This window comes from Microbacterium sp. SWDP-B6 (assembly GCF_059803615.1).
In genome coordinates this window covers 169,028-224,607 of the sequence record NZ_JAPFGV010000004.1, presented here as the reverse complement: position 1 = coordinate 224,607, position 55,580 = coordinate 169,028, and the positions used below count along the sequence as shown (strand labels likewise).

The window sequence follows — 55,580 nt, the reverse complement described above, 5'->3', positions numbered from 1 at the left end:
ACACCCACATCGGGCGTGTGAACGATCCTGCCAGGATGATCTCCCCGGCCTCGAGCCGCGCGCCGTGCTGGTGGAACTTGTTCGCGAGCCACGCCACACCTGTCGCCGGATGACCGAGCACACCGGCCGCGACGCCGGTCTCCTCGATCTCGCCGTTGCGTGACAGCACCCCGGGCACCCAGCGCAGGTCGATCTCGTCCGGGCGTTTGCGCACCGTGCCGAGGACCATCGCGCCGTACGCGGCGTTGTCGCTGATCGTGTCGACGATCGTCCGGCCCTCGAGCTCGATGTGCGAGTTCAGCACCTCGAGCGCCGGAACCGCGTAGTCGATCGCCGCGAGTGCGTCCTCGAGCGTGCAGTCAGGACCCTCGAGCGGATGCTTGAGCACGAACGCGAGCTCGACCTCGATGCGCACGTTCGAGAAGTGGTCGACCGGGATCTCGGCGCCGGACTCGTAGACGGTGTCGTCGAACATCACGCCGTAGTCGGGCTCGGTGATGCCCGTGGCCTGCTGCATCGCCTTCGACGTCAGCCCGATCTTGCGACCGACGAGACGACGCCCTGCGGCGATCTGCGAATCGCGCCACACGCCCTGGATCGCATACGAGTCCTCGACGCTGGCCTCGGGGTGGCGCGCCGTGATGCGCCGGATCACCGCGTGGTTCCGGTCGGCCTCGGCCAGTTCCGCGGCGATCTGCGCGACGGTGTCTGCTGACAGCATCGGTTCCTGCTTCCTGTGGGTGCGTTTCGTCTCGGTGCTCCGTGCCCCGCTCGACGAGCGGGGCACGGAGCGTCTCAGAGCTGGTGACCGAGCTTGTACTCGCCCTGCTTGTACTCGGGCATGTCCTTGTCGTCGTCCGGGCGGGTGTACGAGAACCCGTCCGCCCCGATCGTCACGGCCATCTCGGAGTCGTCGGTGCGAGCCACGACGGGCTGGGGGTTGCCGTCGAGGTCGAGCACGAGCGAGGCCTCGGTGTACCAGGAGGGCACGACCGGGTTGCCCCACCAGTCCCGACGCTGGTTGTCATGCACGTCCCACGTGATGACGGGGTTGTCGGGGTCGCCGGTGTAGTAGTCCTGCGTGTACACCTCGACGCGGTGGCCGTCGGGGTCGCGCAGGTACAGGTAGAACGCGTTCGAGACGCCGTGGCGGCCGGGGCCGCGCTCGATGGCGTCGGAGCGGCGCAGGGCTCCGAGCTTGTCGCATATCGCGAGGATGTTGTGCTTCTCGTGGGTCGCGAAGCACACGTGGTGCATGCGCGGTCCGTCGCCGCCGGTCATCGCCGTGTCGTGCACGGTCGGCTTGCGGCGCATCCACGCCGCGTAGACGGTGCCCTCGTCGTCCTGGATGTCCTCCGTGACGCGGAAGCCCAGATCCTGCATGAACTTGACCGCACGGGGGACGTCGGGGGTGACCTGGTTGAAGTGGTCGAGACGCACGAGCTCGCCTGGGATGTGCAGGTCGTAGCGCCACGACATCCGCTCGACGTGGTCGGACTGGTGGAAGAACTCGATCGGGAAGCCGAGCGGGTCGACCACGCGCACCGAGTCGCCGACGCCCTTGACGAAGCCGTCGGGGTTGCGGCGCACGTCACAGCCGAGCTCGGCATAGAACGCGACGGCCCGGTCGAGGTCGGAGGCGTCGCGGACGCGGTAGGAGAACGCGGCGACTGCGGCGATCGGGCCCTTGCGCAGCACGAGATTGTGGTGGATGAACTCCTCCGTCGAGCGGAGGTAGATCGCCTCGTCGTCCTCCTCGGTGACGTACAGGCCCAGGACGTCGACATAGAACACCCGCGAGGCGGCGAGGTCGGTCACGACCAGTTCCATGTAGGCGCAACGGAGCACATCCGGCGGCGTGCTCTCGGGCGTCGCGATGGGGTTGTCGGTCTGGATCGGAGCCTCCTGGCTCACGTAGTAGCCCGATGAGGTCAGCGTCTTCGCAGTCTTGTCGGTCATGTCAGGGTCCTTGATCAGTTCTTGCCGAAGGTCGGATTGTGAGCGCCGCCGAGCGTGATGTGCACGCTCTGCTGGTCGGTGTAGAAGTCGATCGACCGGTAGCCGCCCTCGTGGCCGAGGCCCGAGGCCTTGACGCCGCCGAACGGGGTGCGCAGGTCGCGCACGTTGTTGCTGTTCAGCCACACCATGCCGGCCTCGACCGACTGCGCGAAGTTGTGCGCGCGCTTCAGATCGTTCGTCCAGATGTAGGCGGCGAGGCCGTACTTCGTGTTGTTCGCGAGGGCCAGCGCCTCATCGTCGGAGTCGAACGGCGTGATCGCGACGACCGGGCCGAAGATCTCCTCCTGGAAGATGCGGGCGTCGGGCGAGACGTCGGCGAACACGGTCGGTGCGACGAAGTTGCCCTCGTCGAACCCGTCGGGGCGTCCTCCACCGGCGACGAGCCGACCCTCGGTCTTGCCGATCTCGACGTAGCTCATCACCTTGTCGTAGTGCTCGGGGTGCACGAGGGCGCCGACCTCGGTCGCGGGGTCGTGCGGGTAGCCGACCTTGACGCGCTTCGCCTGCGCGGCGTACTTCTCGACGAACTCCTCGTAGATCGAGCGCTCGACGAGGATGCGGGATCCTGCGGTGCAGCGCTCGCCGTTGAGCGAGAAGACACCGAAGATCGTGGCGTCGACAGCCGCTTCGAGGTCGGCGTCGGCGAAGACGACGGCGGGCGACTTGCCGCCGAGCTCCATCGAGAGTCCCTTGAGGAACGGGGCGGCGTTGCCGAAGATCAGCTGTCCGGTCGAGCTCTCGCCCGTGAACGAGATGAGCGGCACGTCCGGATGCTTCACGAGCGCGTCTCCGGCATCCTCGCCGAGGCCGTTCACGAGGTTGAAGACCCCCTTCGGCAGACCGGCCTCCTCGAAGATCCCGGCCCAGAGCGACGCGGAGAGAGGTGTGAACTCGGCGGGCTTGAGCACCACGGTGTTGCCGGTCGCGAGTGCGGGGCCGAGCTTCCATGACTCGAGCATGAACGGCGTGTTCCACGGCGTGATGAGCCCCGCGACGCCGATCGGCTTGCGGTTGACGTAGTTCATCTGCTTGCCGGGCACCTTGAAGGCGTCATCGGACTGCGCGACGATCAGATCGGCGAAGAAGCGGAAGTTCTCGGCGGCGCGGCGGGCCTGGCCGAGGGCCTGGGTGATCGGGAGGCCCGAGTCGTAGGACTCGAGCTCTGCCAGACGGGCATCGCGCGACTCGACGAGGTCGGCGATCCTGTGCAGCACGCGCGAGCGCTCACGGGGGAGCATCCGTGGCCACGGGCCCTCGTCGAACGCGCGCTTCGCTGCGGCGACGGCGAGCTCGATGTCGGCCTTCTTGCCGGCGGCGGCCGTCGTGTAGGTCTTGTTGGTCACGGGGTCGAGCACATCGAACGTGTCGCCGTCGACCGAGTCGACGAACGCGCCGTCGATGTAGTGCTGGATGTGGTCGGGCAGATCGGCGGGGATGCGGGAATCGGTCATGACTCGTCTCCTGAGTTGTGGTGAGAACGGGCGTGCAGCGCGTCGAGGAACGCATCCCTCGTGCGCAGCCTGTGGTTGCGGGCGGCGAGTTCGATCTCGAGCGGGTCGGCACCCGCTCGGATGAGCTCGAGGATCTGGGTGTGCTCTTCGACCGAGTGCTGCGCGCGGCCCGGCACATAGGCGAACGTCGAGTCGCGGATGCCGGACAGTCGCGCCCAGCCGCGGTGGACGAGGTCGAGCAGATGCGGGTTCGGGCACGGCTCGAAGAGCAGCGAATGGAACTGCCGGTTGAGCTCGGTGAACGCGTGCGCATCGAGGTGACCGAGCATCTGCGTCATCCGCTCGTTGACCGCCTCGGCCGCATCGAGCGTCTCGGAGTCGAGCAGCGGTGCCGAGAGGGCGGTGGCCGCGCCTTCGACGAGCCCGAGCGTCTGCATGGTGTGCGCGTACTCGCTCTCGTCGACGAGGGTGACGCGGGCGCCGACGTTGCGCTCGAAGGTCACGAGGCCTTCGGCTTCGAGGCGGCGGATGGCTTCGCGCACCGGCACGACGCTCATGCCGAGCTCTTCGGCCAGCGACCCCAGAACGAGGCGGTAGCCGGGGCCGAACGTGTGGCCGGAGATGCGTGAACGGATCCAGACGTACGCCTGCTCCGATTTGCTCGAGTTCGCGACCGTGGTCATGAGCGGGACTCGGTGTCGGACCCTGCGCCCGTCGCGGCTTCGTATCTGGCGCGCCATTCCGCATTGAGCGGGAACAGCCCGTCGACGGGCTGCCCGGCCGCGACCTGCTCGGCGATCCAGGCGTCCTCGATCTCCTGCGCGAGAGTGTCGTCGGCGATCTGCTCGGCGAGAGCAGGCGGGATGACGATGACGCCGTCGCTGTCGCCGACGATGATGTCGCCGGGCTGCACGGTCGCGCCGCCGCAGGAGATGGTGATGTCGGAGTCCCACGGCACGTGCTTGCGGCCGAGGACCGAGGGGTGCGCGCCCTGCGAGAACACCGGGAGCCCGATCTCGGCGACCGCGTCGAAGTCGCGCACACCGCCGTCGGTGACGACGCCGGCGGCGCCGCGGGCACGAGCGCGCAGCGCGAGGATGTCACCGAGCGTGCCTGTGGTCGCATCGCCGCGGGCCTCGATCACGATGATCTCGCCCTGGTCGACGGCGTCGAACGCGCGCTTCTGGGCGTTGTAGCCGCCTCCGTGGGTCCTGAAGAGGTCTTCACGGAACGGGACGAAGCGCAGCGTCTTGGCCGTGCCGACGATCTTGCTGCCCGGGATGTTCGCGGCCACCCCGTCGATGAAGCACGAGTGGTGTCCTCGTTTGCGCAGCTGCGCCGAGAGGCCTGCGGTGGGGGCCTCGAGCAGCTTGGCGCGCAGCTCGGGGGAGAGGGCCGGCGCTGTCGCCTCGGCGGGCAGGCCGGCCGCTTCACGCGACCCCCAGGCCTCGGTGCGCTGCAGGTCGTCGACGGCCGGAAGCGATCCGAGATCGGCGTCGAAGGGCACGTCTCCCTGCGTCACGGTCGTGACGAGGCGGCCGGAGGACGGCGCGCCCGGGGCATCCGGTGCATCGACCTCGATCTCGACCACGTCACCCGGGACGATCACGGAGGACCCAGCGGGGGTGCCGGTGAGGATGACGTCGCCGGGTTCGAGCGTGAAGTGCTGAGAGAGATCCGCGACGAGCTGAGCCAGAGGGAAGATGAGTCCGGCCGTGGTGTCGTCCTGACGCAGGTCGCCGTTGACCCAGGCCCGCACGCGCAGTGCGGCGGGATCGACGGTGCGGGCGTCGATGAGCTCCGGGCCGAGAGGCGTGTAGCCGTCGCCGCCCTTGGAGCGCACGTTCGAGCCCTTGTCGTTGGCGCGCAGGTCGTAGAGCCCCAGGTCGTTCGAGGCGGTGACCCAGCCGACGTGGCTCCAGGCGTCGTCGAGCGAGACGCGACGCGCGGGGGTCCCGATCACGAGCGCGATCTCGCCCTCGAAGGCCAGGAGCTCCGTGCCGGCCGGGCGTTCGACCGTGCCGCCCGAGGCGGCGACCGAACTGGCCGGCTTGAAGAAGTAGGAGGGGGCTGCGGGGCGACGGCCGCGCTGATCGGCACGGGAGGCGTAGCTCAGGTGGATCGCGATGATCTTGCCGGGGCGGGTCATGGATGCCGTCACGGGGCGCCTCCTCGCGCTTTGGTCGACGCCTTGTGCGTCGTATTCGAAATCATATATCATCGTGTCACCCCTCGGCAAGCAACTCGAACACCTCGTGCGCGAGCCGTGACAATGCGGTCACAATCAAAGGAGACACCCCATGAGCGGGCAGTCACAGGCTGGGTTCACGCCCACCGGAACCATCGCGACACCGGCGGATCGGCGCCGCGTCGTCTTCGCCACCGTCGTCGGCACCACCGTCGAGTGGTACGACTTCTTCATCTACGCCACGGCCGTCGGCCTGGTCTTCGGGCAGCTGTTCTTCGAGCCGCTCGGAGCGAACAGCGCCATCGTCGCGTTCGCGACCGTCGGCGTGAGCTTCCTCTTCCGTCCTCTCGGGGCGTTCCTCGCCGGCCACTACGGTGACAAGTTCGGCCGCAAGGCCGTGCTCATGTGGACCCTGATCCTGATGGGTGCCGCGACCGCCCTCATCGGTGTGCTGCCGACATACGACGCGATCGGTGTCGCTGCGCCGATCCTGCTCGTGCTGCTGCGCATCCTGCAGGGCATCTCGGCCGGTGGCGAGTGGGGCGGCGCGGTGCTGATGGCCGTCGAGCACGCTCCCAAGGCGAAGCGCGGGATCTTCGGCGCATCGCCGCAGATCGGCGTGCCGCTCGGCCTGCTGCTCGCGTCGGGAGTGATGGCGCTGATGACGGCGATCGCACCGGGAGATCAGTTCCTGCAGTGGGGCTGGCGCATCCCGTTCCTCCTGAGCGTCGTCCTGATCCTCGTCGGCTACTACGTGCGCCGGAAGGTCGAGGAGAGCCCGGTCTTCATCGAGCTCGCGGAGCGCAAGGAGAAGGCGAGCATGCCGATCGTGCAGCTGTTCCGCAAGCACCTCCTGCTCGTGATCGTCGCTGCACTCGTCTTCGCCGGCAACAACGCGGTCGGCTACATGACGACCGGTGGATACATCCAGGGATACGCCACCAACCCCGAGGGCCCGATCGGCCTCGAGCGCGGACCTGTGCTGTGGGCGGTCACCGGGTCGGCCGTCACGTGGCTCATCACGACTCTCATCGCAGGGTGGCTGTCGGACCGCATCGGCCGACGCACTACCTACATCATCGGCTGGGTGATGCAGCTCGTCGGTGTGTTCGCGCTGTTCCCGCTCGTCAACACCGGCGACATCGGGCTGCTCTTCGCAGGGCTCGCGATCCTGACGATCGGTCTCGGCTTCACGTACGGACCTCAGGCGGCTCTCTACACCGAGCTCTTCCCTGCGAGCATCCGCTTCTCGGGCGTCTCGATCTCGTACGCCATCGGCGCGATCGCCGGCGGGGCGTTCGCGCCGACCATCGCGACCGCGATCGTGCAGGCCACCGGTTCGACGCAGGCCGTCACCTGGTACCTCGCCGGCATGACGCTGCTCGGCCTCATCGCGACGCTGCTGCTGCGTGATCGCTCCGGCATCCCCCTGGGTCCGGATCACGAGGAGGAGCAGTCGGTGAGCCCGATCCGTGGGCTCGCCAAGGTCTGACGCACGCCCTCACGCCGAACGCACGTCCGCCTCGCGGGCGTGCGTTCGGCGCATCTGCGACTCAGCCGTCGAGGGCTTCGCGGATCGATGCTGCAGAGCGTCGCAGACGCGCCGCGATCTCCGCGTCGTCGAGGTCGGTGGCGACATGCACGACCGCGATCGCCGCAGGGCGCTGACCGCGAAGCGCGAGCGGCACGGCGACCGACTGCACGGTGGGGATGACCTCGTCGTGACTCGTCGCATATCCGCGCACCCGCGCCTCGTCGACCTCTGCGTGCAGGGCCGCGCGGGCATCACCCGGCCATTGCGAGATCGGAAGCTGCGTGAGGATCGCCTTGCCAGGTGCCCCCACCGTGACCGGATGCCGGGCGCCCGGCCGCTGTGCGACGCTCGCGATCGCGTGACGAGGCTCGATGCTCGCGAGTGTGATGCAGTCGTCTCCGTCGAGCACGCCGAGGAAGCAGGTCATGCCGAGTTCGTTCGCGATCGCGGTCAGCTCGGGGATCGCCTCGGCCTGCAGATCGTGGGCGACGCCGGCGGCCAGCGCTGCCATGCGCGGGCCCAGCGTCACAGCGCCTGACGCGTCTCTCCCGATCAGCCGGTGGTCTTCCAGCGTGCGCAGCAGCCGGTATGCGACCGAGCGATGGACGTCGAGTCTCACGGCGATCTCGTCGATCGTGAGCGGGATCCGCGCATCGGCGAGCACCTCGAGGATCCGGATGCCGCGGCTGAGGGTCTGCGAGGCCGGAGTGCCTTCGGGCATGCGTGCGCTCCCTTGCGTTTCGGGACAGGCGTCCCTAAGCTGTGTTCAATAGTAGAACGTCGTGTTCGAATATAGAACACGATCGATTCGATCGCAACACCCGACAGTGACGTCCGGAAGGAATCGACGACGATGCAGTTCCACCACCACGGCTATGTCTCGGGAGACCCGCGTGTGAAGGATGCCGCAGGCATCGGCACCGAGCGGCCCGCAGACATCCCCGACGAGATCGATGTGCTGATCGTCGGCTCCGGCCCCGCCGGCATGCTGCTCGCCGCCCAGATGTCGCAATACCCCGATGTCTCGACGCGCATCATCGAGAAGCGCGAGGGTCGTCTGGTGCTCGGCCAGGCAGACGGCATCCAGCCGCGGAGCGTCGAGACGTTCCAGGCGTTCGGCTTCGCCGAGCGCATCATCGCGGAGGCCTACAACATCGGCTGGATGAACTTCTGGGGCCCGAACCCCGAGCGGCCGAACGAGATCGTCCGCACCTCGCGGACCGCCGACTACGCCTACGACATCTGCGAGTTCCCGCACCTGATCGTCAACCAGGCGCGCGTGCTCGACTACTTCGCCGAGGCCGCGGTGAACGGCCCTGGCCGCATCGCCCCCGACTACGGCATCGAGTTCGCAGGACTCACCGTGCACGACGAGGGCGAGTACCCGGTCGAGGTCTCGCTGCGCTACGTCGCGGGTGAGCGGGCGGGGGAGGAGCGCACGATCCGTGCCAAGTACGTCGCCGGGTGCGACGGCGCGCGCAGCGGCGTACGCCAGGCGATCGGACGCACGCACGTCGGCGGCAGCGCCGCGCACGCCTGGGGTGTCATGGACGTGCTCGTCAACACGGACTTCCCCGACTGGCGCACCAAGTGCGCGATCAACTCGGAGGCGGGCAACATCCTGCACATCCCTCGCGAGGGCGGCTACCTCAGCCGCATGTACATCGACCTCGGCGAGGTCGCCGAGGACGACGACCACCGCGTGCGCCAGACGCCGATCGACGAGATCATCGCCAAGGCGAACGCGATCCTCAGCCCCTACACGCTCGATGTGAAGGAGGTCGCCTGGCACAGCGTCTACGAGGTCGGGCACCGGGTCACCGACGGGTTCGACGACGTGATCGACGGGTCGGGCCGCACGCCGCGAGTGTTCCTCACGGGCGATGCCTGCCACACGCACAGCGCCAAGGCGGGGCAGGGCATGAACGTGTCGATGCAGGACGGCTTCAACCTCGGGTGGAAGCTCGGGTCGGTGCTCACCGGGCGCGCGCCCGAGGCGCTGCTCGCGACATACGGTGCCGAGCGTCGGCCCGTCGCCCAGCAGCTCATCGACTTCGACCGGGAGTGGTCGACGCTCATGGCGCGCAAGCCCTCGGAGATCACCGACCCGACCGACCTCGCGACGTACTATCTCGCCACGGCCGAGTTCCCCTCCGGGTTCATGACCCAGTACACGTCGTCGATGATCACCGGCTCGGACGCGCATCAGAGTCTCGCGGTCGGCTACCCGCTCGGCAAGCGCTTCAAGTCCGCCGAGGTCGTGAGGGTCGGCGACGGCAACGCGATCCACCTCGGCCACCACGCGAAGGCCGACGGTCGCTGGCGCGTGTACGCCTTCGCGGGCCGCGAAGCCGCGACGCTCGACGCGTGGGCGGCCGCAGCTGCGCCGGTCTTCGAACGGTTCACGCCCGCAGATGCCGACACCGATGCGGTGTTCGATGTGAAGGCGATCTACCAGCAGCCGTATGAAGAGATCGAGGTGACCTCGACTCCGGCTCTGTTCCAGCCGAAGACCGGTCCGCTCGGGCTCACCGACTGGGAGAAGGTCTATGCGGCGGGGCCGTCGAAGTGGACGGAGACCGACATCTTCGACGCGCGGGAGCTGTCGCGCGACGGCGTCGTGGTCGTGGTGCGTCCCGACCAGTACGTCGCCGCGATCCTGCCCTTGGAGGCGACGGACCAGTTGGGGGACTTCTTCGGCGGGGCACTGCTGCCGGCATCCTGACTCTGCCGCGGGGCCCTGCGTCCTTCGGGAGGAGATATCCCCTCGGGAGGAGGATCTCCAGCGGGATCTCCTCCCGAGGCGCAGTTCTCCTCCCGAGGGCGTACGGGTGCGGCGACGCACTGGTCGGGGAGACGGCTCGCGAGGGCCGGATGCCTCGCACGGGTCGGATGCCTCGCACGAGCGAGTCATCTCCGGCGAGTGAGGCACCTCTGGCGAGTGTCGGAGCCCGCGCGTACTCTGAGGGCCGATGGGCGAAGTCGCCCCGACAGGAGGAGCGTGTGATGGACTGGAAGATCGAGCTGATCTTCGTCCCGGTCTCGGATGTCGACCGGTCGAAGGAGTTCTACGAGAAGATCGGCTTCCATGCCGATCACGACCAGGTTCCCTACGAGGGCCTGCGGTTCGTGCAGATGACCCCGCCCGGCTCAGCCTGCTCGATCGCCTTCGGCACCAATCTGGGCGAGGGGCTGCTGCCCGGGCAGCAGAACACGATCCAGGTCGTCGTTCCGGATGCCGATGAGGCGCTCGCCCATCTTCAGGGGCTCGGGGTCGCAGCGCAGGGTGTCGATGAGCAGGCGTGGGGCCGGTTCGTGACCTTCGACGACCCTGACGGCAACACGTGGACGCTGCAGGAGCTGCCGGACTACAGCGCTCAGGCCTGAGTTCGGCGGGCGTCGAGTTCAGCGTCCGGCGATCGAGAACAGTGCCTCGGGTGCGCCCGAGGGGAACAGCACTCGTGCGCCGGAGCGGATGTCGTCGATGGGCACCCAGCGCACAGGGCTGCCCTCGTCGAGGATGCGGAGCTCGGCGTCCAGGGGCACCGCGTCCAGCTCCGAACAGGTCACGGCGAAGACGTGGGCGATCTCGTGTCCGGGTTCGCCCTCGTACGTGAAGATGTTCTCGAAGACGCCGAGTGGCTCGGCATCCTCGAGTGTGACGCCGAGCTCTTCCATGAATTCACGGCGCAGCGCGTCGCCCGCCGTCTCGCCGAACTCGATGCCTCCGCCGATCGCGCGCAGGAAATCGAGTCGGCGCGAGCTGTCGTGTCCCTCGAGGGCGAGCAGGTGCCCGTCCTTCACAGGCAGGCCGACAGCGATGTTCCGGATGGCAGGCATCCCGGAACACTAACGCACCGCCGGGCTCGGAGGTTCAGACGATCTGCGTCGCGCCTCCGGACACGACGATCCCGCCGCGGGGAGGGATGGTCACGGTGAGCAGGCTCGGTCGGCGCACATGGGCTCCCTGATGGATTCGCACGGTCGTCTCCGGGTGGCCGAGCGCGCGCAGGTAGGCCCCGGTGGATGCCGCGGCCGAGCCGGTCGCCGGGTCTTCGGTGATGCGACCGACCGGGAAGAGGTTCCGGGCGTCGAAGTCGGCGGGGCCGACGGAATGCAGCACGGTGATGGTGCCGAGCCAGCCGTTCTCTCGCATGAGCGCGGCCACCTCGTCGGGGGAGAAGCGGAACTGGTCGAACAGCTCGCGGTCGTCGACGACCAGGATCGGATGCCAGTTCCCGGCGAACGCCTCCCTCGCAGGGAAGCGGTCGTCGAGGTCTGACCCGGTGAGGCCGAGCATTCGGAGCAGGCGCTCGAGCACGTCGGGGTCGAGGTCGCGCACCTGGGGTTCGACGCTGGTGAACGACACGGTCACACCGCGGTGCGCGTCCACGACCGACCGCAGCGTCACGGCACCCGCGTTCGTGTCGAACACCACCTCGCCCGGTCCGTCACGCTCCGCGAGGGCGACAGCCGTCGCCACCGTCGCGTGTCCGCAGAACGGCACCTCCGCCGCGGGCGAGAAGTAGCGTGCCCGATATCGCGGCACACCGGACTCGTCCGTGCGACCGACGAGGAACGCGGTCTCTGAGAATCCGACGTCCGCGGCGATCTGCTGCATCCGCTCTTCCGTCATGCCGCCGGCATCGAGCACGACTCCCGCGGGGTTGCCGCCCTCCGGAGTCGCGGCGAAGGCGCTGTATCGCAGGACACTCAGATCATCGGTCATGACGAGGAGCCTAGCGATGCCTCGGGGTCATGAGTTCACGCGGATGATCTCCTGCTGGTAGGGCGCGATGACCTCGCCCGAGATCCGGAGGTCGAGCAGCAGGAAGCGCCGTGTCGCGGCATCCTCCTGCGCCCACGTGCCGAGCCGCTCGAGGTCGGCGAGGGACGTGACGACGACGCCCTCTGCGCCGACCGCAGCACCGAACGCCGCGAAGTCGACCTCGGGGATCAGCATCGGACCTTCGGCGAGTCCCTTCAGCCCGTAGAGGTTGACCTCGGCGCCGTAGGCGGCGTCGTTCCAGATCACGGCGATGCCGCGTCCCGCTGCCGCGCGGACGGCGGACTCGAGATCGGCGATCGCCATGAGCCCGCCTCCGTCGCCCGAGGTGAGGACGACCGTCGAATCCCGGCGGGCGAGAGCCGCACCGACGACGCTCGGCCAGCCCTGGCCGATCGACTGGAAGGCGGTGCCGACCATCATCATCCGATCGGGTGCCTCGACCGGCCAGTACATGTTCGCCCAGCCGATGAAGTGACCGCCGTCCGAGACGACGACCCGGTCTGCGGGCAGCAGCTCGGCGATGCGGCGCGCGGCCGAGCGGGGGTCGAGACGGCCGTCGGGGGCGAGTTCGTCTCCCTCGTCGTAGGCTCGGGCGGCCGCGACATCGACGGTCTCGCGCCACGGCTGCCCGGGCACGGCGTCGGATGCCGGCGTCGACGCGCCGCGCATGACCGCCGTCGTCTCGGCGGGGCGGGCCGCTGCTCCCCAGTCGTGCTCGGCTGCGGGGCTGAGAGCGGAGCCGAGCGAGCCGACCCTGGCGACCAGCGCCTCCGCGGCGAGACGGGCGTCGGCACGAACGAAGCCGCCGACGTGCGGGTGCGTGGCCGCCGGCGCGATGTCGACCTGGAAGACCCTGGTGCCGGGCGCGAAGAGTTCACCGAACCGCATCGTGAACTGGTTCAGCGACGCGCCGAAGACGACGGCGACGTCTGCCGTGCGCACGAGCTCCATCGCGCCGTCCGCGCCGAATCCACCCGTGACGCCGAGGTCGTACTGCGTCTCGGGAAAGACGCCGCGACCGAGAGCGGACGAGGCGGTCAGTGCGCCGGTCAGCGCCGCCAGTTCGCCGAGCGCCGAGCCGGCTCCGGCCAACCAGGCGCCGCGGCCGGCGAGCAGGAACGGGCGCGATGCGCCGCGCAGCGCCTGGGCGATCTGGTCGAGCGTGCCCTCGGCGAACTCCCCGCGCGGAGCGAGCGGCGCCGGGATGCCGGGCGCGGGCGCCTCCGGCACAGGGCCGGCCTCGAGCGATGCGACGTCGTAGGGGATGGCGAGCACGACGGGCACGCGGTAGGTCAGGGCGTGCTCGATCGCGATGACGGTGGTCGCTGCAGCGTCGGCACGCCCGACCGTATAGGTGCGGGCACCGACGGCGGATGCCAGGGCGATCTGGTCGACATCCCACGGGCGAGGGCCGGAGGTCGGCTCGTCGCCCACCACGAGCACGAGCGGCACGTGGGCCTGCACGGCCTCGGCGAGGGCCGTGAGGGTGTTGGTGAAGCCTGCGCCGTAGGTCGAGGTGCCGGCGGCGATCCGCCCGGAGGCGCGGAAGTGCGCGTCGGCGGCGACCACGGCGCCCTGCTCGTGGCGGACGGCCGTGAAGACCGCGTCCGTCCGGGTCTCGATCGCGTCGAGGAAGTAGGCGTTGCCGTTGCCCATCACGCCGAAGACGGCGTCGATGTGCTGAGCGAGAGTGAGTGCGACGTGCGCGGAGACGGAGGGCATGCGAAAGCCTTTCGAGACAGGGACGGAGAACATTCGTATTCCGTATGTGTCTCGCCCCCGCGTCTTCGTGGGGAGCTTCGTGCCTCTTTTTCAGGCACCGGCGTCAGAGAGCGCCGGACAGGTAGATCCTATCGCTCCCGGGCCGACGCGGCGCCGACTTGCGCGCGTAACACCGCCGAAACCGCGACGCGGAAACATGCCGTCATGGAGTCACTGTTCGACGGATACACCTCGCGCCGGTCGCCGCGCCGAGCAGGCGCCGCACCGTGGGACGAGATGTTCCCCTCAGACGCGCCATCCGGCGGCGAGGGCGTCCGCCTGCCCTACCAGGACATGTATCCGGCGCTCGCCGCCATGGACGACGCAGAGCTGAGGGCTCGCACCGACGCCCTCGCCAGTTCGTATCTCGCACAGGGAGTCACGTTCGATTTCGCCGGGGAGGAGCGTCCGTTCCCGCTCGATGTGGTTCCGCGCGTTGTCGCCGCCGATGACTGGCGCTATGTCGAGTCGGGGGTGAAGCAGCGCGTGCGGGCTCTCGAGGCATTCCTCGCCGATGTCTACGGTCCGCAACTCGCGGTGCAGGACGGTGTGATCCCCGCGTCGCTGATCAGCTCGTCCGCTCACTTCCACCGTCAGGCGGCCGGCATCGTCGGGGCGAACGGGGTGCGCATCCACGTCGCCGGCATCGATGTCATCCGTGACGAGCTCGGAGCCTGGCGTGTGCTCGAAGACAACGTGCGCGTGCCGAGCGGTGTGAGCTACGTGTTGGCGAATCGCCGCGTGATGGCGCAGACGCTCCCCGAGCTGTTCACCAGTCTCAGAGTCCGCCCGGTCGTCGACTATCCGAGCCGCCTCCTGCAGGCGCTGCGTGCCGCGGCGCCTGACGGCGTCGATGATCCGACCGTCGTGGTGCTGACCCCCGGCGTGCACAATTCCGCGTACTACGAGCACACCCTGCTCGCGCGGATGATGGGCATCGAGCTCGTCGAGGGGCGCGACCTGTTCTGCTCGGGCGGGCGGGTGTGGATGCACACGACCTCCGGCCCCACGCGGGTGGACGTGATCTACCGGCGGGTCGACGACGAGTTCCTCGACCCGCAGAGCTTCCGCCCCGATTCCGTGCTGGGCGCCCCCGGGCTGATGCTCGCTGCTCGCCTCGGCAATGTCACGCTCGCCAACGCCGTGGGCAACGGCGTGGCCGACGACAAGCTGGTCTACACGTACGTCCCCGACCTGATCCGCTACTACCTGGGCGAGGAGCCGGTGATCCCGAACGTCGACACCTGGCGGCTCGAGGACCCGGGTGCGCTCGAGGAGGTGCTCGACAGGCTCGACGAGCTGGTGGTGAAGCCGGTCGACGGCTCGGGAGGAAAAGGGCTGGTCGTCGGGCCCGACGCGTCGCGCGAGACGTTGGAGGCTCTGCGCAGGTCGTTGCGGGCCGACCCTCGGGGCTGGATCGCCCAGCCGGTCGTGCAGCTGTCGACCATTCCGACACTCGTGGAAGACGGATTCCGCCCGCGGCACGTCGATCTGCGTCCCTTCGCCGTCAACGACGGGCACGACATCTGGGTGCTGCCCGGCGGTCTCACCAGGGTCGCTCTGCCCGAGGGACAGCTCGTCGTGAACTCCAGCCAGGGTGGCGGCTCGAAGGACACCTGGGTGCTGGACCCTTCGCTGTTCACCGGGCCGACGACGACCGTGGAGGGCGACCCCGATGCGGCGGCGGACGAGGTGTCGCTCGCCACCGGGGCGATCGCCGTCGTGGCGCCGGCGCGCGAAGAACCGCACCCGCCGTTCCTGTCATCGCCGCAGGACGAGGACCTCGAGCTGCGCCATCACCAGCAGCAGCAGCAACAGCAGCAACAGCAGCGGGGAGGAACAGGATGCTGAGCCGCATCGCCGAGGCGCTGTTCTGGATCGGCCGCTACGTCGAGCGGGCCGATGGCACCGCGCGCATCCTCGACGTGCACCTGCAGCTGCTGCTCGAAGACCCGTGGGTCGAGGAGGACACGGCCTGCCGTGCGCTGCTCTCGGTGATGGGAACCACAGCGGATGCCGACACCGTGCTGAGTCGTGACGACGTGGTGCGGCTTCTCGCGCTCGACCGCGAGCACTCGGCGTCGATCGCCCACTCGATCGCATCCGCCAGGGAGAACGCCCGGCGCGCCAGGGAGATCATCTCGACCGACCTCTGGGAGACGCTCAACGAGTCGAATGCGCGCATGCCCCGTCGTATCGCCTCGGACAAGACGCATCCGTTCTTCCGCTGGGTGCGCGACCGCTCGGCGCTGGCCTTCGGCGTCGTCGACTCCTCGACGAGCCGTGACGAGGCATGGCACTTCTTCGTTCTCGGCCGGTCGATCGAGCGCGCCGACATGACCGCGCGTCTGCTGGCGACGCGCTCGCTGACCGAGGCCGGTGGGCCGAGCTGGACGACGCTGCTGCGCAGCTGCGGCGCATACGAAGCCCACCTGCGCAGCCACCGAGCGGTGCCGACAGGCGCGTCGGCAGTGGAGTTCCTGCTGATCGACCGCCTGTTCCCCCGATCGGTGCTCTCGAGCATCCTGCAGGCCGAGGAATGCCTGCGCGGCATCGATCCGGCCGGCGCATTCGGCGTGCCCGACCGGGCTCATCGCGTGCTCGGTCGCATGCGGTCGGAGCTGGAGTACCGACCGATCGGCGACACCGTGCATCGTCTGTCGGAGAGCATGGAGGAGGTCCAGGTGGGGATGTCAGTGGCGAGTGACGCGATCAGGGAGCGGTACTTCCCGTCGATCGCGATGCCGGTGTGGATCGGAGAGGCGCTGTGAGCCGCCTCAAGATCGTGCATCGCACCGGCTTCCGCTACGAGCAGCCGGCGACGGCGTCGTACAACGAGGCGCGCATGCTGCCGCACTCCCGAGAGGGGCAGTTCGTGCTGCAGGCGACGCTCGACATCTCGCCGACGGCCACCCAGCACTCGTACTCCGACTACTGGGACACGCGGGTCTCGACTTTCGAGCTGCTGACCCCTCATCAGGTGCTCTCGGTCACCGCGACGAGCGTGGTCGACGTCAGGCCGCTCCCGACGGCGACCGCCGGAATCGACTGGGATGAGCTCGAATCCCGGATCCCGCAGTCGCTCGCTCTGGCCGAGTGCGTCGCGCAGACTCCCGCCACCGCCCCGGATGACGAGATGCGCGATCTCGCCCTGCACTTCGAAGCGGAGGGCGGCGGAGTGGACGAGACCGCCCTCGACATCTGCCGCGCGGTCGGGGAGGCGATGGAGTACCGCAGCGGCGTCACCGGCGTGAGCTCGACGGCTCGTGACGCCTGGCCCGCGCGATCAGGGGTCTGCCAGGACATCGCTCACGTGGCTCTCGGGGTGCTGCGCGCAGCGGGGATTCCGGCACGCTATGTGTCGGGATACCTGCACCCCGACCCGACAGCCGCGATCGGGCAGGCCGTGACGGGGGAATCGCACGCCTGGGTGGAGTGGTACTCCGGGGAGTGGCGCGGATACGACCCCACCAACCTCGTCGACATCGGCGAATCCCATGTCTATGTCGGCCACGGCCGCGACTATGCCGATGTTGCTCCGCTCCGCGGGGTGTATGCCGGACCCAGCGCGTCGGAGCTGTTCGTCTCGGTGGAGATCACGCGCCTCGGCTGAGGCGACTGCATGGCCTGACGACGCGCGGCAGTGGGGAAGAATGAGACGATGACGGATGCATCGATCGAGCGCGAGACGCTCACCTGGGACGGTTTCGGATCCGCGACGCGAGATCTCGCGCGCAGCATCCTCGAGAGCGGCTTCGTGCCCGAGGTCGTGGTGGCCATCGCCCGCGGTGGTCTGCTTCCCGCCGGTGCCATCGCGTACGGCCTCGGTGCCAAGAACTGCGGCGCGATCAACGTCGAGTTCTACACCGGCATCGGCACCGTGCTCGATGCCCCGGAGGTGCTGCCGCCCGAACTCGACATGGCCTATCTCGACGGTCGTCGCGTGCTGCTCGTCGACGACGTCGCCGACTCGGGCCGCACGCTCGCGCTCGCGGTGCAGCTGCTGAAGGACAAGGGCGCCGACGTGCGCTCGGTCACGATCTACACGAAGCCATCGACCATCATCCAGCCCGACTACGCGTGGAAGGACACCGATCTGTGGATCAACTTCCCCTGGTCGTTCCAGGGCACGGTGCGTGAAGAGGATCTCGGGCTCGCGCCGTCGGCCTGACCTCGTCTCAGCCGCGCTGCAGCGAGCGCAGAGTCTGGATCGTGTCGGCGTCTGCGACGCTCTTGTCAGGGCGGTAGGCCTTGACGCGTGCGAAGCGCAGCGCGATGCCACCGGGGTAGCGCGGAGAGCGCTGCACCCCGTCGATCGCGATCTCGACCACGAACTCGGGGCGCAGGAACACGGTCGACTGCGTGCGTCGTGTCTCGAACGACGGGAACTGCTCGGTCTGCCAGCGCAGCAGCTCGTCGGTCAGACCTTTGAACGTCTTTCCGACCATCACGAGTCCGCCCGGCTCGCCGAACTCTCCGCTCGGATCGAGAGCGCCGAGATGGAGATTCGACAGCCACCCCTGTCGTCGACCCGAGCCCCACTCGGCTGCGAGCACGACGAGGTCATAGGTGAGCACGGGCTTGACCTTGACCCAGGACTTGCCGCGCCTGCCCGCCGCATAGGGCGCATCGACGCCCTTGACGACGACGCCCTCGTGCCCGGCCGCCAGCGCCTCTCGTGACAGCTGCTCGGCAGCAGCCGGGTCGTCGGTGACGACCCCCGGCATGCGCCACTCGCCGACGGTCTTCTCGAGTTCGGCCAGCCGGATCGAGAGCGGTTCGTCGAGCAGATCGCGTCCGTCGATGTGCAGGATGTCGAAGAACCAGGGGCGCAGCACGAGCTCGCGCGACACGTCGGCCCCGAACCGTGACATCGTCTCCTGGAACGGCCGCGGACCGCCGTCCTCATCGAGCGACAGCGTTTCGCCATCGAGGATCAGGTCGTGGGCGGGAAGGCCTCGCACGATCTCGACGATCTCGGGCAGGCGGTGGGTGATGTCGGCCAGGCTGCGGGTGTACACGCTCACGTCGTCTCCACGGCGATGCACCTGGATGCGTGCTCCGTCGAGCTTGTATTCGACGGATGCCCTGCCCGTGACCTCGAGAGCCGCAGTCGGAGTCGCCGCGGTCGAGGCCAGCATCGGCAGCACGGCACGGCCGACCACGAGGCCGACCGCGTCGAGCTCGGCCGCGGTGCCTGTGAGGGCGATGACCGCCGTGTCACCCAGGTCGCCGGACAGCATCGCTGCTCGTCGCACGGATGCCGCAGGGCGATCCGAGGCGCGAGCGATCGCATCGAGCAGCACGCCGCCGAGCGCACCGGTGCGCAGCTCGCCGAGCATCGCGCGCGACAGGAAATCCCATTCGGTGGCCGTGGCGCGGCCGGCGAGAGCGGAGAGCAGATCTGTCCGGGCGGCCGCAGACCCCGAGCCCGAAGCGCCGACCAGCGCTTCGAACGCCGCGTCGACGTCACCGAGCGACAGGGACGGCTCGTCGGCGTGCATCACCTCGAGGGCGGAGATCCCGCGCCAGCCCACACCCAGGCGTCCCTGACGCGGCGTCGCGAGGAGCAGCCCGACGAGGGTGGGGACGTCGTCCGCGTCCGCGCGCGCGAGCAACCGCGAGAGTGCATCGACCTTGGCGAGACGCGATGCGGTGGCGGTGACCTCTTCAGCGGTGGAGACGAGCTCCGAGAGCAACATGGATGCAGTCTGTCACCGGCATCCGACATCGGCGAAGCCCTTGCCTTCGCCCTCTCCGTCGCAGTAGAGCAGCGACAGCTCAGCGCCCGTGGAACTCAGGCTTCCGCTTCTCCTGGAAGGCGGCGAAGCCCTCGCGGTAGTCATCGGTGTCGCACAGCGCCGCCTGAGCGGTGTTCTCGACCTCGATCGATTCCCACAGCGCCAGCCTCTCGTCGCGGATGCGCGAGACGAGCTGCTTGCTCGCGAGGAACGCGGCGGTGGCACCGCGCGCGGCGGTCGCGGCGGCATCCGTCGTCGTCTGCAGGACCTCGTCGTCGGGGAGCACACGTGAGAAGAGACCCGAGGCCACGGCCTCGGTGCCGCTCATCAGGCGCCCCGTGTAGATGAGGTCGAGCGTCTTGTGCGCGCCGAGGCGGTCGACGAACAGGGCGTGTCCGCCCGAGTCGAGCGTGGCGCCCAGCGCTGCGAACGGCGAGCCGATCTTCGCCGACTCCGCGACGTAGACGACGTCCGTGGCGATCAGCAGTCCCAGCCCGACGCCCAGGCATGCACCGTGGGCGGCCGCGAACGTCGGCGCGGGAAAGCGCGCCATCCGCTGCAGCAGCGGAGTCACGAGCCCGCCGAGGTAGCCCATCACGTCGTCGTCGCGCGGGTCGACCGCCGAGATGTCGCGTCCGGCGCAGAACGCGCGCCCCTCGCCCCTGAGCACAAGTGCGCGCACTCCCGCCGCGTCGGCCTCGTCGTATGCACGGCCGAGATCGCGCAGCGCCTGCGCGTCGAGGGAGTTCAGCGTGGACGGTGCGTTCAGCACGACCGTCGCGACGTCTTCGGAGATGGTGAGATCGATCATCGGATGCTCCTCAGACGTCGTAGTCGACCACGACGCGGTCGCTCGTCGGGTGGGACTGGCAGGTCAGCACATAGCCGCGGTCCAGCTCGTCGGGCTCGAGCGCGTAGTTCTCCGTCATCGTCACGCTGCCCTCGATGACCCTGGCGCGGCACGTGCCGCACACGCCGCCGGCGCACGCGAACGGGGCGTCCGGCCGCACCCGCAGAGCCGCGTTCAGCACCGACTCGTGCGCGTCGACGGGGCTCTCGACGGTCGACGAGACGCCGTCGAGGTTCACCTCGATGCGTATCGTCTTCGCGCCCGCCCGCACCTCGACCGGGCGCGCGGCGCGCACAGGTTCGTCGCCGGTGGTGAAGAGCTCGAACCGGATGTGCTCCCGCGGCACGCCGACGTCGGCGAGCACCTCGCGGCACAGGTCGACGAGCGAGAGAGGACCGCAGAGGAACCACTCGTCGACGTCGCTCGGGTCGATGAGCATCCTCAGGATGGTGCGCAGCTTCTCCTCGTCGATCCGCCCCGACAGCACGGGAGCCGTGCGCTGCTCACGGGACAGCACATGGTGCAGCGTCACTCGCGTCGGATACCGGTCCTTGAGGTCGGCGAGGTCCTCGAGGAACATCACGTCGAGTGTCGATCGGTTCGTGTAGAGCAGTGTGAAGCGCGACGAGTCCGAGCGCGTCAGCACGGTGTGCGCGAGCGCCATCAGCGGGGTGATGCCCGAGCCCGCGGCGATGCCGACGACGTGGCGACGATCGAGATCGTCGAGCCCCGAGGTGAATGTGCCCTGCGGACTCATCACGTCGATCTCGAACCCGGCGTGCAACCCGGTCTGGGCCCACGTGGAGAAGAGGCCGCCCTCGTCGCGCTTCACCGCGACACTCAGCCGGGTGGGCGTGCCCGCCGCGATCTGCTCGGCCGTGCGATGCTCGGGCGCGCGGCACAGCGAATACGATCGGCGCACCTCGGTGCCGTCGAGGGTGGTGCGCAGCGCCACGTACTGGCCCGGCAGGTGGTCGTAGTCGTCGGCGAGCTCGGCGGGAACCGTGAAGGATACCTCGACCGAGTCCTCGGTGAGCGGCCTCACCTCGTCGACCACGAGAGTGTGGAACCGCGCGCGCTTCTTCGCCGTCGATGCGGAGGGCGAACGAACGGATGTCGGTGCGACGGCACCGGACGGGGCGAACAGCGACATCAGTGCACCTTGAAGTGGTCGAAGGGTTCGAGGCATGCGCGGCACTCGAACAGCGCCTTGCATGAGGTGGAACCGAAGCGCGAGACCTCGCGGGTGTCGAGCGAGCCGCACCGCGGGCAGCGCACGCTGATCGCGAGGCGGATCGGGCCGGACGACAGCGCGGAGCGCCCCGAAGGAGGCGCGATGCCGTACTGCGAGAGCTTCTGCTTGCCGGCATCCGACATCCAGTCCGTCGTCCACGCGGGGGAGAGCACGAGACGCACCTCGACCTGCGAGTGACCGGCAGCGGTGAGGGCCAGGATGACATCGTCGCGGATCGTGTCCATCGCCGGGCACCCGCTGTAGGTGGGGGTGATGTCGACACGCACGACGTCGCCGTCGACCGTGACGGCTCGGAGCACTCCGAGGTCTTCGATCGTGAGAACGGGGACTTCGGGGTCCGCCACGGCAGCGGCGATCCGCCAGGCGTCGGTCTGCAGCGTGTCGGTCACCATGACGCCCCCGGATGACGTCGCGCGAGAACCTGCATCTCGGCGAGCAGATGGCCCATCGGGGTCGCGTGCGCACCTCGGCGCCCTCCTGCTGACGATGCCGCCACTGAGGGCGCGGTCAACTCCGCCTCTGTGAAGACGGTGTCGACGACCGCGTCGAAACCCGCGCGAAGGGTGGACGGGCGCACGGCGGCATCGCCGAGACGATCGATCAGTGGCTCATCGCGGAAGAGCTCGTCGACGTACGGCCAGACGTCGCCGAGCGCGCGCACCATCCGCTGCCGTGATTCGTCGGTGCCTCCGGCGAGGCGCAGCACCCACTGCACCGAGTGGTCGCGGTGGTAGTCGACCTCTTTGAGCGACTTCTCGGCGATCGCCGCGAACGTCTCGTCTGTGCTGGCCCTCAGCCCGGAGTACAGCTCGAACATGTAGGTCGACACGACGAACTGACGTCCGATCGTCTGCGCGAAGTCGCCGTTGGGCTGCTCGACGATCCAGGCGCTGCGGAACTCCGGCTCGTCGCGGAAGTACGCGAGGTCGTCTTCGGAGCGTCCGTCGTAGGAACCGGCGAAGTGCAGGAACGAGCGGGCATGACCGAGCAGATCGAGGGCGATGTTGCCGAGCGCGACATCCTCTTCGAGTTCGGGCGCGCGGGAGATCCATTCGCCGAGCTGCTGCGAGAGGATCAGGGCGTCGTCGCCCAACCACAGTGCGTACTCGGCGATGTCGGCGGATGCGGCCGCGGAGCCGGTTCCCGTGAGCTCCTCGCTCAGTCGCAGCTCGTCGACCGAGACATCCCCGTGCATGTCTCCATGGACGTCCGTGCGGATGTCGTTCACAGGTGCGGCACCCCCTCGGAGGCCGTGTAGTAGACGGCGTGCCGGTAGTTCTTGCCCGCGGGGCTCTCGAAGTAGGCGCCCTTGGCGTCGGGGTCGCTCGTGGTGATCGCGTCGGCGGGCACGGCCCAGATCGACACGCCCTCGCCACGGCGCGTGTAGAGGTCTCGGGCATTGCGGATCGCCATGTCGGCATCCGGGGCGTGCAGCGATCCGACGTGCACGTGGCTCAGGCCGCGATTCGCACGGACGAAGATCTCCCAGAGGGGCCAGGGTTCGCGTTCGTCGGCACCGGGCGTCGCCATCACGCCGCCGCCTTCGTCTTCAGCGCCTGCTTGCGGGCGTACTCGGCTGCGGCCTCGCGCACCCACGCACCCCCCTCGTGTGCCGTGCGGCGACGTTCGAGACGCTCCGCGTTGCAGGGGCCATTGCCCCGCAGCACCTCGAAGAACTCGTCCCAGTCGATCTCGCCGATCACGTACTGGCCCGTCTCGTCGTCGAAGCGCAGATCGGGGTCGGGCAGGGTGACGCCCAGGATCTCGGCCTGCGGCACCAGCATCCCGACGAAGCGCTGGCGCAGCTCGTCGTTGGTGAAGCGCTTGATCTTCCACTTCATCGACTGGGCCGAGTTCGGCGACTGGTCGTCGGGCGGGCCGAACATCGCCAGGCTCGGCCAGTACCAGCGGTTCACGGCGTCCTGCGCCATCTGCTTCTGCTCGTCGGTTCCCTGCATCAGCGAGAGCAGGATCTCGAAACCCTGACGCTGGTGGAACGACTCCTCCTTGCACACGCGCACCATGGCGCGGCCGTAGGGGCCGTAGGAGGCGCGGCACAGCGGCACCTGATTGCAGATCGCGGCGCCGTCGACGAGCCACCCGATAGCGCCCATATCGGCCCAGGTGGGGGTGGGGTAGTTGAAGATCGAGGAGTACTTGGCCTTGCCGCTGATGAGCTGGTCCATCATCTCGTCGCGGGTGATGCCGAGGGTCTGCGCCGCCGAGTAGAGGTACAGGCCGTGGCCCGCCTCGTCCTGCACCTTGGCCATCAGGATCGCCTTGCGCTTGAGGCTCGGCGCCCGGGTGATCCAGTTGCCCTCGGGCTGCATGCCGATGATCTCGGAGTGCGCGTGCTGCGAGATCTGACGGATCAGCGTCTTGCGGTAGGCGTCGGGCATCCAGTCGCGCGGCTCGATGCGCTGCTCGTTCGCGATGAGCTCGTCGAACAGGCGCTCGTCGTCTGAGAGCTCGCCATCGACGAGGGAGAGATCTGCGGGGCTTGTCATCATCGACTCCTCGGTATCCGATCCGCTTTACTGACCGGTCGTTAGGTAATTCTGACATGCCGGTCCGCCGTGCGCAAGAAGCGGCGCTCAGCGCGAGCGGGAGACCAGGTCGAGAAGGGCGAGCCCGTAGGCCTCCGAGGGGTCCGGATGCTCGAAACGCAGCGTCTCGCCGGCGATCTCGACATCGACGACGAAGGCGTCGGGAAGGCGGGTGAGTGCCCGGAACGTGCCCCGCAGCAGTTCGCGCAGCTGATCCTCGCGGGGCAGCCACACCGCGTCCGCGAGGGTGACCGCGTCGAGCGCCCACTCTGTGGTGCCGTTGAAGGCGAGGTCGGTGCCGCTCGGAGTCTGCCTCGCCTCGATCGTCATCGCGCTGACCGTGAAGACGTCGGCCTCGGCTTCGAGCTCGACGTCGTTCGGGAGGTCGAGCTGAAAGCGATCGCCCTCGGAGGGATGCCACACGAGCCCGGCATCGCGCAGGGATACGGCCAGTTCTCGGGTGATCATCGTTCCACGCTAGACGACGGGGTGAGGGCGCGGCGCGGATCTCACCAGTGGATGACGATGCCCCCGGGTGTCGGCGGCCTCGGGCGCGACGTCGGTGGCATGAGGCACAGTGGAGACATGAATTCCCCCTCTGCTGTCGACACCCGCACTGCTGCGCTCGCCGCCTTGCGCGAACTGGTCGGCCGCCCCGACGCCGATTTCCACGACGGCCAGTACGAGGCGATCGAGGCGCTGGTCGAGGGGCGCCGCCGCGCGCTCGTCGTGCAGCGCACCGGCTGGGGCAAATCGGCGGTGTACTTCGTCGCGACGCTGCTGCTGCGTCGGCAGGGGGCGGGACCGACCGTGCTCGTCTCGCCGCTGCTGGCTCTCATGCGCGACCAGATCGCCGCCGCCGAGCGCGCGGGCGTCCGAGCCGTGGCGATCAATTCCACCAACGCGCACGAATGGTCGGAGGTGATGCAGCAGCTCGACCGAGACGAGGTCGATGTGCTGCTCGTCTCTCCCGAGCGACTCAACAACCCGGCGTTCCGCGAGCAGCAGCTGCCGGCACTCGTGCGACGGATCGGCATGCTGGTGGTCGACGAGGCGCACTGCATCAGCGACTGGGGGCACGACTTCCGTCCCGACTACCGTCGGCTGCGCGATCTCATCGAGCAGATGCCGCCAGAGGTTCCGGTGCTCGCGACCACGGCGACCGCCAACAGCAGGGTCGTTGCCGACGTCGCCGAGCAGCTCGGCACGGGAGGCTCATCGGGCGACGGCGCCTCTGCGGTGCTCACGATCCGCGGGCCGCTCGCCCGCACCTCGCTGCGGCTCGGGGTGCTGCGTCTGCCGACCTCGGCGAGTCGGCTCGCCTGGCTGCTGAGCCACATCGACGACCTGCCCGGCTCGGGCATCATCTACACGCTCACCGTCGCTGCCGCGGTCGACACCGCTCGGCTGCTGCGCGACCACGGCCACGACGTGCGTGCGTACACGGGGCAGACAGACACCGACGAGCGCACGGAGTCAGAAGGGATGCTGAAGCGCAACGAGGTCAAGGCCCTCGTCGCGACGAGCGCGCTCGGCATGGGCTTCGACAAACCCGACCTCGGATTCGTGCTGCACCTCGGTGCGCCGTCGTCGCCGGTCGCGTACTACCAGCAGGTCGGTCGCGCCGGGCGTGCGAGCGAGAGCGCAGACGTGCTCCTGCTGCCGGGCGTCGAAGACCGCGATATCTGGCACTACTTCGCCACCGCGTCGATGCCCGACCGTGAGCGCGCCGAGAGGGTGATCGCTGCGCTCGGCGATCAGCCGATCTCGACGCCGGCGCTCGAGGCGATGGTCGACATCCGCCGCACACCTCTCGAGCTGCTGCTCAAGGTGCTCGATGTCGACGGCGCGGTGCGACGTGTGCAGGGCGGGTGGGTCGCCACGGGCGAGCCCTGGAGCTACGACGCCGAGCGTTACGAGCGGATCGCGGGCGAGCGCCGAGCCGAGCAGCAGCACATGATCGACTACGAGCAGACCGACGGCTGCCGCATGGAGTTCCTCCAGCGCTCGCTCGACGACGACACGGCAGCGCCCTGCGGCAGATGCGACAACTGCGCCGGCATCTGGTTCCCGAGCGAGATCGGCGAATCGGCGACGACTCAGGCTGCGGAGTCGCTCGACCGAGTGGGCGTTCCCGTCGAGCCGCGCCGGGCCTGGCCGACCGGCGCCGACAAGCTCGACGTGCCCGTCAAGGGGCGCATCGCGGCGGGTGAGCAGGCGGGAGAGGGGAGGGCGCTCGCCCGGCTCACCGACCTCGGCTGGGGCGGCACCCTGCGCGAGCTGTTCGCCGCCGGAGCGCCCGATGCCGCCGTGACGCCGCAGGTGCTCGGCGGCTGCGTGCGAGTGCTCGCCGACTGGGGCTGGACAGAGCGCCCTGTCGCGGTGGTCGCGATGCCTTCACGGTCGCATCCGCTGCTCGTCGACTCCCTTGCCCGAGGGATCGCCGACATCGGTCGGCTGCCGTACCTCGGTGCGCTCGACCCAGTCGATGGCGGCCCGAGCGGTCAACCCGGAGGCAACAGCGTGTTCCGTCTCGCAGGTCTGTGGGACAGGTTCAGCGCGCAGGGCCTCGACATCCCCGAGGGGCCGGTTCTCCTCGTCGACGACCTGGCCGACAGCCGGTGGACTCTGACGGTCGCCGCCCGCACACTGCGTCAGGCCGGCGCCACAGAGGTGCTTCCGTTCGTGCTCGCGCTTCGCGGCTGAGGTCGGCGATCCATTCCGATGGGAAGACTTCAGCGCAGGTCGTACACGCGCTTGTACTTGCCTTCGCTGCGCGGCAGAGCGCCGGGCTCCTCGACCTTGACGTCGACGCTGGTGCCGATGTGCACCTTGATGCGATGTGTGAGCACTGCAGCGGCGGCGTCGCACTCCTCGATGCTCAACGACGGGTGCCGCTCGATGCGCACCGTCATGGTGTCGAGCTGGCCCGCACGGTGCAGCTCCAGCACGAAGTGCGGCGTCAGGGTCTCGATGCCCATCACGAGCTCTTCGATCTGTGTGGGGAAGAGGTTCACGCCGCGCAGGATGATCATGTCGTCGTTGCGCCCGGTGATCTTCTCGATCCGCCGCAGGGCGGGATACGTCGTTCCGGGCAGCAGGCGGGTCAGATCCCGTGTGCGGTAGCGGATCACCGGAAAGGCCTCTTTGGTGAGCGAGGTGAAGACCAGTTCGCCCAGTTCGCCGTCCGGCAGGCGGTCGCCGGTGTCGCCATCGATGATCTCCGGAAGGAAGTGGTCTTCCCAGATGTGCGGGCCGTCTTTGGTGAGCACGCTCTCGCTGGCGACGCCCGGCCCCATGACCTCGCTGAGCCCGTAGATGTCCACGGCGTCGATGTTCAGTCGCTTCTCGATCTCGCGGCGCATCTCGTTGGTCCACGGCTCGGCTCCGAGCACGGCTACCCGCAACGAGGTCCGCGTCGGGTCGACGCCTGCCGCCTCCATCGCATCGGCGATCGTGAGCAGGTAGCTCGGCGTGCAGAGGATGGCGTCCGGCTCGAAGTCGGCGATCAGCTGCACCTGGCGCGCGGTCTGACCACCGGAGACGGGTATCACCGTCGCGCCGAGTCGTTCGATGCCGGCATGCGCCCCGAGTCCACCGGTGAACAGCCCGTATCCGTAGGCGTTGTGCACCTTCATGCCGGCGCGGATCCCCGCGGCGTGCAGCGACCTCGCGATCAGGTCGCCCCACCTGTCGAGGTCGCCCTCGGTGTAGCCGACGACGGTCGGCCGCCCGGTCGTGCCCGACGACGCGTGGATGCGGCGCACGTCGGCCATGGGCACGGCGAACATCCCGAACGGGTAGCTCTCTCGCAGATCGGCTTTGGTGGTGAACGGCAGCCTCTGCACGTCGTCGAGGGTGCGGATCTCGTCGGGGTGGACACCGTGCTCGTCGAACTTGCGACGGTACGTCGGCACGTTCTCGTAGGCGTGGCGCACAGTCCACTGCAGGCGCTGCAGCTGCAGCCGGGCCAGTGCACTGGCGGAGCGCAGCTCGATCTCGGTGCCGATCTCGGCACGGGTGTGGGTCATCGTCGACTCCTTCGTCGCGGGCAGGGCCATGTCAGGTGTGCCGGTCAGCCCGGGTGCGATCGGTTCGTGGTGAGCGAGCGGCCGCGCACCTCGGCGACGACGTCGCCGGACTCATCGGTCACCGTGACGTCGTAGATGCCGTTGCGACCGCTGACGACGCGGCGACTCGCACGTGCCGTGAGCCGCTGCCCGGAGGTCGTCGACTTCAGGAAGGTGATGTCCGCGCCGCCCGCGACCGTGACGCGCTCGTCCTCGTTGCAGGCGATCGCGAAAGCCGTGTCGGCGAGAGTGAACACCAGGCCGCCGTGCGTGATCGCGAAGCCGTTCAGCATGTCGTCGCGCACCGTCATCGACACCACGGCCTCGCCGGGCTCGTCGAGCTCGACGGTCATGCCGAGCATCGCCGACGCGGCATCGCGCTGCATCATGGCCCTCATGCTGCCGCGACCTCGGAGGTGGGCTCCTTGCTGACCAGCGTGAGCACGTCGTAGGTCGCGACGAGCTCGTCGGCCTGGTTGCGGATCACCGCATCCCAGCGCACCTCGCCGTAGTCATCGGTCTCGCGGGGGGTGATCTGCTTGGCGGTGAGCTCGACGCGGATCGTGTCACCGGGGGAGACCGGGGTGATGAACCGCAGATTCTCGAGACCGTAGTTCGCGAGCACGGGGCCCGGTTCGGGGTCGACGAACAGACCGGCCGCCCACGAGACCAGCAGGTACCCGTGTGCCACACGGCCGGGGAAGAACGGGTTCGCTGCGGCCGCCTCGTCGTCCATGTGGGCGTAGAACGTGTCACCGGTGAAGTGCGCGAAGGTCTCGATGTCGTCGAGGGTGACCTCCCGTGATGCCGAGACGATCTGATCTCCGATCAGGAGCTCCGCGAGCGACTTGCGGAACGGATGCCGACCGCCGCTGCGCGCCGCGGCTCCCGCGTGCCAGACACCGGTCAACGCCGTGAGCATCTCGGGCGATCCCTGCACCGCAGTGCGCTGCATGTGGTGCAGCACCGCGCGGATGCCGCCGAGCTCCTCGCCGCCTCCTGCCCGACCGGGCCCGCCGTGCACGAGGTTCGGCAGGGGAGACCCGTGACCGGTCGAGGAGCGCGCGTCGTCGCGGTCGAGCAGCAGCATCCGACCGTTGAACGGCGCGATGCGCGTGGCCAGCTCGACCGCCTGCACCGGATCGTGCGTCGCGATGCTGGTGACGAGCGAGCCGCCGCCGCGGGCGACGAGTGCGGCGGCGTCGGCGATGGTGTCGTAGGTGAGCAGGGACGACACCGGACCGAACGCCTCGACCGAGTGCGCGGCGTCGGACTGCGGATCGTCGAAGCGCAGCAGCAGCGGCGAGACGAACGCGCCGTCGGGCGAGAGCGCGGTGGTTCCGTCTGCGAGCCGCACCTCGGGAGCATCCGTCGACCCCACCACGATCTGTCCGCCGGCGTCCTGCAGCTTCGCGACCTGACGCAGCACCTCGTCGCGCTGCGCGGTCGAGGCGAGGGGGCCCATCGTCGCACCTTCGGCGCGGGGATCGCCCAGCACCGTCCTCTCGGTGATGCGCGCCTGCACGGCGGCGATCACGGCATCCGCCGACCCGGTCGGCACGATCGCCCGGCGGATCGCCGTGCACTTCTGCCCGGCCTTGGTGGTCATCTCGGTGACGAGCTGGCGGACGTAGGCGTCGAACTCCGGGGTGCCCTCGATGGCGTCGGTGCCGAGCACCGAGGCGTTGATCGAGTCGGTCTCCGCGGTGAACCGCACTCCGCCGGTCTGCACGGCGGGGTGGGCCTTCAGGCTCTCGGCTGTCGAGGCGCTGCCGGTGAAGCCGACGATGTCGCCGAGGCGCAGGTTCTCGAAGAGGTCGGGGACGCTGCCGCTCACCAGCTGCAGCGATCCGTCCGGCAGCAGGCCCGACTCGACGAGGATGCGCACCATCGCCTCGGCGAGATATCCGGTCGGCGTCGCGGGCTTCACGAGCGTCGGCATGCCGGCGAGGAAAGCCGGTGCGAACTTCTCCAGCGACCCCCACACGGGGAAGTTGAAGGCGTTGATCTGCACGGCGACTCCCGGCAGCGTCGTGTAGACGTGGCGCCCGAGGAACGAGCCGTCCTTCGAGAGCGGCTCGACGGGGCCGTCGACGTGCACGCGGCTGTTCGGCAGTTCGCGCCGCCCCTTGCCGGAATACGAGAACAGCACGCCGATGCCGCCGTCGATGTCGACCCAGGAGTCGCTCTTCGTCGCGCCCGTGCGCGCCGACAGCGCATAGAGCTCGTCCTTGCGCTCGGTGAGCGCCAGGGCGAACTGCTTGAGCAGCACCGCGCGCTGATGGAAGGTGAGCGCACCGAGGCTCTTCTGCCCCACGGATCGGGCATGGGCAAGCGCCCCCGCGAGGTCGAGGCCGTCGGTGGAGACCAGCGTGACCACATCGCCGGTGGACGCGTCACGGACCTCGGTGAATCGTGCGGGCGAAGTCGGCGTCCACCACTCGCCCTGGATGTAGCTCGGCAGATACTCGGTCATCTCTCCTCGTTCCATGCGTAGAACCCCTCGCCGCTCTTGCGGCCGAGCTTTCCTTCGGCGACCATCCGCCGCAGCAGATCCGGCGGAGAGAACCGCTCACCGAGAGTGCGTTCTAACTCCTCGGCGATGCCGAGCCGCACATCGAGTCCGACGACGTCGGTCGTGCGCAGCGGCCCCATCGGATGCCGGTATCCGAGCGTCATCGCCGCGTCGATGTCGACGGCCGACGCGACGCCCTCCTCGAGCATCCGGATCGCCTCGAGGCCGAGCATGACGCCGAGTCGAGACGATGCGAACCCGGGGGAGTCGGTGACGACGATCGGGGTCTTGCCGAGGGAGCTCACCCATCCGGCCGCGTTCTCGACGACCGCGGTGTCGGTCGCTGCGCCTCGCACGATCTCGACGAGCGCAGACGCGGGCACAGGGTTGAAGAAGTGCAGGCCGAGGAAGCGCTCCGGACGACGGCGGCTCGCGGCGAGATCGTCGATCGAGATCGACGACGTGTTGCTCGCCAGGGTGGCGTCGGCGGGCATCGCCGCCTCTGCACGGGCGAGCGCGTGTTCCTTGAGTTCGCGGTCTTCGGGAACGGCTTCGATCACGAGGTCGACCACGGCGAAGGCGGCGATGTCGCGACCAGTCGTCAGGCGGCCGGTGATCTCGACCTCGTTCAGAGCGGGATCGCGGGCGACGGATCGGCGGGTGCTCTCGCGGATCCGCTGCAGTGCGGCATCCGCGCTCGCCGTGTCGCGTTCGACGACCGCGACACGGGATCCCGCGAGCAGGAAGGCATGCGCGATGCCGGCGCCCATTCGTCCTCCGCCGAGCACGCCGACGGCCGCGGGCACGTGGTCCGGGCGTCTCGTCACGCTCCGTTCGCTCGAGGTCCCGGGGTGGGGGTCGCTCGAGGACGAGGGCTGCTCGCTCATCGGTTCTTCCTCTCGAGGAACGCGGTCATGCGACGGTGCTTCTCCGGCGACTCGAAGAGCTCGGCCTGCAGCTCGAGCTCGATCGCAGGATGTCCCGAGCGCGGAGTGCGCAGAGCGTGTTTCGTGTGCTGCGTGGCCAGCGGGTCGTTCTTCGCGATGCGATCGGCGATCGCGTGCGCGGTCGCGATCAGCTCGTCGGACGGATGCAGCGACGAGACGAGTCCCCATCGCAGTGCCTCCTCGCCATCGAGCGCTCGACCGGTGAGAAGCATCTCGCTCGCTCGCGCCGCGCCGATGATCTCGGGAAGCCGCCACGTCGCACCGGCCGCGGCGATGATGCCGAGTCCGGTCTCGGGGTTGCCGATTCGGAGGGACGGCGTCGCGATGCGGATGTCGGCGGCGTAGGCCAGCTCGGCTCCGCCCCCGAGTGCGTAGCCGTCGATCGCCGCGATCACCGGCATCGGCAGCTCGTTGATGCGGATGAACACGGTCGCGTTGATGCCGCGCCTGGCGTCATCTGCGGTGCGATCGCGCAGCTGCGCGATGTCGGCACCCGCCGCGAAGACACCGCCGGAGCCGGTGAGGATGAGGGTGCGGGGGGTCTGTTCGAGCATTGCGCACAGCTCGTGCAGCGCGTCGACCGTCTCCTGGTCGATCGCGTTGCGCTTCTCGGGGCGATCGAGCGTCGCGATGACCCTGTCGCGCTGCTCCTCGATCTGCAGGCTCACGTCAGACGCTCCACGATCATGGCCGTGCCCTGTCCGACTCCGACGCACATCGTGGCGAGGCCGTAGCGAGCGCCCTCGCGTTCGAGCCGACCGAGCAGGGTCACGATCAGGCGGGATCCGCTGGAGCCGAGCGGATGTCCGAGCGCGATCGCACCGCCGTCGGCGTTGACGATCGCCGGGTCGAGGCCGAGGCGACGGATGCAGGCGAGCGATTGTGACGCGAAGGCCTCGTTCAGCTCGACGGCGCCGAGATCGGCGATCTGCAGCCCTGCCTTCGCGAGAGCCTTCTGCGTCGCGGGCACGGGGCCGAGTCCCATGATCTCGGGGGCGAGTGCGGCGGTCGCCGAGGCGATGATGCGTGCACGCGGTCGCAGTCCGTGTCGCTCGACGGCCTCGGCGCTCGCCACGACGATCGCGGAGGCACCGTCGTTCAGCGAGCTGGAGTTGCCGGCCGTGACGACCTCGCCGCCTGCGACCACGGCGCGCAGCTTCGCGAGAGCGTCGAGGGTGGTGTCGCGTCGCGGTCCTTCGTCGGTGTCGACGATTCCGCGGTCGGTCTCGACCCCGACGATCTCGGGGGCGAAGCGCCCCGCGTCGATCGCGGCGACGGCGCGCAGATGGCTCTGCAGGGCGAAGGCATCGGCATCCGCCCGGCTGATGCCGTCGACGCGTGCGACCTCCTCCGCCGTCTCGGGCATCGAGAAGGTGGCCTTCTCGCGCGCGGCGAGCCGCGGATTGGTGAAGCGCCATCCGATCGACGTGTCGAAGGCCGCGCCGGGCTTGGCCCATGCGCGCTCGGGCTTCGCCTGCACCCAGGGGGCTCGTGTCATGGACTCGACGCCGCCGGCGACGATGAGGTCGGCGTCGTCCGCGCGCACGGCGTTCGCGGCGAGAGCTATGGCCGACATCCCCGAGGCGCACAGCCGGTTCACGGTGAGCCCGGGGATCGAATCGGGCAGGCCGGCGAGGAGCACGGCCATGCGGGCGACGTTGCGGTTGTCTTCGCCCGCTTGGTTCGCTGCACCGAGGATGACCTCGTCGATCGCCTCGGCGGGGATCCCCGACCGGGTGACGGTCTCGCCGACCACGAGGGCTGCCAGATCATCGGGGCGGATGCCGGCGAGTGCGCCGCCGTGCCGACCGACGGCGGTGCGGACCCCGTCGACGAGATAGGCCTCGGACATCGTCATCCTCTCGAACGCCCACGCTGGCGATAATTTCAGACCGATCGGTCAGGAATACGATCTCAGATCCTCGGACGGATGGCAACTCATCGGGACTGACAGACTGGGGCCATGGCGCAGCTCGGATTCGACGCGCCGGCCCCCAAACGCGGCCGGCCAGGCTACGACCGTGAGCAGGTGCTCGCGGTCGCGGTCAAGGTGTTCAACGAACAGGGCTACGACGCGACCAGCGTCGCCGATCTCAGTGCCACTCTCGGCCTCACCAAGTCGGCGCTGTACCACCACTTCGAGTCGAAGTCGGCGATCCTCGAGCTCGCGCTGAACGATGCCCTCGACGCTCTCGAGGCCGTCGTGGACGACGCCACGGCGCGGCATCCGCTCGCCTCCGATCGCCTGCGATCGATCATCCGCGGGGCCGTGCGTGTGCTCACCGAGAAGTTGCCCTCGGTGACGCTGTTGCTGCGTGTGCGCGGCAACGGCGACGTCGAGACCTCCGCGCTCGTGCGTCGGCGCGCGTTCGATCAGCGGGTGACGGCGATCGTGGCCGAGGCTCAGGCCGAGGGGCTGATCCGCGACGACGTGGATGCCGCGGTCGCGACCAGGCTCATCTTCGGCATGATCAACTCGGTCGTGGAGTGGTATCGCCCCGGCGGGCCCGTCGACCCCGATGAGCTGGGCGAGGACATCCTGCGGGTGAGCCTGGACGGACTGCAGTCGCGCTGAGCCGACTAGTCGTCGGCCGGAGCCACCCGAGGCGGCCAGCTGGTCGCTCCGAGCTCGCGTGAGATGTTGCGGGCCGTCTCTCGGAGCGCGTTCAGCACGGCGTCGGAGGCGGGCGCGTGCGAGGTGGGCATCACGACCGCGACCGCGGCGACGATGTCGTTCGAGGCGTCGGAGACCGGTGCGGCGACGGACGATTCTCCGAGCACCGCCTCGTCCGTCTCGGACGCACTGCCGCGTTCGGCGATCGCGGGGAGCTCGAGCATCAGCCTGGCGATGTCGGTGATCGTGTCTCCGGTGAGGCTGGGCAGCGGTCGTTCGAAGACGGTGCGCTGGAAGCCGAGGTCATGTGCGAGCAGCACCTTTCCCATCGCCGAGGCGTGAGCGGGGATCGCGACGCCGGTCTCGAGCATCTGCTGGCTGTCGTCCGGGCGCAGATCGTGGTGGATGACGAGCACCTCGTGAAAATGCGGAGCACCGAGGCGCACAGGCAGATTGGTGCGCCGCGCGAGCTCCTGCGTCCACCGCATCGCCCGTGCCCTGACATCGAGCGTGTCGAGGTACACGTTGCTGAGGCGCAGCAGCGTCGGTCCGAGCATGTAGCGCTGTCCGCCGCGCTCTTTCGCGACCAGCCCGTGCTCTCGCAGCGACTTGACGATCCCGTGCACGGTCGACGGCGGCAGGCTCAGTGCGAGAGCGAGATCGGTGATGCCGAGGTGGCGCGCACCCTGCAGCAGCTCGAGCACCTTGGCGGCGCGATCGATGGCCTGGATCACGGTGCGTCCTCCCTCCGGTTCGTCGTCGAGCCGGGCCGTCATGTCGTGTGTCCGAGTCGATATTGACAACTCGACTGCGCCCGAGCATATTCGACATTGACGAATGACTTTCCAATATTGCGAAAGATCGCCACCGCAGAGATCAAGGGAGATCGAACGATGAAGAAGCTCATCAACAACCCCGCCGATGTGCTGGTCGAGTCGCTGCGAGGCGTCGCCCTCGCGCATCCCGAGCTGTCGGTCGACCTCGAGACGCACGTGATCACGCGCGCGACGCCGAAGGCGCAGGGCAAGGTCGCGGTGGTCTCCGGTGGCGGGTCAGGCCATGAACCGCTGCACGGCGGATACGTGGGGGTGGGCATGCTCGATGCCGCGGTCGCCGGCGAGGTGTTCACGTCACCGACGCCCGACCGCGTGCAAGCGGCGACCAAGGCCGTCGACCGCGGCGCCGGCGTGCTGCACATCGTCAAGAACTACACCGGCGACGTGCTGAACTTCGAGATGGCCGCCGAGCTCGCATCGATGGAGGGCATCGAGGTCGGCACCGTGATCGTCGACGACGACGTCGCCGTGCAGGACTCTCTCTACACAGCCGGGCGTCGCGGTGTCGGACTGACCGTGCTGCTCGAGAAGCTGGTCGGCGCGGCGGCCGAAGAAGGACAGGATCTCGCCGCGGTCGTCGAACTCGCCCAGCGCATCAACGGCCAGGGTCGCTCGATGGGGATGGCGCTCACGAGCTGCACGGTTCCCGCAGCGGGCAGACCCACGTTCGACCTGCCGGAGGACCAGATGGAGATCGGCATCGGCATCCACGGCGAACCCGGTCGGCATCGCGAGCCGCTGGCCCCCGCATCCGAGATCGCCCGCCAGCTCGTCGAGCCGATCCTCGCCGACCTCGACGCCGCCGGACCCGCGATCGTGATGCTCAACGGCATGGGCGGATCGCCGCTGATCGAGCTGTACCTGATGTACGGCGAGGTCGCGTCGTTGCTCGAGAAGGCGGGGGTGCAGATCGCCCGCAACCTGGTCGGCGACTACATCACGTCGCTCGACATGGCCGGGTGCTCGCTCACGGTGCTCAAGGCGGACGACGAGCTGCTGCGGCTGTGGGATGCCCCGGTGAACACGCCAGGACTGCGATGGGGAGCATGATGGCGGCGATCGACACCGCGGCCCTCGTCGACTGGATCCGGCGGTTCCGCGACGTGATCGCCGAGAAGCGCGAATGGCTCACCGAGCTCGACTCGGCGATCGGCGACGCGGACCACGGCGCGAACATGGCGCGTGGCATGGACGCGGTCGTGGCGAAGCTCGACTCGGCGGTGCCGCCCACCGTCGACGAGCTGCTCAAGACCGTCGGCATGACGCTCGTGAGCTCGGTCGGAGGTGCCAGCGGGCCGCTCTATGGCACGCTGTTCCTGCGGATGGGGATGGCGGCCGGCCCGGTGGACGAACTCGATGCCGCCGGGCTCGCAGCCTCGCTGCGAGCGGGTCTCGACGGGATCGTCGCCCGGGGCAAGGCCGAAGCCGGCGACAAGACCATGTTCGATGCGATGGCACCGGCCGTGGATGCACTCGATGCGGAGATCGCAGGCGGGGCGGATCTCGCAGCGGCGACGGCTGCGGCTGCCGATGCTGCGGCTGCGGGGCGTGACGCCACGGAGCCCCTGGTGGCACGCAAGGGACGCGCGAGCTACCTCGGTGAGCGCAGCGCAGGGCACATCGACCCGGGTGCGGCGTCTACGACGCTGCTGTTCGAGGCGCTCGCCCGGGCCACCGCGGAATCGTCCTGATGATCGGCATCGTCGCCGTCTCCCACAGCGCTCGACTCGGGGAGGCGGCCCTGGAGCTTGCCCTGCAGATGGTGCGAGGCGGGGGAGCGCGCGTCCTGGTGGCGGCCGGCGCGGGGACGGATGCCGACGGCGCAGCCGTTCTCGGAACGGATGCCGTAGCGGTCGCCGCGGCCATCGACGAACTGGCCGCGGATTGCGACGGAGTCCTGGTGCTGATGGACCTCGGCTCGGCGGTGCTGAGCGCGGAGCTCGCGCTCGAGCTGCGCATGAGCGACGTGCCCGTCCGCCTCACGCCCGCGCCGTTCGTGGAAGGGCTGCTCGCCGCAGTCGTGTCCGCGGCGGCGGGCGCATCGCTCGAGGTCGTGGCTGAGGAGGCGTCCGCTGCGCTCGGCGCGAAGACCGGCCAGCTCGGCGACCCGGACGAGCCCGTCGCGCCCGCCCCCTCGGCGCTCGCACCGACGCACGGGCCGAGCGACGCGGTCACTCGCGTGGTCACCGTGCGCAACCCGCTCGGCATCCATGCTCGTCCGGCTGCGCTGATCGCCGAGGCCTCCGCAGGGGCGGATGTGCGGCTCACGCGGCTGCCGGATGGGCCGGAGGCCGCGGCCGCCAGCCTGTCGAGACTGCTGATGCTCGGCGCCAGGCAGGGCGACGAGGTGCGGCTGTCCGCGACCGGGGCGGACGCCGAGCTCGCCATCCATCGACTGGTCGCGCTGTTCGACGAGGGGTTCGGTGAAGGAACCGCGGTCGCCGCGCCCCCGAGAGAGGTCGTGCACACGCGGTCGACCGAGTCGGCGGTGAGTGCGGCGCCCGTGATGTCCGGGACGGTGCTGAGCGGGCGAGGCGTGAGCGCCGGGCGGGCAGCGGCGCAGGCCGTGCTGCTGGCTGCGCCACTCGACGAGCCCGACCCTGGCCTGACGGTCGATGCGGCTGAGCGTGAGAGCGAGGTGTCGGCGATCGAGTGGGCAGCCGTCGCGGTGGCCGATCAGCTCCGCCGCCGCACATCGGCGGCGACCGGAGAGGCTCGGGCGATCCTCGATGCTTCGCGTCTGCTCGCCTCAGACCCCGAGCTCGTCGCAGATGCGACGGCGCTCGTCCGATCGAAGGGGCGCACCGCCGCCCGCGCCGTCTGGGAGACGGCTCTCGCGCACGAGAAGGCGCTCAGAGCCTTGGGTGGTCGTATGGCCGAGCGTGCCGCCGACATCCGTGACGTCCGAGACCGGATCATCGCCGAGATCCTCGAGGTCGAGATGCCCGGTGTTCCGGAGCGGGATGAGCCTTTCGTGCTCGTGGCCACCGACCTCGCACCCGCCGACACGGCCGCCCTGGACGGCGGCAACTGCGTCGCTCTGGTGACCGAGCAGGGCGGGCCCACATCGCACACCGCGATCATCGCCCGCTCACTCGGAATCCCCGCGGTCGTCGGGGCCGTCGGGGCCACGGGCATCGCATCCGGCGCCGATCTGCTCGTCGACGGCGACCGGGGCACGGTCGAGGTCGACCCGAGCCGTTCCAGGATCGCCGAGGCGCAGGCCGTGTCGATCGTCGTGCCCTTCGACGGAGAGGGCGTGCTCGCGGACGGGCGCCGGATCGCACTGCTCGCCAACGTCGGCGGCGCGGCCGAAGCGGTGGCGGCTGCGGCATCGAAGGCAGAGGGAGTGGGTCTCTTCCGCACCGAGTTCTGCTTCCTCGACCGCACCGATGCGCCGTCGGTCGACGAGCAGGTCGACGCCTACCGAGGCGTCCTCGCGGCTTTCCCGGGGCGGAAGGTCGTCGTGCGCACGCTCGACGCGGGCAGCGACAAGCCGCTGCCGTTCGCCAACGCCGACACGGAGGAGAACCCCGCTCTCGGAGTCCGCGGTCTGCGGATCGCACGGCGATCACCCGCGCTGCTCGATGATCAGCTGCGGGCCCTCGCGCTCGCGGCAGCGGCGGAGTCGGCGCTCGTCGAGGTGATGGCTCCGATGGTGGCCACGGTCGATGAGGCGCGCGACTTCGCGGACCGTGCGCGGGCGGCCGGACTCGAGAAGGTGGGAGTGATGGTCGAGACGCCCTCCGCCGCGCTCCTCGCCTCAGAGATGCTCGAGGTCGTCGATTTCGTCAGCATCGGAACCAACGATCTCGCCCAGTACACGCTCGCCGCGGACCGACTGCTGGGCGAGCTGGGCGACCTGAACGATCCGTGGCAGCCGGCCGTGCTGCGATTGATCGGCCAGGCGGGTGCTGCCGGACGCCGGTGGAACCTGCCGGTGGGCGTGTGCGGCGAGGCCGGCGCCGATCCCACACTGGCCGCGGTGCTGGTCGGCCTCGGGGTCACCTCCCTGTCGATGACGCCCCGCGCGCTGGGCCGCGTCGCGGCCGCGCTGGCAGATGTCACGGGTGATCAGTGCGACGCAGCCGCGGAAGCGGTGCTGAGAGCGGCGACGGCGGCCGATGCGCGTGCCGCTGCGGCCGCTGTGCTCAGTGACGGCTGAAGAGTTCACGTCGTCCGATCAGGCGGATATATGCGATCTTCGGCATGCTCTTCCTCTCGTTCTGATCTCGACATGCGCGCGCCCCTGGTCGAGGGTGCCGCAGCGCCATAGGCTCCGAGGAGGGGGCGCCCGCAGCGGCGCATGACGAGTCGGAGGATGCACATGACTGTCTTCACCACGTGGCGAGCGCGAATGATGCTCGCATCGATCGGGATCGGCGCGCTGGTCGCCCTGAGCGCCTGCGCCCCGACTCCTCAGGCCTCGTCGTCGCCCTCGCCCTCGCCCTCGCCGTCGCCGTCGACCGCGTCCCCCGAGCCCTACGCCGGACCGATCGTGTTCGTCGGAGACGAACTCGACGCGTTCGCGCTCACCCCTGAGGAGATCGTGGGGATCGTGCCGGAGGCCACCGACGTCGGTGATCCTTCGCCGGTGCTCGAGCAGGTGTCGGATGGCGGAAGTCTCCCTGCGGATCCGCCGATCTGCGATGCCCTCTACGCCGAGCAGTCGCTCGGCAGCGTGGGGGCGAGAACGGTCGAATGGCAGGTGCCGACGGATCCCGCCAACGGGTCCGGTCGGATGACGATCATGCAGTTCGCTGATGAGGCGCAGGCCCAGGGGCGAATGGATCAGCTGCTCCAGGCTGCCGAGCAGTGCGCCGAGTTCGCCAAGGAGGGAACCATCACTTTCGATGCCGCGATTCCGGAACCCTCCGAGGACGTTCGAGCCTTCGCGGGGTCGCTGGTCGATGCGGGGCTCGACTGGCGGTCTTTCGACGCATTCGCGTCGACCGGCAACGTGATCGTGCAGCTCTGGCAGCCCTTCAGCGGTGACCGCGACTTCGACGCCGAAGCCGCCGCCCTGCTGCTGCAGACCCGCGCCGGTGAGGCGAGGTCGGGACTGATCGACGAGCTCACCGAGAACCCGCCTGTCGCCGAGACCGATCCGTCGGGAGACCCCGGAGCCGTGTGGAGCGAGTGGCAGATCGGTGTCGGCGGGGTGGGTCCGCTCCGCCTCGGCGACTCGGTCGATGCCGCTCTCGCCAAGGCGGGCGAGGACGCGCAGGTCATGGAGCCGGAGTACGACGGCGGACCGTGGAGGCTCGTCGCGCCCGGGGGCGCGGGGTCCATCCTGGTGCAGCCCGTCGAGGACGGTGACGCGGTGTGGTCGATCACCGTCGGAAGCGATCGCAGCCTCGATGAGTCGGTCGACGACGGAGCGGCGCTGCCGCACCGGGGAGACATCCGCCTCGGCGCTCCCGTGGCGGATGCGATGGCCGCCTACCCCGGGGGCACCGTCGTCGATGTCGTGGCGGCAGGCGATGACTTCTACGCCGTCACGACGCGCGACGGCCAGGTCTTCCGGTTCCAGGCCGACCGCGATGTCGCCGAGGAGGGGTCGATGATCGTCGGCATCACGGTCGAGGACGCCACAGCCCGCACGCCGCTCGTCTTCGGCTGACGGCGGGCCGGTCGTTCCACCGACCGACCCGCCGCCCGGCCTTGTCAGCGGCTCCGTCAGGCGTGCAGGTCGACGCCCTTCGTCTCCTTCACCATCGTCACTGCGATGAGGGAGATCAGCGCCGCGGCGGCGATGTAGACGCCGATCGTCCACGCCGCGTGGAACTGGTTCATCAGCGTCTCTGCGATCATCGGAGCGAACGCCCCGCCGAGAATGGCACCCAGTGCATATCCGATGGAGACGCCCGAGTAGCGGACGTTGGCCGGGAACATCTCGGCGTAGAGGGCCGCCTGCGGGCCGTAGGAGAGCCCGAGTGCGAACGTCATCACGAACAGTGCCACGAAGTACCAGAAGATGTTCGCCGTATCGATCAGGAACCACATCGGCACAGCCCAGAGCGCGAGTGCGATGTAGCCGATCTGGAAGGTGCGGACCCGCCCGAGACGATCGGAGAGGTGACCGCCCCAGAGCGTGAAGATGAGCCATCCGAACGAGGCCAGCGTCGTCGCCAGCAGCACGGGAGGACGCTCCATGCCGAGAGCGGTGACAGCGTAGGTGGCGAAGAACGCGATGAGCAGGTAGCCGGCGGCGTTGTTTCCGATGAAGATCAGTGCGGTGAGGACGACCTGCTTGGTGTTCTTGCGGAACAGGCGGCCCAGCGGTGCCGAGGCCTCCTGACGGCGGCGCCGGAGATCTTCGAAGACCGGGCTCTCATCGACTGCGCGCCTGATCACGTAGCCGACGGCGATCAGCACGATCGACATCAGGAACGGGATCCGCCAGCCCCACTCGAGGAACGCCTCGGGTGACATCGAGCTCGTCAGCACCCAGAGTGTCGCTGTCGCGAGGATCATGCCGATCGGAACACCGATCTGCGGGAAGGCGCCGAAGAGTCCGCGTCGGTTCGTGGGCGCGTGCTCGACGGCCATCAGCGCCGCACCGCCCCATTCACCGCCGGCCGAGAACCCCTGCAGGATGCGGAGCACGATGAGCAGGATCGGCGCCGCGACACCGATCGCCGCATAGGTCGGCAGCAGGCCGATCAGGGAGGTGGAGAGCCCCATCATCACGAGCGTGAAGACGAGCATCCTCTTGCGGCCCAGCTTGTCGCCGAGGTGCCCGGCGACGATGGCTCCGAGGGGGCGGAAGAGGAAGGATATTCCGATCGTGGCGAAGGACAGGATCTGCGCGAACCCCTTGTTCTCCTCGGCGATCGGAGCGAGGAAGAGCGGAGCGAGCACGAGGCCCGCGGCTTGCGCGTAGATGAAGAAGTCGTACCACTCGATCGAGGTGCCGACCAGGGTGCTGGCGAGCACCCGCCGTTCCTCGGCGGGCATCCTCGTTCTCGTGCTGTCTGCGGAGACTGCTGACGTCATGCGAACTCCATTGTTCTGCGGGTGGGGGGAGAGAGCGACGACGTGCCGCTCCGAATCACTTACCGAATGATCGGTCAGTAATTGACGAGAGTAGCGCACGCCGACCCGCGGCCCAAGCGCTGCGTCCATGGCGGCGCGGGAGTGCGACGTGCGCGGCCCTCACACCCGCCCGAATGCACGCAGCGGATGCTCGATGAGCTCGGTCACTCGACGCAGGAAGCCGGCGGCGTATCCGCCGTCGCACACCCGGTGGTCGAACACCAGCGAGATCTGCACGATGCGGCGGGGGACGATCTGCCCGTCGATCACCCACGGCCGCTCGATGATGCGACCGATTCCGAGGATCGCGACGTCGGGGTGGTTGATGATCGCGGCTGAGCCGTCGACCCCGAGTCCGCCGTAGTTGTTCAGGGTGAACGTCGATCCGCGCAGGCGCTCCGGCGGCATCGACCCGGAGCGGGCTGCAGTCGTCAACTCGCGCAGCGCCGCGTCGAGCTGCTCGACGGAGAGCTCGTGGGCGCGGGGGATGACCGGAACGACGAGCCCGCGTGCGGTGTCGGCGGCGACGCCGAGATTGACGCCCTCGAACGAGATGAGCTCTGAGGCATCGTCGCTCAGTCGAGATGCCAGCACCGGATGATCCTCCAGGGCGAGCAGCACGAAGCGCGCGATGAGGGCTGTGAGCGAGGGGGCTCTGCCGCCCTCGGGAGCCATGCCTGTGCGCAGCGTCCACAGCTCGGTGGCGTCGACGTCGACCCACACGGTCGCCTCGGGGATCTCGGAGCGGCTGCGGCTGAGCTTCGCGCTCACGGCGCGGCGCAGAGCCGACAGACGCTCGCGCGAGACCACGGCGAGGCCGTCGAGGCTCTGCCCGCTCGCGCTGCGATGCTGTGCGGCTGCGCCGTCGACGGCATCGTCGACGGCCGCGGCCAGGACGTCGGCGCGGGTGATCGAGCCGTCGTGTCCGGTCGGGGTGATCTCGTGCACGTCGAGCCCGAGATCTCGCGCCAGGCGTCGGACGAGCGGTGAGCGCACGGCCACCGTGCGCCGCGAGGCGGTCGTCGGCGGGGCGGGAACGCCAGGCTCCGTCGGCGTCGGCTCGGGCAGCGTCGCTTCCGCCGAGGGAGCGGCATCACGGACGCTCGACGTCGGGACCACGGTCGCCCGCGCACGACGACGACCGGTCGTCACGCGGTCGGAGGTGCCGTAGCCGATCAGGACGTTGCCCGAGCCCGCTCGCTCCTCTTCTCGGTAGGCCGCGTGCTCTGCGGCATCCGAACCGTTCGGTGCGCCCGAGTCGGTCGTGCTCGCCGGCTGCGTCGCATCGGAGACCTCGAGAACCGGGGCGCCGACGTCGATCGTCTCGCCAGGCTCTCCGTGCAGGGCGGTCACGACTCCCGCGAAGGGGGAGGGCAGCTCGACGATGCTCTTGGCCGTCTCGACCTCGGCGATCGCCTGGTCGGTGACGATGGTGTCGCCGACCGCGACCAGCCACTGCACGAGGCCCGCCTCGGTCAGGCCCTCGCCGAGATCGGGGAGCCGGAAGACGCGGGTGGTGAGTGCGGTCATGAGGCGTCCTCCCAGTGCAGCGAGTCGATCGCGTCGAGGACGCGGTCGACATCGGGCAGATACCAGTGCTCGAGCTTCGGCGGTGCATACGGGGTGTCGAAACCGGTGACACGTCGCACCGGTGCCTCCAGATATTCGAAGCAGCGCTCGAACACCCGTGCCTGGATCTCGGAGGCGACGCTGGCGAAACCCGGGGCCTCGGCGATCACGACTGCTCGTCCGGTCGCACGCACGGCGGCCATCACCGTCTCGTCATCGAAGGGAGACAGCGAGCGGATGTCGATGACCTGCACGCTGCGCCCCTCGGATACCGCGACGTCTGCCGCCTCGAGCGCGAGCGGCACCGAGGTGCCATAGGCGATCAGGGTGACATCTGTCCCCTCCCGCGCGACCCTGGCGGTGCCGATCTCGGCGATGACCGAGGTGTCGACCTCGCCCTTCGTCCAATACAGTTTCTTCGGTTCGAGGAAGATCACCGGGTCGGGCGACGCGATCGCCGCTCGCAGCATCGAGTACGCGTCCTGCGGCGTCGACGGACTCACGACCGTGAGCCCGGGGGTGTGGGCGTAATACGCCTCGGACGAGTCGCAGTGGTGCTCGACTCCTCCGATGCCCCCGCCGAACGGGATGCGGATCACGAGCGGCATCCGCACGGCGCCGCGCGTGCGGTTGCCGAGCTTCGCGACGTGGCTGACGATCTGCTCGAACGCGGGAAGCGCGAAGGCGTCGAACTGCAGCTCGACGACGGGCCTCATGCCGTTCATCGCCATGCCGACGGCTGTGCCGACGATGCCGGATTCGGCGAGCGGGGTGTCGAAGCAGCGATCCTCGCCGAACCGCGCGGTGAGCCCGTCGGTGATCCGGAAGACGCCTCCGAGCGCGCCGACGTCTTCGCCGAACACCACGACCTCCGGATCGCTCTCGATCGCGTCCGCGAGGGCGAGATTCAGAGCGGCGGCCATGCTCATGGTCGATACGGCCGCGACACGCATGTCGACGCGGACGTCGTCGTGGGCGATGGTCATCGTGCACCTCCTGCGGGTTCGTGTGTGCGCTCGATCTCGCCCCTCAGCAGGTGCCACTGTTCTTCTCGCTGCGGCGAGCGAGACTCGGTGACGAAGCGGAAGAGGTCTTCGGGGTCGATGTCGGCATCCGTGTTGAGCGCCTCCCGCATCGCCGCAGCCGTCTGCTCGGCTCCGTCGGCGTACTCCGCCTCGAGCTCTTCCGTGAGCGCGCCCGTGCCGGTGAGGTACGTGCGCAGACGTGTCAGCGGATCACGCGCGACCCACGCCTGGACCTCCGCGCGCTCGCGATAGCGGGTGTCGTCGTCGGCGTTCGTGTGCGCCTGCATCCGGTAGGTGTGCGCTTCGATGAGCGTCGGTCCGCCGCCGGCGCGCGCCCGATCGACCGCGTCGCCGAGCACTGCCAGCACTGCGGCGACGTCGTTGCCGTCGAGGCGCTGCCCCGGCATCCCGTAGCCGATCGCCTTGTGGGCGAGGGAGGGCGCCGCGGTCTGACGACTGAGCGGCACGGAGATCGCGAACTCGTTGTTCTGCACGAAGAAGACGACGGGCACGTGGAAGACCGCGGCGAAGTTCATGGCCTCATGGAAGTCGCCCTCGCTGGTCGCGCCGTCACCGCACAGGGCCACGACCACGGTGCTCTCGCCGCGCCTCTTCGCGGCATACGCGAAGCCGACCGCGTGCAGGAGCTGCGTGGCGAGGGGAGTCGCCTGAGGAGCGACGTGGTGCGCCCGCACGTCGTAGCCCGAATGCCAGTCGCCTTTGAGGAGCACCATCGCGTCGGCCGGGGCGACGCCCCGCGCGACGACCGCCACCGAGTCGCGGTACGTGGGGAAGAGCCAGTCGTCATCGGCGAGAGCGAGAGCGACGCCGATCTGGCACGCCTCCTGACCGTGCGACGACGGGTAGACGGCGAGGCGGCCCTGCCGCACGAGAGCGCTGGCCTGGTCGTTGATGCGTCGACCCTCGACGAGACCCCGATAGGCGGCGAGCAGGGCGTCGGCGTCCGGCAGCGCGTAGCGCTCGTCCTCGATGACCCTGCCGTCTGCGTCGATGAGCTGGACCGCTGTGTCGCGCGGCAGCAGATCTGCATGTTCCATCCGTTCGCCCTCCTTGCCGAACCCGATGAGGACAGCATGCGCCTCGGGAGACAGTCGTCCAAGAACAATCGACGGATCGTGGACGATTGCTGTCGGGTTGCCCATCCGTACGACGAAATGTCAGAATTCAGGCACGGACGAAGGGGTTCCATGATCACGCTCGACGAGACCGACCACGCGATCCTCGCGGAGCTGAGGGCCGATGCGCGTGCGTCCATGACCGCCATCGCCGAAGCGGTGCACATCTCGAGGGCGGGCGCGCATGCGCGGATCAAGCGCCTCACCGATGCGGGCATCATCACCGGATACTCGGTGCGCACGGATCCGGTGCTGCTCGGCCACCACGCCAGCGCATACGTGACGCTGGCGATCGAGCAGGCGACGTGGCAGGAGGTCAGCGCCCGGCTCCGCGCCATCCCCGAGATCGAGCACATGGCACTCGTCGGCGGAGACTTCGACGTGATCCTGCTCGTCCGAGCGAGCGACGCGCGCGACCTCCGTCGGATCGTGCTGGAGGACATCCAGGCGATCCCGTCGATCAGGTCCACCCGCACCACTCTCATCTTCGAGGACTTCACCCTCGTCTGATCCGGTGTCCGAGCGGGGACGCCGAGGTCATCCCTTCGCACTCGGACATCTGCGGCGCACTCCTCGACAAGTGGGCCGCCCGACGGCGTCCGACAATGAGACGACCGCCAGTTCCTTGGCACGCGTCCCGCTCGAAGGAGAGTCCCGATGTCCGAATCCGCCGCATCCGCAGCCACCGCGCTGCTCGACCGCATCCAGGCGCCGGAGGGCGCCGGACGAGACATCCCGGATGCCGCCACACGTGACGTCATCGGTCGTGCCCCCGAGCATTCGGTCGGTGACCTCGACGAGGCGATCGCGCGGGCGCGGGCCGCGCAGCCCGGCTGGGAGTCCCTCGGGCACGCGAAGCGCAGCGAGCTGCTGATCGCGGCCGCCGATGCGATCGACGCGAACGCCGAAGCGCTCGCGCACCTCCTCTCGCGCGAACAGGGCAAGCCGCTCAACGGCCCCAACGCGCGCTTCGAGCTGGGTGCGTGCTCGGCGTGGCTGCGCACCAACGCGACGATCCCGATCGAGTCGCAGGTGCTCGTCGATGACGAGACCCTGCATGCCGAGCTCGTCTACAAGGCCGCCGGGGTCGTGGGCGCGATCGGTCCGTGGAACTGGCCGCTTATGATCACCGTCTGGCAGATCGGTCCGTCGCTGCGGATGGGCAACACCGTCGTCGCGAAGCCCAGCGAGTACACGCCCCTGAGCGTGCTCGCGATGCTGGCGGTGATGAACGACGTGCTGCCGGCCGACGTGCTCATCGGCGTCTCCGGCGACCGCGAGGTCGGCGCCCGCCTCGCCTCGCACCCCGACATCGACAAGATCATGTTCACCGGATCGACAGCCACCGGGCGCCGCATCATCGAGAGCTCGGCCGGCAACCTCGCCCGCCTCACCCTCGAGCTCGGGGGCAACGATGCCGGCATCGTGCTGCCCGGCACCGAGGTGTCGGCGATCGCCCAGGATCTCTTCTGGGGGGCGTTCATCAACACCGGTCAGACGTGCGCGGCGATGAAGCGCCTCTACGTGCACGACTCGGTCTACGACGAGGTCGTCGACGCGCTCGCCGAGATCGCGGCATCCGTGCCGATGGGCAACGGGCTCGACGAGAACAACGTGCTGGGTCCGCTGCAGAATCGCGCCCAGTTCGACATCGTGTCGAGGCTGGTGGAGGACGCGAAGGGCCGCGGCGCCCGTGTCGTCACCGGCGGCGAGGCGGCGCCCGAACTCGGCGAGCTGTTCTACCGGTCCACGATCGTCGCCGACATCGACAACGACGCGGCCCTCGTGCAGGAGGAGCAGTTCGGACCCGCGCTTCCCGTGATCAGGTACAGCGACGTCGACGAGGCGTTCGCCTTCGCCAACTCGGTCGACGTCGGTCTCGGCGCATCGGTCTGGGCGAGCGACCCCGAAGCCGCTCGCGAGGCGGCGACGCGCATGGAGTCGGGCACGGTGTGGATCAACTCGCACGGCGGGCTGCATCCCATGGTGCCGTTCGGCGGGGTGAAGAGTTCGGGCTACGGCCTCGAGTTCGGCGTCGAGGGGCTCAAGTCCGTCGCCGTGACCCAGGTCGTCTCGGGTCCGGGGCGGAAGGCTCAGGCATGAAGTCCGCGATCGTCGTCGGGGCAGGGACCTCGGGAGCGATCGTCGCACGACGGCTGGTGGATGCGGGAGTCGAGGTCACGCTGATCGAGGCCGGAGGGTACGACTCGAACCCCGCGATCCACGATCCGTCGAGGGCGGGGGAGCTCTGGCACTCGGCCGATGACTGGGACTTCTTCACCGTGCCGCAGGAGCACGCCGGCGGTCGCCGGCTGCATCTTCCGCGCGGAAAGGTCACCGGTGGGTCTCACGCGCTCAACGCCATGATCTGGGTGCGCGGCGCGGCCTCCGACTACGACGCGTGGGAGCGCGCGGGCGCGACCGGGTGGGGGTGGAGCACCGTCGAACCCGTCTTCGACGCGCTCGAGCACGACGTGCTGCCCGTCACCGACGACTACGAGCTCTCGCCGATCCAGGCGTCGATCATCGACGCGGCGGTCGAAGAAGGGCTGCCCCGCAATCCCGACTACAACGGCGGCACCCTCGACGGCGTCTCCCAGCAGCAGGTGACCATCCGCGACGGACGCCGGGTGAACACGTGGATGGCTTACGCCCAGCCCGTCGCCGACAGGCTCACGATCCTCACCGGACGCGAGGTGCATTCGGTGATCGTCGAGGAGGGTCGTGCCGTCGGCGTCCGGCTCGGATCCGGGGTCGACTCCGAGGATGTCCTCGCCGACGAGGTCGTGCTGTCCGCCGGTGCGATCGGATCGCCCGTGATCCTCCTCCGCTCCGGCATCGGCCCCGCCGACGAGCTCGCAGCCCTCGGCATCCCGGTCGTGGTCGATGCGCCCGGGGTGGGCAGGAACCTGCACGACCACCTGCTCTCTCCGGTCGTCTTCACGACGGAGCGGCCGGTGGGGCCGCCGCAGCCCGGCGTCTCGGTCACCCAGTCGCACCTCTTCTGGCGCAGTCACGACGACCTCGCAGAGCCCGACACGCAGCCGATCCACTTCTCGGTGCCGATGTGGGGCGACCTCGAACCTCGCGGAGACGACGGATTCACGCTCATGGCCGGCCTCGTGACGCCGCACAGCCGGGGCACGCTCACCCTGTCTGGTCCCGACCTCGCCGACCCTCCGCTGATCGACCTCGCTGCGCTCGCGGACGAGAGGGATGTCGCCTCGCTCGCGGCATCCGTGCGTCAGTGCCGTCGGATCGGCGGGCAGCCGGCGCTCGCCGACGCGTGGGGAGCGACCGAGGTGTATCCAGGCCCCGACGTGCCGGACGAGGGGATCGAGGACTGGGTGCGGCGCACCGCCATCACCTACCACCACCAGGTGGGCACCTGCCGGATGGGGTCGGATGCCGACGCGGTCGTCGATCCACTGCTGCGCGTCCGCGGCCTCGAGGGGCTGAGCGTGATCGATGCCTCGGTGATCCCGACCGTTCCGACGGGCAACACCAATGCGCCCGCCGCGATGATCGGCGAGCTCGGGGCGAGGTTGCTGCTCGGACGCTGACGGGGGTGCACGCGCGAAGAGCCCCCTCCTGCGAAATGCAGGAGGGGGCTTCGGCGTCTCGTCGGGCGTGCGTGTCTGTCAGCCCGCGGTGTAGACCTCGCGACCGGCGAACCACGTCGAGCGCACCGGGGTGTGCACGATCTCGTCGGCGGGGCCGGCGATCGCATCACGGGCCAGCACGACGAAGTCCGCCGACTTGCCCGGCACGAGCGACCCGGTCTCCGATCCGAGACCCATCGCGGTCGCGGCGTTGATCGTGAAGACCTCCAGCGCTTCTTCGGCGGTGATCGCCTGCTCGGGCCAGAGGACGCCGGGTGCGCGACCGAGGGGGTCGGCGCGCGTCACGAGTCCCTGCAGTCCTTCGAGCGTGTTCGGAGACTCGCTCACCGGCCAGTCGGAACCGCCGGCGACCAGCGCTCCTGCATCGATCAGGGCGCGGTTGGGCTGCGAATGCTCGGCTCGATCACCGAGCACCTCGGCCAGCGCCTGGGGGATCACACCGGGGAACCAGATGAACGGCGAGATGTCGGCCGATACATCGAGGGCTCGCAACCGGGGGATGTCGTCCGCGGCGAGGAACTGGCCGTGCGCGATCTGGATCGGGGTGGTGAAGCCGTCGGCGCGGATGCGTGCGGCGACGTCCAGCACGAGTCGTGCCGACCCGTCACCCGTGCAGTGCACCTTGGCGCCGAGTCCGCGCTCCGCGACCGAGCGCAGCCATGTGTGCAGCTCGTCGAAGTCCATCGTCGTCTCACCGTGGAAGTGGGCGCCGTGCACGGCATCCGCCACGTACGGCTCGAGGAACGACGCCGTCCGCGCGGGAGGCACCCCGTCGAGGAAGATCTTCACGAAGTCCGGTCGATGGTGCGGAGTCCGGTACTGCTCGCCGAGGTCGATGAGCGCCGCGCCGATCGGATCGAACCCGAAGATCTCGTCGTTGATCAGCAGCGACGACACGACCCAGGCGCTGAGCTCCTGAGACCGGTCGAGTGCCGCGAGCGCGGCGAGGATGTCTGTCGACACCCCGGCATCCTGGAACGTCGTGATGCCGAAGGAGTTGAGGATCTCGACGCCGCGGCGCGACGCCGCGATGTGCTGCTCGGCCGTCAGCCCGCCACTGCGGTCGTAGGCCTCCTGCACCGGGATGCCCGCGGCCTCGAGCAGCACCCCGGTCGGTGTCCCGTCGTCGGGATCGAGCAGGGTGACGCCGGCGGAGGGGATGCCGTCGGCGGTGATGCCGGCGAGCTGGAGTGCCCGGGTGCTCGCCCACCTGTTGTGCCTCGAGTCCTCGACCAGCACCACCGGTCGCCCTCCGGCCGCCTCATCGAGACGTTGCCTGGTCGCAGTGTTGGCGAGGGTCGGCAGCAGCGTGGTCGACACCGGGCCGCCCACGATCCACGCGTCAGGCGGCAGCGTCTGCGCCTTGTCGCGCACGAGGTCGAGGATGTCGTCGAGAGCGAGCGACGGCGGCAGCGAGAGCTCGAACAGCTCGGTGCGGCCGGCCATGGCGTGATGGTTGTGCACATCGACGAAACCGGGGTAGACCGCGGCGTCGCCGACGTCCAGCATCCGCGTGTCCGGCCCGCGGTGCGCCTGCATCTCGGCCCTGGTCCCGACGCCGAGGATCCGGCCGTCGCGCACGGCGAACGCCTCCACGACCGGCTTCCGGCGATCCGCCGTGCGGATCACCGAGCCCGTGACGATCAGCTCGGCCGACACCATCTCAGACGGCTCCGAACAGGGCGGGTTCGAGACCCTCTGCGTGATGCGTCGTCGAGAGCAGCCTGCCGTGCGCGCCGAACGTGAAGTGCGTCGGCACCTCGCCCGACTCGTCGAGTCCGAACAGCACGCCGTGCGAGCGGATCGCGTTCACATCGCGGTGGTCGGCGATCGTGACGGACGCGCACGGGATGACCTTCTCGCGCCACGCGAAGATGTAGATGCCGGGGCGCACCTCCCAGACGCTGTTCTCGTCGGTGTCGGCGAGACCTCGTTCGGGGCCGGCGAGGCACTGCCACGAGTACCAGCGCTCCGAGAGGTAGACGTGCTCGTATGCGTGCTCCTCGCTGTAGACCCACTCGACCCGCCGCCCGATGAGAGTCGTCGCCGGGGCGGGCTCGGCGCCCGTCACGGTCGCGCCTTCGATGATGCTCGGCGCGAACACGTGCTGCACGCGGGTGCGCCCCTGTTCCGGCGCAGGCAGGATCACCGAGATGACGGCGAGGGCGCGCCCGTGGCGGAGGTCGACGACGAGCGACACGGCCTCGTTCGGCAGGTACCTGTGGTGGAACTGCACGAAGTACAGGTCGTCATCGACCTCGAAGGCCTCGTAGTCGTCGGTGTCGGATGCCGGCGCTGTCGAATCCTCGGCACCGGGGCGGTAGTCCCACGTGACCGTGGTGTCGGCGAATCGGTGCGAGATGCGGGTTCCGCGCGCATCCACGACCGTGATCTCCCGACCGCTCAGCGCGGTCGTGTGCGGGGCCTTGTTGGCGTCGAACCCGGGGGCGAGGCCCTCGAGCGGAAGCCAGGTGGACGTGTCGGCGGGGTTCAGAGTCGTCATGTCTCTCCTCGAGATGGGGTGCGGGTCGGGTGAGCGTCAGCGGTCGCTGAATCGCTCGAGGTCGGATGCGAGGCCCTCGTACACGGCGGGCCTCGAGCGCTTCAGATAGGCGCCGTAGGCGATCCCGCCGATGAGAGCCACCACGAGCAGCAGCGGCATGAGGCGGATGGCGAGCTCTTCGGATCCGGCGACGATGTTGAAGTTCACGATCGCGAGCACCGAGATCGCGGCGATGCCGAGGAATCCGATGCCCGGAGCGATGAACGTGCTCCACCACCTCGGGTCACGGGAACGACGGAAGTACACGACGATCGAGATCGCTGCGAGTCCCTGCAGGATCAACACGCTCAGGGTGCCGAAGCCGAGCATCGCCGGCACCAGGGTGAGGATCGGGTCGGCACCGGCGATCGCGAAGATGATCGCCACGATCGCGGCGAATGAGGCCTGCACGATCCCCGCGATCTGCGGGGCGCCGTTGCGTCGCGTGCGGGCCAGTGCATGCGGAAGGATCCGCGCGCGCCCGAGGGAGTAGAGGTAGCGCGTGGCGGAGTTGTGGAACGCGAGCATCGCCGCGAACAGGCTGACGAGCAGCAGGATCATCATCACCGTGGTCAGCGGACCGCCGAGGTACTGCTGCGAGAGGGTGAAGATGAGGTCGCCCGTCGGCAGGTGCTCGAGAGCCGTGGTCTGTGCCTGCGCGACGCCGGTCGCGCTCACGACGGCCCACGTGGTGACGCCCAGGATCACGCCGATCGCGATGATCGAGGTGTAGGTCGCGCGCGGGATGGTGCGCAGCGGCTGCTTCGCCTCCTCGCTGAACAGGGCGGTCGCCTCGAAACCGAGGAAGCCTGTCGCGGCCAGGAGCAGGCCGATCGGCAGGGAGCCCGAGAACACGGCTTCGGGGCTGAAGGCGGCCACGTCGTATCCCGTCTGCACGAGCACCGAGACGTCGAAGACCACGAGCATCAGCACCTCGAGCACGAGGCACACCCCGAGGATCTTGGAGCTGAAGTCGACGCCGACCCTCGCCAGCACGAAGCAGACGACGATCGACAGCAGACCCCAGATCAGCCAGTGCACGTCGAGGCCCGTGAGGTCACGGATGATGTTCTGCATGAAGAAGCCGCTGGTGCCGATCGTGCCGACCACGAAGAAGTTGTAGCCGAGCGTGGCGATGAGGCCCGCGACGAGACCGCCCGTGCGGCCGAGACCCTTCACGACGAAGGCATAGAAGCCGCCGGCGTTCACGAGCTGCTTCGACATCTGCGCGTATCCCACGGCGAACAGCAGCAGGATCGCGGCGACCAGGAAGAAGGCCATCGGTGTGCCGCCACCGTTTCCGAGGGCGATCGCCAGGGAGGCGACGACCACGATGCCCGTCAGCGGTGCGACGGCGGCGAGCACGAGGAAGACGATCCCGGCGACGCCGAGCGCGCCGGGTCGAAGAGAGGTGTGGTCCTGCTGCGTCGTGGACGCAGATATCGGGTCTGCCACGTCGGCTCCTTTGCTGGGTGACGGCCGTGTCGAACGGCATCGAGGATGAGGGGGATCGTCGATAGAGCGAGTCTGCTCGCGCCGCGAGTCCGGCGGTTGACCCTGAGCGAAGGACGATGGTGCCAGCGCGCACAGCCGTCCATGCCGTGTTCCCGGCTTGCGCACGGCGGAGCAGGATGACCGTGATGACACCGCCGTCCTTGAGGAGCGCCGCCCGGCGCTGCCGCGGAGTCTCGGGGGAGATCATGGACCTGCAGCTGAGCGGCACGACCGCGCTGATCACGGGAGCAGCGAGCGGCATCGGGCGTGCGACGGCGCTCGCGCTCGCCGCGGAAGGGGTGCGTGTGGCCCTGCTCGATCGCGACGGTGCTGCGCTCGCTGAGACGGCACGCGGATGCCATGACGCCGTGGTGCGCGTGGCTGATGTCACCGACCAGGCACAGGTCGCGGATGCGGTCTCGACCTCCGTCGAAGAGCTCGGTGGGTTGGATGCTGTCGTCTGCTGCGCCGGGATCTCGGGCCCGGTCGGGTCGCCCATCGATGAGATCTCGCTGCTCGAGTGGAACACGGTGTTCGCCGTCAACGTCACGGGCGCGTTCCTCGTGCTGGCGCAGGCGCTCCCCGCGCTGCGCGCTTCGGCCACCGCATCCGTCGTGCTGCTCGCGAGCGACTCCGCGTTCGTGTCATCGCCGGGCATGGCGCCGTACTGCGCGTCGAAAGCGGCGCTCGTCCAATTGGGCCGGTCGCTGTCGGTGGATCTCGCCCGAGACGGCATCAGAGTGAACACGGTGGCGCCGTCGATCGTCGACACGCCGATGAGTCGGGGCGACCTCGGCGCCGATGCGTTCGTCGATCCATCGTTCGCGGTGCAGACGCCCGAAGACGTCGCCTCTCACGTGCTCTACCTCGTGTCACGACGCAGTGGAGCGATCAACGGCACGACGATCGTCAGCGACTTCGGGTATTCGGCCCGATCAGGATTCCCCGCCTGATGACCTCGGGGGCAGCGGATGGTGCGTGAGCGCGTGGACTTGCGCGTGAGCGCGTGAACTGCGCGGGAGCGCATCAGGAACAGGAGCAGACATGGGCATTGCAGTCGGATCGACGGTCTCGGGGCACGTCGTCGTCATCACCGGCGGCGGAACCGGCATCGGCGCGGCGGTCGCCGAACGGTATGCCGCAGAGGGCGCTCACGTCGTCGTGGTCGGGCGGCGGCCTGAGCCGCTGCGCGCCGTGGCGGATGCGGTGGGCGCTCATCCGATCGTCGCGGACGCCGCCGACACGGCATCCGCGCAGGCTGCGGTGGCTGAGGTGCTCGCGACGTTCGGGCGGCTCGACGTGCTGGTCGCGAACGCCGGCGGACACGGGTTCTCACCCGTCGCCGACACCGACGACGACAGCTGGGATGCGGCGATCCGCGCCAACCTCACCACGGCGTTCGTCATGGCGCGGGAGGCATTGCCGTCGCTGATCGAGGCGAAGGGGCAGATCGTGATCGTGTCGTCGCTCGCCGGTCTCTTCGCCGGGCCGTCTGTGGCCGGATACACGGTGGGCAAGCACGCTCTGATCGGTCTGACGCGGACCCTCGCCCGCGACTACGGACGTCGGGGTGTGCGCGTGAACGCGGTGTGCCCCGGGTGGGTGCAGACGCCGATGGCGGACGACGAGATGGATGAGTTCGCCACGCAGGCGGGCCTCGGGTCGCGCGAGGAGGCATATGCGACCGTGACGGCGGACGTGCCGCTGCAGCGACCGGCTCGCCCCGCCGAGATCGCGTCGGTCGTGCGGTTCCTCGGGTCGGGGGAGTCGTCGTACGTCACGGGTGCCGTGATCGTGGCGGACGGCGGATCCCACGTGGTGGATGTGCCGACGATCGCGTTCGATCGGGCGGGGATGTAGGGAGCATCTGTTCGGTGTTCGGTGTTCGGTGTTCGGTGTTCGGTGTTCGGTGTTCGGTGTTCGGTGCTCGGTGCTCGGTGCTCGGTGCTGGGCTGGGTTGGGCTGGGTTGGACTGGGCAGGGCCGGGCCGGGCCGGGCCGGGCTGGGTTGGACTGGGTTGGGTTGGGTTGGACTGGG

Annotated in this window: 49 protein-coding genes and 1 pseudogene (1 of these 50 cut by a window edge); 19 read left to right on the top strand and 31 right to left on the bottom strand. The window is 69.2% G+C overall.

Annotated elements, in window-relative coordinates:
- The 5 genes from OPU70_RS08340 to OPU70_RS08320 all read right to left on the bottom strand — a co-directional run.
- On the bottom strand, positions 1 to 721 hold the 5' portion of the coding sequence (locus tag OPU70_RS08340; protein WP_475123511.1) for a fumarylacetoacetate hydrolase family protein. Its footprint begins 65 nt before the window's first position; the window shows 721 of its 786 coding nt (coding positions 1–721); the start codon lies at positions 719 to 721; its stop codon lies beyond the left edge, outside the window.
- 74 nt (positions 722 to 795) lie between these two features.
- Positions 796 to 1,959, bottom strand: a complete 1,164-nt coding sequence (hpaD, locus tag OPU70_RS08335; RefSeq protein ID WP_475123512.1) for a 3,4-dihydroxyphenylacetate 2,3-dioxygenase — start codon at positions 1,957 to 1,959, stop codon at positions 796 to 798.
- A 14-nt stretch (positions 1,960 to 1,973) separates the two neighbouring features.
- Positions 1,974 to 3,470, bottom strand: coding sequence for a 5-carboxymethyl-2-hydroxymuconate semialdehyde dehydrogenase (gene hpaE / locus OPU70_RS08330; RefSeq protein WP_498557514.1), 1,497 nt, complete (start codon positions 3,468 to 3,470; stop codon positions 1,974 to 1,976).
- Positions 3,467 to 4,153, bottom strand: a complete 687-nt coding sequence (locus tag OPU70_RS08325; RefSeq protein ID WP_042539350.1) for a GntR family transcriptional regulator — start codon at positions 4,151 to 4,153, stop codon at positions 3,467 to 3,469. Before OPU70_RS08325 ends, hpaE begins: the two co-directional genes overlap by 4 nt.
- Positions 4,150 to 5,619 carry a fumarylacetoacetate hydrolase family protein gene (locus tag OPU70_RS08320; protein ID WP_498557524.1) on the bottom strand — a complete coding sequence of 490 codons (1,470 nt, stop codon included), beginning with the start codon at positions 5,617 to 5,619 and terminating at the stop codon, positions 4,150 to 4,152. The genes OPU70_RS08325 and OPU70_RS08320 overlap by 4 nt, the downstream gene beginning before the upstream one ends.
- A 151-nt stretch (positions 5,620 to 5,770) precedes the next feature.
- On the opposite strand from OPU70_RS08320, the gene OPU70_RS08315 reads away from it, so the two are divergent.
- Positions 5,771 to 7,150, top strand: coding sequence for an MFS transporter (locus OPU70_RS08315; protein WP_498557513.1), 1,380 nt, complete (start codon positions 5,771 to 5,773; stop codon positions 7,148 to 7,150).
- A 61-nt stretch (positions 7,151 to 7,211) separates the two neighbouring features.
- On the opposite strand, the gene OPU70_RS08310 is transcribed toward OPU70_RS08315, so the two are convergent.
- Positions 7,212 to 7,913, bottom strand: a complete 702-nt coding sequence (locus tag OPU70_RS08310; protein ID WP_042539356.1) for an IclR family transcriptional regulator — start codon at positions 7,911 to 7,913, stop codon at positions 7,212 to 7,214.
- 132 nt (positions 7,914 to 8,045) lie between these two features.
- Between OPU70_RS08310 and OPU70_RS08305 the strand changes: the two genes are divergently transcribed.
- Positions 8,046 to 9,917: an FAD-dependent monooxygenase gene (locus tag OPU70_RS08305; RefSeq protein ID WP_498557512.1), complete on the top strand. Its 1,872-nt coding sequence runs from the start codon at positions 8,046 to 8,048 to the stop codon at positions 9,915 to 9,917.
- A 281-nt stretch (positions 9,918 to 10,198) separates the two neighbouring features.
- Positions 10,199 to 10,579: a VOC family protein gene (locus OPU70_RS08300; protein WP_042539360.1), complete on the top strand. Its 381-nt coding sequence runs from the start codon at positions 10,199 to 10,201 to the stop codon at positions 10,577 to 10,579.
- An 18-nt stretch (positions 10,580 to 10,597) separates the two neighbouring features.
- Here the strand turns inward: OPU70_RS08300 and OPU70_RS08295 are convergent, their stop codons facing one another.
- Genes OPU70_RS08295 through OPU70_RS08285 form a run of 3 tightly spaced genes read right to left on the bottom strand, consistent with a single transcriptional unit; the run spans position 10,598 to position 13,703 of the window.
- On the bottom strand, positions 10,598 to 11,032 hold the full coding sequence (locus OPU70_RS08295) for an NUDIX hydrolase (protein WP_042539362.1): 435 nt from the start codon (positions 11,030 to 11,032) through the stop codon (positions 10,598 to 10,600).
- Positions 11,033 to 11,066: 34 nt separating this feature from the next.
- Positions 11,067 to 11,921, bottom strand: a complete 855-nt coding sequence (locus OPU70_RS08290; protein WP_498557511.1) for a PhzF family phenazine biosynthesis protein — start codon at positions 11,919 to 11,921, stop codon at positions 11,067 to 11,069.
- Positions 11,922 to 11,948: 27 nt separating this feature from the next.
- On the bottom strand, positions 11,949 to 13,703 hold the full coding sequence (locus OPU70_RS08285) for a thiamine pyrophosphate-binding protein (protein ID WP_079112428.1): 1,755 nt from the start codon (positions 13,701 to 13,703) through the stop codon (positions 11,949 to 11,951).
- A gap of 204 nt (positions 13,704 to 13,907) precedes the next feature.
- On the opposite strand from OPU70_RS08285, the gene OPU70_RS08280 reads away from it, so the two are divergent.
- Genes OPU70_RS08280 through OPU70_RS08265 form a run of 4 tightly spaced genes read left to right on the top strand, consistent with a single transcriptional unit; the run spans position 13,908 to position 17,913 of the window.
- Positions 13,908 to 15,593, top strand: coding sequence for a circularly permuted type 2 ATP-grasp protein (locus OPU70_RS08280; RefSeq protein ID WP_498557510.1), 1,686 nt, complete (start codon positions 13,908 to 13,910; stop codon positions 15,591 to 15,593).
- Complete coding sequence (locus OPU70_RS08275) at positions 15,587 to 16,513, top strand: alpha-E domain-containing protein (protein WP_042539371.1); 927 nt, start codon at positions 15,587 to 15,589, stop codon at positions 16,511 to 16,513. The genes OPU70_RS08280 and OPU70_RS08275 overlap by 7 nt, the downstream gene beginning before the upstream one ends.
- Entirely contained in the window at positions 16,510 to 17,355 is an 846-nt protein-coding gene (locus OPU70_RS08270; protein ID WP_042539373.1) for a transglutaminase family protein, read from the top strand. The genes OPU70_RS08275 and OPU70_RS08270 overlap by 4 nt, the downstream gene beginning before the upstream one ends.
- A gap of 48 nt (positions 17,356 to 17,403) precedes the next feature.
- The gene (locus tag OPU70_RS08265) at positions 17,404 to 17,913 is read left to right on the top strand and encodes a phosphoribosyltransferase (protein ID WP_056375913.1); all 510 of its coding nucleotides are present in this window, start codon (positions 17,404 to 17,406) and stop codon (positions 17,911 to 17,913) included.
- A 7-nt stretch (positions 17,914 to 17,920) separates the two neighbouring features.
- Here OPU70_RS08265 and OPU70_RS08260 read toward each other — a convergent pair whose 3' ends face one another.
- The 8 genes from OPU70_RS08260 to OPU70_RS08225 form a co-directional block, all read right to left on the bottom strand.
- Positions 17,921 to 19,444: an ATP-dependent DNA ligase gene (locus OPU70_RS08260; protein ID WP_498557509.1), complete on the bottom strand. Its 1,524-nt coding sequence runs from the start codon at positions 19,442 to 19,444 to the stop codon at positions 17,921 to 17,923.
- Positions 19,445 to 19,523: 79 nt separating this feature from the next.
- A complete protein-coding gene (locus OPU70_RS08255; protein WP_042539378.1) occupies positions 19,524 to 20,294 on the bottom strand; it encodes an enoyl-CoA hydratase/isomerase family protein in 771 nt (256 codons plus the stop codon).
- Between the two features lie 10 nt (positions 20,295 to 20,304).
- Entirely contained in the window at positions 20,305 to 21,486 is a 1,182-nt protein-coding gene (gene paaE / locus OPU70_RS08250; RefSeq protein WP_498557508.1) for a 1,2-phenylacetyl-CoA epoxidase subunit PaaE, read from the bottom strand.
- Positions 21,486 to 21,980: a 1,2-phenylacetyl-CoA epoxidase subunit PaaD gene (paaD, locus tag OPU70_RS08245; protein WP_079112434.1), complete on the bottom strand. Its 495-nt coding sequence runs from the start codon at positions 21,978 to 21,980 to the stop codon at positions 21,486 to 21,488. The genes paaE and paaD overlap by 1 nt, the downstream gene beginning before the upstream one ends.
- Positions 21,974 to 22,783: a 1,2-phenylacetyl-CoA epoxidase subunit PaaC gene (gene paaC, locus OPU70_RS08240; RefSeq protein ID WP_042539475.1), complete on the bottom strand. Its 810-nt coding sequence runs from the start codon at positions 22,781 to 22,783 to the stop codon at positions 21,974 to 21,976. Before paaC ends, paaD begins: the two co-directional genes overlap by 7 nt.
- Positions 22,784 to 22,812: 29 nt before the next feature.
- Positions 22,813 to 23,118: a 1,2-phenylacetyl-CoA epoxidase subunit PaaB gene (paaB, locus tag OPU70_RS08235; protein ID WP_042539384.1), complete on the bottom strand. Its 306-nt coding sequence runs from the start codon at positions 23,116 to 23,118 to the stop codon at positions 22,813 to 22,815.
- Positions 23,118 to 24,095: a 1,2-phenylacetyl-CoA epoxidase subunit PaaA gene (gene paaA / locus OPU70_RS08230; RefSeq protein WP_498557507.1), complete on the bottom strand. Its 978-nt coding sequence runs from the start codon at positions 24,093 to 24,095 to the stop codon at positions 23,118 to 23,120. Before paaA ends, paaB begins: the two co-directional genes overlap by 1 nt.
- A gap of 87 nt (positions 24,096 to 24,182) precedes the next feature.
- Positions 24,183 to 24,602 (bottom strand): hypothetical protein, encoded by a 420-nt coding sequence (locus OPU70_RS08225; RefSeq protein WP_042539388.1) that lies wholly within the window; start codon positions 24,600 to 24,602, stop codon positions 24,183 to 24,185.
- A gap of 117 nt (positions 24,603 to 24,719) precedes the next feature.
- Here OPU70_RS08225 and OPU70_RS08220 point away from each other — a divergent pair, with 117 nt between their 5' ends.
- A complete protein-coding gene (locus OPU70_RS08220) occupies positions 24,720 to 26,840 on the top strand; it encodes a RecQ family ATP-dependent DNA helicase (RefSeq protein WP_498557506.1) in 2,121 nt (706 codons plus the stop codon).
- A 29-nt stretch (positions 26,841 to 26,869) separates the two neighbouring features.
- Here the strand turns inward: OPU70_RS08220 and paaK are convergent, their stop codons facing one another.
- Genes paaK through OPU70_RS08190 form a run of 6 tightly spaced genes read right to left on the bottom strand, consistent with a single transcriptional unit; the run spans position 26,870 to position 33,518 of the window.
- On the bottom strand, positions 26,870 to 28,165 hold the full coding sequence (gene paaK, locus OPU70_RS08215; RefSeq protein ID WP_498557505.1) for a phenylacetate--CoA ligase PaaK: 1,296 nt from the start codon (positions 28,163 to 28,165) through the stop codon (positions 26,870 to 26,872).
- Between the two features lie 44 nt (positions 28,166 to 28,209).
- Positions 28,210 to 28,593, bottom strand: a complete 384-nt coding sequence (gene paaI / locus OPU70_RS08210) for a hydroxyphenylacetyl-CoA thioesterase PaaI (RefSeq protein ID WP_052492903.1) — start codon at positions 28,591 to 28,593, stop codon at positions 28,210 to 28,212.
- Positions 28,594 to 28,598: 5 nt separating this feature from the next.
- Positions 28,599 to 30,680 carry a phenylacetic acid degradation bifunctional protein PaaZ gene (paaZ, locus tag OPU70_RS08205; protein ID WP_498557504.1) on the bottom strand — a complete coding sequence of 694 codons (2,082 nt, stop codon included), beginning with the start codon at positions 30,678 to 30,680 and terminating at the stop codon, positions 28,599 to 28,601.
- Positions 30,677 to 31,606 carry a 3-hydroxyacyl-CoA dehydrogenase family protein gene (locus OPU70_RS08200; protein WP_311879567.1) on the bottom strand — a complete coding sequence of 310 codons (930 nt, stop codon included), beginning with the start codon at positions 31,604 to 31,606 and terminating at the stop codon, positions 30,677 to 30,679. The genes paaZ and OPU70_RS08200 overlap by 4 nt, the downstream gene beginning before the upstream one ends.
- Positions 31,603 to 32,334: an enoyl-CoA hydratase/isomerase family protein gene (locus OPU70_RS08195; RefSeq protein WP_311879566.1), complete on the bottom strand. Its 732-nt coding sequence runs from the start codon at positions 32,332 to 32,334 to the stop codon at positions 31,603 to 31,605. The genes OPU70_RS08200 and OPU70_RS08195 overlap by 4 nt, the downstream gene beginning before the upstream one ends.
- Positions 32,331 to 33,518 (bottom strand): thiolase family protein, encoded by a 1,188-nt coding sequence (locus OPU70_RS08190; RefSeq protein ID WP_311879564.1) that lies wholly within the window; start codon positions 33,516 to 33,518, stop codon positions 32,331 to 32,333. The genes OPU70_RS08195 and OPU70_RS08190 overlap by 4 nt, the downstream gene beginning before the upstream one ends.
- Before the next feature lie 111 nt (positions 33,519 to 33,629).
- Here OPU70_RS08190 and OPU70_RS08185 point away from each other — a divergent pair, with 111 nt between their 5' ends.
- Positions 33,630 to 34,241: a TetR/AcrR family transcriptional regulator gene (locus OPU70_RS08185; RefSeq protein ID WP_042539394.1), complete on the top strand. Its 612-nt coding sequence runs from the start codon at positions 33,630 to 33,632 to the stop codon at positions 34,239 to 34,241.
- Positions 34,242 to 34,246: 5 nt separating this feature from the next.
- Here the strand turns inward: OPU70_RS08185 and OPU70_RS08180 are convergent, their stop codons facing one another.
- Positions 34,247 to 35,056: an IclR family transcriptional regulator gene (locus tag OPU70_RS08180; RefSeq protein WP_231567491.1), complete on the bottom strand. Its 810-nt coding sequence runs from the start codon at positions 35,054 to 35,056 to the stop codon at positions 34,247 to 34,249.
- A gap of 117 nt (positions 35,057 to 35,173) precedes the next feature.
- Here OPU70_RS08180 and dhaK point away from each other — a divergent pair, with 117 nt between their 5' ends.
- The 5 genes and pseudogenes from dhaK to OPU70_RS08155 all read left to right on the top strand — a co-directional run bounded on the left by dhaK (position 35,174) and on the right by OPU70_RS08155 (position 40,739).
- A complete protein-coding gene (gene dhaK, locus OPU70_RS08175; protein WP_042539488.1) occupies positions 35,174 to 36,166 on the top strand; it encodes a dihydroxyacetone kinase subunit DhaK in 993 nt (330 codons plus the stop codon).
- Positions 36,154 to 36,807: a dihydroxyacetone kinase subunit DhaL gene (dhaL, locus tag OPU70_RS08170; protein WP_498557503.1), complete on the top strand. Its 654-nt coding sequence runs from the start codon at positions 36,154 to 36,156 to the stop codon at positions 36,805 to 36,807. Before dhaK ends, dhaL begins: the two co-directional genes overlap by 13 nt.
- Positions 36,807 to 37,517, top strand: a pseudogene (locus tag OPU70_RS08165) (HPr family phosphocarrier protein); the annotation flags it as partial. The gene dhaL and the pseudogene OPU70_RS08165, both read left to right, overlap by 1 nt.
- A gap of 105 nt (positions 37,518 to 37,622) precedes the next feature.
- On the top strand, positions 37,623 to 39,281 hold the full coding sequence (gene ptsP, locus OPU70_RS08160; protein WP_498557523.1) for a phosphoenolpyruvate--protein phosphotransferase: 1,659 nt from the start codon (positions 37,623 to 37,625) through the stop codon (positions 39,279 to 39,281).
- A 162-nt stretch (positions 39,282 to 39,443) separates the two neighbouring features.
- Positions 39,444 to 40,739 carry a sensor domain-containing protein gene (locus tag OPU70_RS08155; RefSeq protein WP_194286012.1) on the top strand — a complete coding sequence of 432 codons (1,296 nt, stop codon included), beginning with the start codon at positions 39,444 to 39,446 and terminating at the stop codon, positions 40,737 to 40,739.
- Positions 40,740 to 40,795: 56 nt separating this feature from the next.
- Here OPU70_RS08155 and OPU70_RS08150 read toward each other — a convergent pair whose 3' ends face one another.
- The 4 genes from OPU70_RS08150 to pdhA all read right to left on the bottom strand — a co-directional run bounded on the left by OPU70_RS08150 (position 40,796) and on the right by pdhA (position 45,806).
- Positions 40,796 to 42,115: an MFS transporter gene (locus tag OPU70_RS08150; protein WP_042539398.1), complete on the bottom strand. Its 1,320-nt coding sequence runs from the start codon at positions 42,113 to 42,115 to the stop codon at positions 40,796 to 40,798.
- A gap of 159 nt (positions 42,116 to 42,274) precedes the next feature.
- A complete protein-coding gene (locus OPU70_RS08145) occupies positions 42,275 to 43,684 on the bottom strand; it encodes a dihydrolipoamide acetyltransferase family protein (protein WP_498557502.1) in 1,410 nt (469 codons plus the stop codon).
- On the bottom strand, positions 43,681 to 44,709 hold the full coding sequence (locus OPU70_RS08140; RefSeq protein WP_498557501.1) for an alpha-ketoacid dehydrogenase subunit beta: 1,029 nt from the start codon (positions 44,707 to 44,709) through the stop codon (positions 43,681 to 43,683). The genes OPU70_RS08145 and OPU70_RS08140 overlap by 4 nt, the downstream gene beginning before the upstream one ends.
- Positions 44,706 to 45,806, bottom strand: coding sequence for a pyruvate dehydrogenase (acetyl-transferring) E1 component subunit alpha (gene pdhA / locus OPU70_RS08135; RefSeq protein WP_079112444.1), 1,101 nt, complete (start codon positions 45,804 to 45,806; stop codon positions 44,706 to 44,708). Before pdhA ends, OPU70_RS08140 begins: the two co-directional genes overlap by 4 nt.
- A gap of 150 nt (positions 45,807 to 45,956) precedes the next feature.
- Here pdhA and OPU70_RS08130 point away from each other — a divergent pair, with 150 nt between their 5' ends.
- The 3 genes from OPU70_RS08130 to OPU70_RS08120 all read left to right on the top strand — a co-directional run bounded on the left by OPU70_RS08130 (position 45,957) and on the right by OPU70_RS08120 (position 49,447).
- Positions 45,957 to 46,394: an Lrp/AsnC family transcriptional regulator gene (locus OPU70_RS08130; RefSeq protein WP_042541627.1), complete on the top strand. Its 438-nt coding sequence runs from the start codon at positions 45,957 to 45,959 to the stop codon at positions 46,392 to 46,394.
- A 147-nt stretch (positions 46,395 to 46,541) separates the two neighbouring features.
- Positions 46,542 to 47,987: an aldehyde dehydrogenase family protein gene (locus OPU70_RS08125; protein WP_498557500.1), complete on the top strand. Its 1,446-nt coding sequence runs from the start codon at positions 46,542 to 46,544 to the stop codon at positions 47,985 to 47,987.
- Positions 47,984 to 49,447: a GMC family oxidoreductase gene (locus OPU70_RS08120; protein WP_498557499.1), complete on the top strand. Its 1,464-nt coding sequence runs from the start codon at positions 47,984 to 47,986 to the stop codon at positions 49,445 to 49,447. Before OPU70_RS08125 ends, OPU70_RS08120 begins: the two co-directional genes overlap by 4 nt.
- Before the next feature lie 78 nt (positions 49,448 to 49,525).
- Here the strand turns inward: OPU70_RS08120 and OPU70_RS08115 are convergent, their stop codons facing one another.
- The 3 genes from OPU70_RS08115 to OPU70_RS08105 are packed head-to-tail and all read right to left on the bottom strand — an operon-like array spanning position 49,526 to position 53,504.
- Positions 49,526 to 51,169, bottom strand: a complete 1,644-nt coding sequence (locus OPU70_RS08115) for an amidohydrolase (protein ID WP_475435553.1) — start codon at positions 51,167 to 51,169, stop codon at positions 49,526 to 49,528.
- A 1-nt stretch (position 51,170) separates the two neighbouring features.
- The gene (locus OPU70_RS08110; protein ID WP_079112447.1) at positions 51,171 to 52,010 is read right to left on the bottom strand and encodes a molybdenum cofactor biosynthesis F family protein; all 840 of its coding nucleotides are present in this window, start codon (positions 52,008 to 52,010) and stop codon (positions 51,171 to 51,173) included.
- A 36-nt stretch (positions 52,011 to 52,046) separates the two neighbouring features.
- Positions 52,047 to 53,504, bottom strand: coding sequence for an APC family permease (locus tag OPU70_RS08105; protein WP_079112448.1), 1,458 nt, complete (start codon positions 53,502 to 53,504; stop codon positions 52,047 to 52,049).
- A gap of 185 nt (positions 53,505 to 53,689) precedes the next feature.
- Between OPU70_RS08105 and OPU70_RS08100 the strand changes: the two genes are divergently transcribed.
- Both OPU70_RS08100 and OPU70_RS08095 read left to right on the top strand, forming a co-directional pair.
- Positions 53,690 to 54,496 (top strand): SDR family NAD(P)-dependent oxidoreductase, encoded by an 807-nt coding sequence (locus tag OPU70_RS08100; protein WP_228385663.1) that lies wholly within the window; start codon positions 53,690 to 53,692, stop codon positions 54,494 to 54,496.
- A 91-nt stretch (positions 54,497 to 54,587) separates the two neighbouring features.
- Entirely contained in the window at positions 54,588 to 55,403 is an 816-nt protein-coding gene (locus OPU70_RS08095; protein ID WP_042541621.1) for an SDR family NAD(P)-dependent oxidoreductase, read from the top strand.
- Positions 55,404 to 55,580: the final 177 nt, after the last annotated feature.

Excerpts from the sequence above, each read along its gene's own strand:
- dhaL (WP_498557503.1), top strand. The coding sequence starts at position 36,154 with ATGGGGAGCATGATGGCGGCGATCGACACCGCGGCCCTCGTCGACTGG.
- OPU70_RS08095 (WP_042541621.1), top strand. The coding sequence starts at position 54,588 with ATGGGCATTGCAGTCGGATCGACGGTCTCGGGGCACGTCGTCGTCATC.
- paaA (WP_498557507.1), bottom strand. The coding sequence starts at position 24,095 with ATGACAAGCCCCGCAGATCTCTCCCTCGTCGATGGCGAGCTCTCAGAC.
- OPU70_RS08300 (WP_042539360.1), top strand. The coding sequence starts at position 10,199 with ATGGACTGGAAGATCGAGCTGATCTTCGTCCCGGTCTCGGATGTCGAC.
- OPU70_RS08145 (WP_498557502.1), bottom strand. The coding sequence starts at position 43,684 with ATGACCGCACTCACCACCCGCGTCTTCCGGCTCCCCGATCTCGGCGAG.
- hpaE (WP_498557514.1), bottom strand. The coding sequence starts at position 3,470 with ATGACCGATTCCCGCATCCCCGCCGATCTGCCCGACCACATCCAGCAC.
- paaZ (WP_498557504.1), bottom strand. The coding sequence starts at position 30,680 with ATGACCGAGTATCTGCCGAGCTACATCCAGGGCGAGTGGTGGACGCCG.
- OPU70_RS08190 (WP_311879564.1), bottom strand. The coding sequence starts at position 33,518 with ATGTCCGAGGCCTATCTCGTCGACGGGGTCCGCACCGCCGTCGGTCGG.
- OPU70_RS08130 (WP_042541627.1), top strand. The coding sequence starts at position 45,957 with ATGATCACGCTCGACGAGACCGACCACGCGATCCTCGCGGAGCTGAGG.
- pdhA (WP_079112444.1), bottom strand. The coding sequence starts at position 45,806 with ATGGAACATGCAGATCTGCTGCCGCGCGACACAGCGGTCCAGCTCATC.
- paaB (WP_042539384.1), bottom strand. The coding sequence starts at position 23,118 with ATGGCGACGCCCGGTGCCGACGAACGCGAACCCTGGCCCCTCTGGGAG.
- paaI (WP_052492903.1), bottom strand. The coding sequence starts at position 28,593 with ATGATGCAGCGCGATGCCGCGTCGGCGATGCTCGGCATGACCGTCGAG.
- OPU70_RS08260 (WP_498557509.1), bottom strand. The coding sequence starts at position 19,444 with ATGTTGCTCTCGGAGCTCGTCTCCACCGCTGAAGAGGTCACCGCCACC.
- OPU70_RS08225 (WP_042539388.1), bottom strand. The coding sequence starts at position 24,602 with ATGATCACCCGAGAACTGGCCGTATCCCTGCGCGATGCCGGGCTCGTG.
- OPU70_RS08310 (WP_042539356.1), bottom strand. The coding sequence starts at position 7,913 with ATGCCCGAAGGCACTCCGGCCTCGCAGACCCTCAGCCGCGGCATCCGG.
- paaC (WP_042539475.1), bottom strand. The coding sequence starts at position 22,783 with ATGCACGGGGATGTCTCGGTCGACGAGCTGCGACTGAGCGAGGAGCTC.
- ptsP (WP_498557523.1), top strand. The coding sequence starts at position 37,623 with ATGTCCGGGACGGTGCTGAGCGGGCGAGGCGTGAGCGCCGGGCGGGCA.
- hpaD (WP_475123512.1), bottom strand. The coding sequence starts at position 1,959 with ATGACCGACAAGACTGCGAAGACGCTGACCTCATCGGGCTACTACGTG.
- paaK (WP_498557505.1), bottom strand. The coding sequence starts at position 28,165 with ATGACCCACACCCGTGCCGAGATCGGCACCGAGATCGAGCTGCGCTCC.
- OPU70_RS08320 (WP_498557524.1), bottom strand. The coding sequence starts at position 5,619 with ATGACCCGCCCCGGCAAGATCATCGCGATCCACCTGAGCTACGCCTCC.
- OPU70_RS08315 (WP_498557513.1), top strand. The coding sequence starts at position 5,771 with ATGAGCGGGCAGTCACAGGCTGGGTTCACGCCCACCGGAACCATCGCG.
- OPU70_RS08255 (WP_042539378.1), bottom strand. The coding sequence starts at position 20,294 with ATGATCGATCTCACCATCTCCGAAGACGTCGCGACGGTCGTGCTGAAC.
- OPU70_RS08305 (WP_498557512.1), top strand. The coding sequence starts at position 8,046 with ATGCAGTTCCACCACCACGGCTATGTCTCGGGAGACCCGCGTGTGAAG.
- OPU70_RS08155 (WP_194286012.1), top strand. The coding sequence starts at position 39,444 with ATGACTGTCTTCACCACGTGGCGAGCGCGAATGATGCTCGCATCGATC.
- OPU70_RS08150 (WP_042539398.1), bottom strand. The coding sequence starts at position 42,115 with ATGACGTCAGCAGTCTCCGCAGACAGCACGAGAACGAGGATGCCCGCC.
- OPU70_RS08115 (WP_475435553.1), bottom strand. The coding sequence starts at position 51,169 with ATGGTGTCGGCCGAGCTGATCGTCACGGGCTCGGTGATCCGCACGGCG.
- OPU70_RS08200 (WP_311879567.1), bottom strand. The coding sequence starts at position 31,606 with ATGAGCGAGCAGCCCTCGTCCTCGAGCGACCCCCACCCCGGGACCTCG.
- paaD (WP_079112434.1), bottom strand. The coding sequence starts at position 21,980 with ATGGTGACCGACACGCTGCAGACCGACGCCTGGCGGATCGCCGCTGCC.
- OPU70_RS08265 (WP_056375913.1), top strand. The coding sequence starts at position 17,404 with ATGACGGATGCATCGATCGAGCGCGAGACGCTCACCTGGGACGGTTTC.
- OPU70_RS08275 (WP_042539371.1), top strand. The coding sequence starts at position 15,587 with ATGCTGAGCCGCATCGCCGAGGCGCTGTTCTGGATCGGCCGCTACGTC.
- OPU70_RS08290 (WP_498557511.1), bottom strand. The coding sequence starts at position 11,921 with ATGACCGATGATCTGAGTGTCCTGCGATACAGCGCCTTCGCCGCGACT.
- dhaK (WP_042539488.1), top strand. The coding sequence starts at position 35,174 with ATGAAGAAGCTCATCAACAACCCCGCCGATGTGCTGGTCGAGTCGCTG.
- OPU70_RS08100 (WP_228385663.1), top strand. The coding sequence starts at position 53,690 with ATGACACCGCCGTCCTTGAGGAGCGCCGCCCGGCGCTGCCGCGGAGTC.
- OPU70_RS08185 (WP_042539394.1), top strand. The coding sequence starts at position 33,630 with ATGGCGCAGCTCGGATTCGACGCGCCGGCCCCCAAACGCGGCCGGCCA.
- OPU70_RS08295 (WP_042539362.1), bottom strand. The coding sequence starts at position 11,032 with ATGCCTGCCATCCGGAACATCGCTGTCGGCCTGCCTGTGAAGGACGGG.
- OPU70_RS08280 (WP_498557510.1), top strand. The coding sequence starts at position 13,908 with ATGGAGTCACTGTTCGACGGATACACCTCGCGCCGGTCGCCGCGCCGA.
- OPU70_RS08285 (WP_079112428.1), bottom strand. The coding sequence starts at position 13,703 with ATGCCCTCCGTCTCCGCGCACGTCGCACTCACTCTCGCTCAGCACATC.
- OPU70_RS08125 (WP_498557500.1), top strand. The coding sequence starts at position 46,542 with ATGTCCGAATCCGCCGCATCCGCAGCCACCGCGCTGCTCGACCGCATC.
- OPU70_RS08110 (WP_079112447.1), bottom strand. The coding sequence starts at position 52,010 with ATGACGACTCTGAACCCCGCCGACACGTCCACCTGGCTTCCGCTCGAG.
- paaE (WP_498557508.1), bottom strand. The coding sequence starts at position 21,486 with ATGTCGCTGTTCGCCCCGTCCGGTGCCGTCGCACCGACATCCGTTCGT.
- OPU70_RS08325 (WP_042539350.1), bottom strand. The coding sequence starts at position 4,153 with ATGACCACGGTCGCGAACTCGAGCAAATCGGAGCAGGCGTACGTCTGG.
- OPU70_RS08220 (WP_498557506.1), top strand. The coding sequence starts at position 24,720 with ATGAATTCCCCCTCTGCTGTCGACACCCGCACTGCTGCGCTCGCCGCC.
- OPU70_RS08180 (WP_231567491.1), bottom strand. The coding sequence starts at position 35,056 with ATGACGGCCCGGCTCGACGACGAACCGGAGGGAGGACGCACCGTGATC.
- OPU70_RS08140 (WP_498557501.1), bottom strand. The coding sequence starts at position 44,709 with ATGACCATCGCCCACGACGACGTCCGCGTCGACATGCGTGTCGCGGCC.
- OPU70_RS08120 (WP_498557499.1), top strand. The coding sequence starts at position 47,984 with ATGAAGTCCGCGATCGTCGTCGGGGCAGGGACCTCGGGAGCGATCGTC.